We start from the raw sequence: 57,671 nt of genomic DNA, 5'->3' as shown, positions 1-57,671 counted from the left end.
CCACGCAGACCTCGACGGCGTTGAGCGGCGGCGGGTTTATCGACACGTCGGAACAGCGCATCCTGGTCGAACCGAGGGCGCAGGCCGCCGACGCCGCCGATATCGCCGCCACGCCTTTGGCGGCGGCGGCATCGGGTACGCCTGCCGCCGTCGTGCATATCGGTGACGTTGCCGAGGTCGTCGAGGCGCCCGCGCCCGATTTCGGCGATGCCGTCGTCATGGGCCAGCCCGGTGTGCTGATCAGCATGTCGAGCCAGTACGGCGCCAACACCTTGAAGGTCACGCGCGACGTCGAAGCGGCCCTGGCCGAACTGGCCCCGGCCTTGAAATCTCAGGGCGTCACCATGTCGGCCAACCTGCACCGCCCGGCCAATTTTATCGAAACCGCCCTGTCCGGCATCCTCGAAGACCTGGTGATCGGCGCCGTCCTGATCGCCATCATCCTGTTTGCCTTCATGCGTAATCTTAAGACCGTGCTGATCTCCTTCGTCAGCATCCCGCTGTCGCTTCTGGCCACGGTCATGGTCATGGACCGCATGGGCCTGAGCATCAACACCATGACGCTGGGCGGACTGGCGGTCGCCTTGGGCGTGGTCGTCGACGATGCCGTCATCGACGTCGAAAACATCGTCCACCGCCTGCGCGATCGGCCGGAAGGTATCAGCGCCGCCGAGACCATTTTGAGGGCGTCGCTGGAAGTCCGCTCACCGGTTATCTACGCCACGCTGGTCGTCGCCCTGGTTCTGGTGCCCGTGCTGATGATGCACGGCCTGCAGGGCGCCTTTTTCGCGCCCCTGGCCCTGGCCTTTATCCTGTCGACGCTGATTTCACTCGTCGTCGCCATCGTCGTGACGCCGGCGCTCAGCCTGCTGATGCTGCAAAAGACCAGGCTGCCGGATGAGCCGCGCTTATTGGGCCGGCTGAAGGCCTGGCATGTCGGTGTGTTGGAAGGCATCTGCAACCGCCCGAGGCCCCTGTTTGTCCTCTCCGGGGTTGTTAGCATCGCCGCCATCGCGGCCCTGTTTTTCTTTTCCAATGAATTGTTGCCGTCGTTCAAGGAGGGCCATTTCGTCCTCGGCGTCACGGCACAACCCGGTACGTCTTTGTCGGTCATGCGGCGCTACGGCGAGTCAATCTCGGCTGACCTGCTGCACATCGACGGCATCGCCTCGGTCGAACAGCAGATCGGTCGTTCGGAGGGCGGCGAAGACACCTGGGGGCCGGAGAAAAGCGAGTTCCATGTCGAGCTGAAGCCGCACCTGTCCGGCGCGAAGCAAGACGCCATCGAGGCCGAGATTCACAAGGTGCTCGACAGCTATCCCGGCCTGGAAACCGAAGTCCTGACCTTCCTCGGCGACCGCATCGGCGAGTCCCTGACCGGTGAAACCGCTGCGCTTGCCGTCAATATCTACGGCGGTGATGCCGATACCCTGGCGAAAACCGCCGAACAGGTGTCGGGCGAACTGTCGAAGCTGAAGGGCGCCGGCGACGTCAAGATCCAGACTCCGCCCTCGACGCCCAGCGTCCATATCGACATCGACCGCGCCGAGGCGGCCCAGCACGGGCTGACGCCGGTGGATATCCTGGGCGCCGTCCAAAGCGCCTATGAAGGCGTCACTGCCGCGCAGATATTCCGCAGCGACCGGGCGCTCGACGTTGCCGTCACCCTGCCCAACGAACTGCGGCAAAGTCCGGAAGCTGTCGGCGATCTGCTGGTGCGCGGGCCCGACGGATCGGTCGCGCGCCTGGGAGATATCGCCAGGGTGACGCTCGATGAAAGCCGCACGGTCATCTCGCATAATGGCGGACGTCTGGTCGAAACCGTCACCGCCAATCCGGCGCCCGCCGACGCCGTGCGCGTGACCAAAGCGGCCGAAGCCGCACTTACTGCGCAAATCAAACTGCCGGACGGCGTCTATCTCGAATATGTCAGCGTGGCCGACGAGGCCAACAAGGCGCGCAACGAACTGCTGCTCAATACCGGCATGGCGCTGACCGGCATCGTCGCGCTGCTGAGTCTGGCATTCGGCAGCGGGCGCGCCGTCGGCCTGATCGTTGCCTCGGCGCCGTTCGCCCTGGTCGGCGGTGTCGTCGCCGTGGCGCTGACCGGCGCCAGCCTTTCGCTGGGTTCGCTGGTCGGATTTGTCACCCTCATCGGGGTTGCCGCGCGCAACGCCATTCTGCTGCTGGCCCATACCCAGCAACTGGCCGACGAAGGCCATGACTGGTCCCTCGGTACGGTTATCCGCGCCACCCAGGAACGCGTCACGCCGATCCTGATGACGGCGCTGGTTACGGCGCTTGGCCTGTTGCCCCTGGCGTTCGGCACGGGCGAAGCCGGCCGCGAGATCCAGGGGCCGATGGCGACCGTCATCCTGGGCGGGTTGATCACCTCGACCCTGATGAGCCTGTTGGTCCTGCCGGCGATGATCTGGCGTTTTCGCCATCCGCCCGTACGCGCGGCCGAAGGCGACATCACTACCCGAACATAACGGCAGCGATGGCCAGACGGCTTTGCGTGTGCTCCGCTGAGCTTCTGATGCGGAAGCGCACGGGAACGATCCGTTTGCGCCCCGCTGTCAGATATCCAGCACCAGTTCCGAAGACAAGGCGCGTGAGCAGCACGGCGTGAACTGGTCGTTGGCCGCGCGTTCGTCGTCGGTGAGATATTGATCGCGATGGTCCGGCGTCCCCGAAACGACCGGCGTCAGGCAGGTGCCGCAAATACCCTGTTCGCAGGACACAGGTATGAAAACGCCGTGGGCTTCCAACGCCTTGACGACGCTTTGGCCCGGGGCGACCGACACTGTGATGCCGGACCTCGCCAGACGAACCCGAAAAGCCGGATCATCGGAATCCGCTAAGGGCTGAGCCGTAAAGGCTTCCTTGTGGAGCTGGGCTTGCGTCCATCCCTGTTGACGGGCCAGGTCCAGGACGGTCCGGATATAGCCGTCCGGCCCGCAGACATAGAGATGGGCGTCGGACGTGGGCGCCGCCAGCGCGTCGAGATAGTCAAGCCGCGCTGTTTCGCGGCCTTCCGTCAGTCGGACGCGGCCTTGCGAACGCAGGCTTGCCAGATCGTCGGCAAAGGCGGCTTCGGCGCGATTGCGGACGCAATAGTGAACCTCGAAGTCTGCGCCGGAGGCCGACAGATGACGTGCCATCGCCAGGATTGGCGTGATCCCGATGCCGCCGGCAAACAGCCTGTGCTGCTTCGCCGTTCCATGGAGCGGGAAAAGGTTTCGCGGTGCGCTCACCCGCAGTGGGTCACCGGTTTTCAGTCTGTCGTGCAGCCATTGCGATCCACCGCGAGAGTGCGGGTCCTTCAGCACCCCCAGGTGATAGGCCCGGGCCTCCCCCGGCAGGCCCGTCAGGGAATATTGCCGGATCAGGCCATTGGGAAGATGGACATCGATATGCGCGCCGGCGTCGAAAGGGGGCAGGGCGCTGCCATCGGCCGCGGCCAGGGTGATGCGGCGGATATTCGCGGTCGCCTGGAGGATCTGCGTAACGACGACCTCGATCACGGCAAGGTCTCCGCGCCCTGTTCGGTGCGGATCAGCCGTTCGATGATGCGGCGGGCGTGTACGCCGCCGGCATCGATGTTGAGTTTCAGCAGGTTGCGCCCCGGATTGGCGATGAGATTGGCCTGTTGACGCTCCAGCATCTCCATGTCTTCCGAGAAAATCTTGCCCTGGCCTTCGCAGATGCGCGCCGTCAGGCTGGCGTCATCGGGCCGGAAACGGCGCGCCATGCCCCAGAAGTACCAGTGCGAGGTCTCGCTTTCCGGGGTGATGAAATCGACGACGATACTGGCGGCCTTGACGTGATCGGGCGCGTCGTACCCGCCATGGCCGGCATGCGCGACCCCGACCTCGATCATGACATGGCTGGGCGGAGAAAAGCGGCAGACCTGCCAGCGGTCGACCGGCACGTCGTCGGCCAGGCCGTTTTCGCGCAGCGCCATGCGCCAGAAAGGCGGCGCCGGGATGTTGCTCATGTAGCGTTCAGTGATCGATTCGTCGCCGTCCAGGCGTGTCGCCACGGGGGCTTCGTCGATCTCTTTCTGGCCGATGCTGTCGGCATGGATATAGGTCTCGTGCGTCAGGTCCATCAGGTTGTCGATCATCAGCCGGAAGTCGCACTTGATGTGATACAGGCCGCCGCCATAGGCCCAGTCCGGGTTATCGCCCCAGACCAGGTCGGGAAGCTTTGCGACGTCCGCCTGGGCCGGATCACCCGGCCACACCCAGATGAAGCCGTAGCGTTCAACGGCCGGATAGGCCTTGATCGGCGGAAAACCGCGTACGCGCTGGCCCGGCATGCTTGCCGCCCGGCCATCACATCCCATGGCCAGGCCATGATAGCCGCACACCAGATGGCCGTTCGATACCTTGCCCAGCGAAAGGGGCGCGCCGCGGTGCGGGCAGAAATCTTCCAGCGCGACGGGTTGGTTGTCCGGGCCGCGGTAGAAGACCATGCGCTCACCACAGAGGGTGCGGCCCAGCGGTGCCCCTGCGACCTCGTCGCTGCGCGCCGCGACATACCAGGTGTTTTTCAGCCACGGCGTGGCATCCGTATCCGGCATCGTATCCTCCAAACTTATCATTATTGGATCCAATAAATGTCGAATTTGGTGTTTCGTCAACCTGATTCCGCTAAAATGGGTCTATATTGGAGCCAATTGTGGTTTGAGACGAACTCAGGCACGATGGTGCGGCAAGGAGATGCGGATGAGTAAGCCCGGTGCGCAGGTTCTGGTCACATTGAGACAAAAGATTGCCTCCGGCGAATTGCCGGGCGGCACGCGGCTGGCGGAAATCCCGACGGCGGAAGCGCTGGGCGTGTCGCGCATGCCGGTCCGGATGGCGCTGCGCGTCCTGGCGGAGGAAGGCTTGCTGGTGAAGGCCGGGGCCCGTGGCTATACGGTTCGCTCGGTGACGCTGGACGACATTATTGCCGCCGTCGAGGTCCGGGGCGTGCTGGAAGGGTTGGCGGCCTTGCGGGCGGCGGAGCGCGGATTGGATCCAGTGTCCGAGGCCACGTTTCGGGCTTGCCTGGCCGCCGGTGACGCCCTGTTTGCCAAGGGGTACCTGATCGAGACGGATATCGCGGCTTATGAAGACCTGAACATCCGCTTTCACGATACCCTGCTGGCCGTGGGGGGCAGCCAGGCCATCCGCGAGGCCCTGGCGCGTAACGACCATCTTCCGTTTGCCTCGGTAAAGGCCCTGGCGGTGGACAAACAGCAGCTGGCGCGTGAATTCCGCCGCCTGAACTATGCCCATATGCAGCACCACGCCGTCTACGACGCCCTCATGCGAGGGCAGGGGGCGCGGGCGGAAGCGATCATGCGTGAACACGCCAATGCCACCCTGGCCTATACCGACCTTATCGGTTCCGAACTTGCCTCGCGGTGATGCGGTCGGTTGGGGCGCCGCCATAATCTTCGGCTTGCGCAAGAATCCCGTTGCCAACGGCTATGGTTGTTATAAGTTATAACAATTATAATAGCGGGAATGCCGCTTCGGGAGGACGATGATGGAAGCCGTAACGCGTACGGGTACGATGCTTGCGCCAAAAATTTCACCGGTCAGGATGGCGTTCCTAATTCTGACCTGTGGCCTGATCATGGTCCTGGAAGGCTTCGATATCCAGGCCCTGGGCATCGCCGCGCCTATTCTTATGCCGTTGCTGAAACTGGATCCGGTCCAGTCGGGCCAGGTCTTTTCCGCCGCCCAAGCCGGGGTGGTTCTGGGCGCCTTGCTGGGCGGGGTGCTCAGCGATCTGTGGGGCCGGCGCAATGTCCTGCTGATGGCCGTGCTGGTCTTCGGCGCCTTCAACCTGTCTACGGTTTTCGCCCATGATTTCACCACCCTGCTGTGGGCGCGGGCCCTGACCGGCTTCGGCTTGGGCGCGGCCATGCCGAATGTCATCGGCCTGGCCGTGGAATATGCTTCGCCGAAAAACCGGGTCAAGGCGGTGACGGCCATCATGGCCGGTATGCCGGTCGGCGGCGCCTCGGCAGCCCTGTTTGCGCGGTTGTATTTCAAGGATCTGGGGTGGCAGTCGCTGTTCTATATCGGCGGCATTATTCCGATCGTCCTGACCCTGCTGATCCTGTTCCTGCCCAATGCCAAGACCGTCCGTGAAGCGGATAGCGGTCCCAAGACCGGCTTGCTGTCCGCCCTGTTCGGCGGCGGCCGTGCCCCCAGTACGCTATTGCTTTGGGTGGTGTTTTTCCTGACCTCCAGCGTGCTGTACATGATCCTCAACTGGTTGCCGAGCCTGATGACCCAGCGTGGCATGGACGTTCAGGTTGGCCAGATGGCGTCCCTGGTCTTCAACCTGGTCAGTATCGCCGGCACTCTGATCATGGGCGCGATCATCGACCGCTTTGGCTATAAATGGGCCATGCCGGTGGCCTATATGGGCTTCCTGGCCGGCATGTGCGGCATGGCCTTTACGGGCACGGCCGAGCCGCTGATGATCAGCGTCGGTATTACCGGCTTCTTCCTGTTGGGGGCGCAGTATTCCCTCAACGGTGTGTCACCCATGTATTATCCGAAGTCGGCGCGGGGTTTGGGGACGGGCACGGCCATTGCCTTCGGCCGGGTTGGGTCGATCACCGGGCCGCTGATGGCCGGCTATATCCTGAAGACTGGGATCGGACCGCTCCACGGCCCCGGCGGCGTCGCCATGGCCATGATCCCGCTGATCGTGGTCGCCGGACTGGCGGTCACCTTGCTGACGGCGAGCGCCCGGATACTGGAAGATTAGTCGGTATATTCGGACAAATCGAGAATACTGGAAATCTCGTAGTTATGCCACCAGCATCAGTGCGTCGAGGGCGATGGCGCCCTCGACGTAGACCACTACGGGGTTCAGGTCGATCTCGCGGATCGAGGGTTCCGAAAGCAGCAGGCGGCCGAGACGAGCGATGAGCGATGCGACGGCGGCGATGTCCAGCGGCGCCGAACCGCGGAAGCCGGTGAGGAGCGGGGCGCTCTTCAGTTTCAGCAGCTCGGCGGTGATTTCGGCTTCGCTCAGGTCGGGTGGCAGCAGGCGGACGTCGTGGAACAGCTCGGCCGTCACACCGCCGAGGCCGGCCAGGATGACCGGACCCCAGTCGGGATCGGTCTTGGCGCCGATGATCAGCTCCAGGCCACGGTCGCCCATCTTCTCGATCAGCACGCCGTCGAGGGTGAGATCGGGATTGTAGGCGGAGACATTGGCATAGAGCCTGGACCAGGCGTCGGCCAGGTGCGCGGCATCGCGGATGTTCAGCAACACGCCGCCGGCATCGCTCTTGTGGCTCAGTTCAGCCGATTGGGCTTTGAGGACCACAGGGTAGGGGAGGTCCGGGCAGGCATCCAGCGAGGCGACGAAGCGGCCTTCCGGGAAGGGGATGCCCAGGGGCGCCAGTATAGCCTTGGCGCGGTATTCGGGAATGACCCCGTGCAGGCCGTCAAGCCGCGCGGGCAGGGGCGCCGGCGCCGTGGCCGTTGCGGTTTTCAGGCCGGTCAGCCGCTTCAGCGCCCGGAAGGCGCGTTCGGTCGACGGGAAGCACGGCACGCCCTGGGCGCGCAGGTCGGCGATGAAGGCGGCCGGAATGTCGGCGCCTTCGTCGAGGCCGGCATAGATGACCGGCTTGGTCGGCTTCAGTTCGGTGACGGCGCGCAGGATCGGCGGGATCTTGATGCCGGTGGTGACTGGGTCGGTCTGGATCACGCCCATGACGATGGCGCCGAAGCGGTCGTCGTCGAACAGGGCGGCGAGGACGCGGTAATACAGGTCGGGCTCGACCAGGCCCTGGGCCGTCAGGTCCAGCGGGTTGCTGACGCCGACGAAGGGCGGCAGGGCGCCGCGAAGGGCCGGCGAGTCGTCGTCATGGAGGGCGGGCAGGGCGATGTCGAGGTCTTCGCACAGGTCCAGCGTTAGGGCCTTGAAGGCGCCGGACTCGCCGAAGACGGCCGTGCCGCCGGTCGGCAGGGCCGGACAGCGGATGGCGATTTCGGCGATGTCGGCCAGCTCTTCCAGGGTCTCGGCAAAGACCACGCCAGCGCGTTCCACATGGACCCGCATGACGGCGTAGTCGCCGGCCATGGCGCCGGTATGGGTGGCGGCGGAATCGCGGGCGGCGGCGCTTTTGCCAGGGTGGAGCAGGACGATCAGCTTGCCGGCGGCACGAGCTGCCCGGGCCGCAGCCAGGAAGCGTTGCGGCTTGCGGAACTGTTCGACGATCATGGCAATGACGCAGGTCGACGGATCGGCGACCAGGTAGTCGACATAGTCCTCGACGCCCGAGGCGGCTTCGTTGCCGGTCGAGACCGAGAACGAGAGGCCGAGGTCCCGTGCGGCAATCGTGGTGCCCAGCACGCAGGCCATGGCGCCGCTTTGCGAGACGATGCCGATGCCAGGGCGGTTGTTCAGCGGCGTGATATGGGTTTCGACGAAGGTCAGCGGAACGGAGTCGATGAAGTTGACCATGCCCAGGCAGTTGGGGCCTTCGACGATCATGCCTGACGATTTGGCCAGGTCGGCGATTTCCCGTTGTTCCGCCAGGCCCTCGGCGCCACCTTCTGCAAAGCCGGCCGAGAAGATGACGGCGGCGCCGGCTTTGTGGTTGGCGAGGTCGCGGATAGCCGGCAGGACGCCGGCGCGCGGGATCGCCAGGACGGCGGCATCGATGTTTTCCGGCAGGTCCTGGATTGAGGGATAACAGCGACGGCCGTTGATCTCTTCGCGTTTCGGGTTGACCAGGTAGATGTCGCCGTCGAAGCCGTTACGGATCAGGTTGTTGAGCACCGACGCACCGAGGGCTCCTGGCTTATCCGAGGCGCCGATGATGGCGACCGAGCGCGGACGCAGCAGGCGGTTGAGGTTGGAGGTCGTCGTCATGTGGCTGTCGGCGGTCATCGGATTGTCTTTATAGCTGGAAATGGGGGAGGGCGGGGAAGAAAGAGGACCCCTTCCACCTTCGCCAAGGCTTCGGTGGACAAGCCGGCCGCATTCGTAGGAGAAGGAAGGAGAAAGATACCCCTCCACCGCTTCGCGGTCCCCCTCCCCACTTCGTGGAGAGGAGAAGAGGCGCTCGTGCTGCCTTTCTCGTCCTACCCCGCTCCCCCGGCGGCAGCCAAAACAGGGGAGGGAGAAGTCTGACGCGTCAGCGTCAGGCCTTTTTGGATTTGTCGTAGGCACCAAGACCGGGCTTGTAGGTCTTGTCGTCGATGAACTGCTTGATGCCTTCCTTGCGGCCTTCGTTGTCGTAGCTGTTGGCCGCCTCCTGGGCGCGGATCAGGTAATCCTCCGCCTCATCGTAGGCCATGACACCGACACGGCGGACCGCGTCCTTTGTGGCTTTCAGGGCGACCGGATTCTTGCCCAGCAGGACCTTGGCGACTTCGGTGACGCGGGCCTGCAGATCGGCCAGGGGCAGGGCTTCGTTGACCAGGCCCCAGTCGGCGGCCGTCTTGCCGTCGATATTCTCGCCCATCATTGCGTGGTACATGGCCTTGCGGAAGGGCAGGAGTTCGACGGCGACCTTCGTCGCGCCGCCGCCCGGCAGGATGCCCCAGTTGATCTCCGACAGGCCGAATTGCGCTTCTTCGGCGGCAAAGGCCAGGTCGCAGCCGAACAGCGGACCATAGCCGCCGCCGAAGCACCAGCCATTGATCATGGCGATGGTCGGCTTCTGGTACCAGCGCAGGCGCCGCCACCAGCCATAGGCTTCGCGTTGGGCGGCACGGGTCGCGCCCAGGCCCTTGGCTTCGTTCTCGCGGAAATATTCCTTGAGGTCCATGCCGGCGGACCAGGCGGTGCCTTCTCCGGTCAGGACCAGGACGCCGACATCGTCGCGGTATTCCAGTTCGTCCAGCACCCGCAGCATCTGGCGGTTCAGCTTGGGCGACATGCAGTTGCGCTTTTCCGGGCGGTTGAATTTGACCCAGGCGATGCCGTCGATGACGTCATAGGCAACGGTGTCTTCTTCGGCGCGGTCGATCTTGGGGGAGGTTTCGTTCATGCGTGTACCAGGGGAGGAGGAAATTTGCGTAAATTCGGTCGCTGCGATGTTGGGGCTTCGACCTGAGTATCGAAAGGTGGGTTAAGTCAGAAAGATACCCCTCCACCCCTTCGGGGTCCCCCTCCCCACTTCGTAGGGAGGAGGGAGCGCGTTGAGCCGTCTGAGGAGCGCGCCTTCCTTTGGAGATGGATAGGGTTCCTTTAAATCGGGAAGTGGCCCGGCTGGGTTTCGATGGTGATCCAGCGCAGGTCGGTGAATTCGTTGATGCCGGCCTTGCCGCCGAAACGGCCGTAACCGGAGTCCTTGACGCCGCCGAACGGCATCTGGGCTTCGTCGTGCACGGTGGCGCCATTGATGTGGCACATGCCCGACTGGATGCGTGAAGCGACATTGAGCGCCTCGGCGATGTTGGTGGTGAAGACCGCCGCCGTCAGGCCGTATTCCGTGTCATTGGCGATGCGAACCGCGTCGTCGGTGTCCTTCGCCCGGACGATCGACACCACGGGGCCGAAGCTTTCCTCGGCATAGATGCGCATGTCCGGCGTCACACCGTCCAGGACGGACGCCGGGATCAGCACGCCTTCGCCTTCGCCGCCGGCGATCAGCTTCGCGCCCTTGGCAATGGCATCGCGCATCAGGTCGCGAACCTTGTCACCCGACTTGACGTCGACCACGGCGCCGAGCGGCGCCTTGCCTTCCAAAGGATCGCCGGCCGGCATGGTCGCAGCCTTGGCGGCGAATTTGGTGACAAAGGCGTCATAGACGGCGTCGACCACGATGATCCGCTCGGTCGACATGCAGATCTGCCCCTGGTTCATGAAGGCGCCGAACGCTGCCGCCTTGACGGCTTCGTCGAGGTCGGCGTCCTTGAGCACCAGCAGCGGCGCCTTGCCGCCCAGTTCCAGCAGGGCCGGCTTGAGCTGCGCCGCGGCGCGGGCGGCGATGATCTTGCCGACATGGGTCGAGCCGGTGAAGTTGATCCGCTTGACCGCCGGATGGTCGATCAGGGCGCCGACGACATCGGGGGCATCCTCAGGAGCGTTGGTGACCAGGGAGACGATGCCTTCAGGGGCTCCAGCGCGTGAAAAGGCTTCGGCGATCAGCCAGTGGGTGCGCGGGCAGGCCTCGGCGGCCTTCAGCACGACGGTGTTGCCGCAGGCCAGTGGGGTGGCGATGGCGCGCACACCCAGAATGACCGGGGCGTTCCACGGCGCGATCCCCAGCACGACGCCGGCGGCTTGACGGACGGCCAGGGCGACGCAGCCGGGTTTGTCGGAGGGGATAGTCTCGCCGGCGACCAGGGTAGTCAGCGAGGCGGCTTCGCGCATCATATTGGCGGCCAGCATGCAGTTGAAGCCGGCCCAGGCCTGGGTCGATCCGGTTTCGGCCTTCATGGCGGCGATGAAGTCGGGCGCCATGGCCGAAATCTGGTCGGCGACCTTGAGCAGGACGGCGCGACGGGCATTGGGGCCCAGGGCCGACCAGGCCGGGAAGGCGGCGGCGGCGGCATCGGCGGCCTTGACCGCGTCGGCCACGGAAGCGGCGGCCGCCGTGGTGGCCACCTGGCCGGAAATGGGGTTGAGCCGTGTGAAGGTGCGCCCGCCTTCGGCCTTGACCGGTTTGGAGGCGATGATCAGATCCAGTTCGGCGGCGGTTACGGTGTCCAGCATGGTGATGACTCCCTGTCGCGGCGGGTTTTTTGACGCCTCATGTTTTTCCAAAACGTGGCATCCACGTTTGGGCATGAGGCTTGGCGCCGCGTGTTAAATGATTATGTAACATACCTATTATGGGGCGTCATTATTTATTTTGTCGCCTGTCGTAAAAAACGCGGCTAGAAACGGTAGCTTCAAACCCGGAGAACGCGTTGAAAAAGAAGACATCTGCCGCTGTTGACATCGATCCCGCTGAACTGCTGGAGAGTCAGATCGGGTTTCAACTGCGTCTGGCGCAACTGGCGGTGTTCGGTGAGATTATCGACCGGATGCGGGAGATCGGTCTGCGTCCGGTCGATCTGTCGGTGCTGATGCTGATCGAGGCAGAGCCGGGCCTGCGCCAGCACGTCATCGGCGACCGGCTGAAGATTCAGCGGCCGAACGTGGTGGCGTTGATCGATGCGCTGGAAGGACGCGGCCTGGTCGGGCGCGAGGTGGACAAGAAGGACCGCCGCGCCAATCAGCTGGCGCTGACGAAATCGGGCGTGACCTTGCTGGCTCAGGCCAAGGCCATCCAACGCCAGCACCTGGAGCGGATGCACCGGATTCTGCAGGGGGTCGATATCGACAACTTCATGAAGGGCCTGCGGCAACTGGCAGCCATGCCTGCCAGGGAAGCGGAATAGGGCTTGGGGGTAACCCGGCTGCCCAGCCTTGCTTTTCCAGCATGATCAGGACCTTCCCCCGCACAGCGCAGACGGTTCGGCGATGAGGACCATGCGCCATAACATCAGACAAGGCCTTTGCCGGTGATCTTGAGCGCCAAACCGAAGTCGTGGCTGGCGTTGGATGGGACGGTGACGTGCAACCCGGCGGCGTCCTGGCGGAAGGTGAGGGGCGACGCGGCGCCGACCACCTCGACCCGTCGCACCGACCCAGCTTTACGGCCCAACGCAGCGATGCTGAGCGTGTCGCCAGGCCGGCCCAGGACCAGGGCGTAGAGCGCGCCGGCCTTGGTGGTGAAGCGGATATCGGCGGCGGTGAACGGCTTCTGCTTGCCTTCGCTGAACATGCCGGCCTCGACCATGGTCGGACCTTCGCCGTAGACGCGCCAAGGCCGGGTGCCATAGATGGCGTCGCCAAAGCGCTGCATCCAGCCGCCGATTTCGCCGACGATGCGGCGTTCCTCGCTGTCGATCGTGCCGTCGCCGCGCACCGGGATCGACAGCAGCAGGTTGCCGTTCTTTGACACGATGTCGCACAGCCGGTGGATGACCGCATCGGCGCCGAGATAGCCCTTCCGGTCGAAGACGCTGCGGTTGTAGTGCCAGTCGCCGATACAGGTGTCGGTTTGCCACGGATGCGGCTCGATGTCCTGGCGCAGGCCGCGTTCGACGTCCTCGATCACCGCCATGCGGCGCTCGGCCGGCAGGTGCTTGGTGTTGATGACCGCCTGCAGGCTGCCGTGCCAGGCGATCGAGGCATTGTAGATATGGGCGGCGATGTCGAGCCCGGCCTGGCCCAGTGGCAGGTCAAAATTATCGAAATAGATCAGGTCGGGTTTGTAGGTGTCGACCAGGTCCTTGCAGCGGAGGAACCATTGCCGGACAAAGGCCGGGTTTTGCAGCGGCGGCTTTTCGTCCCACACCCGGTCATTGGCCTCGTGCCAGTCCGTCGCCGCCTTGGTCGTGGTCAGGCCGTCGGGCAGGGGCATCACCGCACCGCCGTACAGTGCCTGCGGATCGAGCCCGTCCCACCATTTTCCGGCGCCGTCATACTTGGTCAGTTTAAAGGCGTCGTAGCGTTCGCCGGCGCGCGGACCTTCCGGGTCGTAGCCATAGGCGGTCTGGAACCAGTGCCAGGCGTGGGCGGAGTGGTTGGAGACCCCGAACTTCAGGCCGCGCGCCCGCGCCGCCTTGGCCCACAGGCCGATCAGGTCCTTCTTCGGCCCGACCCGTACCGAGTTCCAGTCGTGGAATTTGGAATTATAGGCGTCGAAATTGTCGTGGTGGTTGGCCATGGCGACGAAATATTTCGCCCCGGCGCCGGCATAGAGGTCGAGCAGTTCGTCCGGGTTCCAATTGGCCGCCGTCCAGCGCGGGTACATCTCCATGAAGCCGTTGTCGGCGGGGTGGCCATAGGTCTTCACGTGGTGATCGTACTGGCGATTTCCCTGGACATACATGTGGCGGGCATACCAGTCGCCGGCCTCGGGCACGCATTGGGCGCCCCAGTGCGCCCACAGGCCGAACTTGGCGTCGCGGAACCAGTCGGGCGGTTTATAACCCTCGATCAGCGACTCCCAGGACGGTTTGAAAGGACCGGCCGCGATTTCGGCCAGGCCGGGCGCGGCCTGCGCCGTGCCCGAGACTTTTACAGCCGCACCGAGGCCGGCGGCCCCTTGCAGAAGGGCGCGTTTGGTAAGTTTCATGAGTGAAAAGCTCCGGTCGTTTCTGCGGCGTTGAGTTCAAGTATGAAATCAACTGCCTTATATGAAAACTGTAACCGGATCAGCGGCGCTTGGCAAGGCCGTGCACATCACCACGAGGCCGCATGCAACGGAAGAATCGGATGCGTGCCATCCCGGTTGAATGTTTTACGTCTCGGTGACAAACACACGACCGGAGTGTCGAAGGTCTTGCCTCATCTTGCCGTGCGTTCCACGCCGCCCAGGCCGACCGAAATCGCCGTCGCGGTTTCCGCCAGGAAGCCCCGTGCCGCTTCGGCGTCCACCGTCTGCGACCCGTCGATCAGCTTCAGGAACGGCACGGTCAGGGCCGCTACCACATGGCCGTCGAAGCCGAATATGGGATAGCTGATATCCGTCACGCCCAGGGTCCGGGCGCTTTTCATCATCTCATAACCGCGGCCGCGCACCTTGCGCAGCTTCGTTCCCAGGTCGTCGTCGCCCAATTCACCCGGCGCGAACGCCAGCAGGACATGGCCGGAACAGCTGGTCTCCAGCGATATCGAGGCGCCAATTCGGACAGCAAACCCCGTAGGGCCGGGATTTTCCTGGCGCAGGACCACCAGACCGCGATCGTCATTGCGTACGACCAGATGACACGCCTGGTCGGTCTGGTTGGCGAGATCACGCATCAAGGGCGCCGCGACAAAGGCCAATTCCTCCGCCGGCGTAGCGCGGAAAGCCAGTTCCAGCACCTTCGGCGTCACGCTGTAACGATCGCCGGGCGCTTTACGCAGCCAGGCACGGCGTTCCATCACCATGATGACTCTGAAAATCTCGCTCATCGACAGGCCCAGCCCGTTGGCGATCTCGCTGACCGTCAGGCCGTGCGGCGACTGCGCCAGCAATTCGATGACGTTGAAGCCTTTTTCAAGAGCGGGAGCGGTATAGGAGGCGAGGCGCGAAGTCTCGGCTTCGGGTGATTTGGGTGGGTTTGCCATGTCCTTTGCCTAAGCGCTTTGCGCCGCTTTGACAAGATGACCGCGGGGGAGCGTTATCAGGGCAAAAGTTGGTGACGAAACACCAGGAAGGCGGCGCCCAGGGCCGAGGCGTCGGGACCGGTCGTCGAGGGCCGGTAGAAGGTGATCGGCGTGTGGGTCTCGCAGGCCTGAAGGACTTCGTTCAACCGGTCGCACAGGCGCTCGACCAGAAACGCCGGCAATTGCCCGCCGATATAGCTGATCTGTGGGCTCAGCACGTAGTTGATGGTCAGGGCCGGGATTTTCATGTGCTGCACCGCCGCGGCCAGCCAGCGTTCCAATGCCGGCGCCTGAATGGCCGATCCGGCGTCCAGTTGATCCGGGCTGTCGACGGTGATGCCGTCGCGCGCCAGTTCGCGGTAAAGGGCGTGCAGCGACACGGCGTCCCACAGGATCTTCTGCTGCGGTGACGGCTGGGCCAGGGGGATGTTGCCGATTTCGCCGGCGTGGTTCAGCCCGCCAGTATAGGGTTCGTCATTGATGATGATGCCGCAGCCAAGGCCGAGGCTGACCAGCATGTAGGTAAAGCTGCGGTGGCGTTCGCCCTGGCCCAGCTGGTGCTCGCCGATGGCGGCGGCGGTGGCGTCGTTCTGGCTGTAGACCGGAAGCTTCAGACTGGTGGAGAGCAGGGTGGTCAGGTCGGCCTTGGTCCAGGCGTCCAGGGCTTCGGGACGGGACTCGGCGACCAGGACGCCCAGGCCGTCGGGAATGGCGATGCCCAGACCGATCAGACGGCTGCGCGGCACGATTTCTTCGGCGAACAGGTGGTTCATCTCGTCCTGCACGAAGGCCAGGATATCGGCCGGCATGGGGAAGCTGATATTGCGGTAGACGCGGTGGGTAATCTGGCCGGCCAGGTTCATGACCAGCAGGGTGACGTGTTCGCGGTCGACGTTCAGCCCCAGGGCGTAGGCCCCGTCGGGATTGAGGGCATAGAGGCTGGCGGGTTGACCGCGCTTGCCGGTGATCTTGCTGTCCTCGATCACCAGCTTGTCGTCGAGCAGCCGTTTGGTGATGTTGATGGCGCCTTGGTGGCTTAAGCCCGTTGCCGTGGCGATATCGCCGGTGGTGATGGTGCCGCGGTCGCGCACGGTCTGCAGGACCACGCGCTGGTTATAGTCGCCGGCGCGGGCGGGGTTGCTGCCGACCAGCTGTTTGATGGGGGAGGAACGCGCGCGGCTGGACATGGGGTGAGGGCAGGGGGGGACGGAATCGTATAATCTGCATGACACGCAAACCGCGCAGAAACAAGCACGTGGGGTGCGGAGGTCACCGTAGAATCCCCTCTCCCCGTTTACGGGGAGAGGTTAGGGTGAGGGGCGGGGCGTCTTCGGAGCGCTCCGTCTTCTGAAAGCCCCTCACCCGATCGCGTTCACTTCGTTCCGCTCTCGTCCTCTCCCCGCAAGCGGGGAGAGGTAATTTTTCACCGAAACACAAATACCAGCGCCAGGGTCAGCCCGATCAGCCCCAGCGAAAGATAGCGATAGTTCAGCCACGGCTTCACGCTCTTCAACCGCTCGGTCTCCGCTTGCCACAGGCCCGGCGCATACATCAGCGGCCGGATGCGCGCTTCATCCTCGGGTGGGAAAAACCGGCTGCCTACGATCGTCCCGACCAGCGCCACCCCAAACACCACCAGCGCCGCCACCTGAAAATGCAGCGGCACCACATCCAGAATCTCGATGCCGACAAAACCGCACACCCCGGCCACCGTCCCGGCGACCAGGCCGATCCGCGCCCCGCCGCCATTGGCCTGGCGCAGGAACAACCCGGCCAGGAACACAGCCGCGACCGGCGGCACGAAATAGCACATCACCGCCTGGAGATATTGCCACAGCGTATCCTTGAACAGCCCGATCTGCGGCGCCCAGGCGACCGTGACGGCCATGACCACCACGATCATCACCCGGCCGATCCGGATCAGGCTGCGGTCATCCAGCCCCGGTCGAAGCCGGCGGATAAAGTCCATGGTCAAAAGCGTCGAGGTCGCATTGTAGACCGAGGCCAGGCTGGACAGGATGGAGATCAGGCACGCCGCCAGGACGATCCCGACCAACCCCTGAGGCAGCAATCCAAACACCATCTTCGGAAAGACCTGATCCGGATTGTCGAGATCGGGGAACAGCAAAACCGCCGCCGCGCCCGGCAGGATGACCAGGAACAGGGTGGTCAGCTTCATCGCCCCGCCCATCAGGCTGCCCCAGCGGCCGTGGTCCAGCGACTTGGCGGCCAGCATGCGTTGGACCATGCTCTGGTTGGCGCACCAGTAATAGAAGCCGATCAGCGGAATGCCGGTCACCAGGCCAATCCACGGCATGGTCGCATCGTCCGGTCCCATGATCAGTTTCAGTCGTTCGGGCTCCAGCCGCGCCAACGCCTCTCCGGGCCCGCCCAGAGCCGCGAAAACGCACCAGGCCAGGGCGGCGCACATGGTCACCACAACCACACCCTGGACCGACTCGACCAGGATCACGCCGCGCAGGCCGCCAAGCAGCAGGAACAACCCCGACAATCCGGCCAGCAAACCGCATACGGCCCATAGCGGCCATCCGGGTACCAGGGACTGGAACAGAATGGCGCCGCCGAACAGCCCGCCGGCGCCTTCGAGGAACAGTTCCAGCACCACGGTCAGGCCCGACACATAGGTCCGCACGAACCGGCCGTAACGCCTTTCCAGGAACTCCGGCACGGTGAAGACGCGCGAACTGAGATAGATGGGCAGGATAAAGACGCAGAACACCGGCAGGACCAGGGCCGCCATCCATTCATAGGCGAAGACCGCGATGCCGTGGGCATAGGCTGTCCCGGTCAACCCGACCAGCGATGTGGCGCCCAGGGTCGAGGCATAGAGCGCGAACCCCATGCGCGGCCACGACGCCGATTCGCGCGCCAGGAAGTGGGCGGACGCGGTTTCGCTGCGCCGCCGGTGCCATAGCCCGACGGCGATGATGGCCGCGACATATCCGGCCAGGATGGCGATATCGATGCCGCTGAGCATATGCCTAAGCGGTTTCCCGACTTTTGCCGGTGAAACCAGGTCTCCTCCCGTGTGGCGGCCATGGTAACAGACATTTCACAGCGCCGAACCGCAAATGTGCGACAATGGCTCTTGCCAAGATATTAAATAAAGTGTCTTTATTTATTTAGCAAAAAATAAGACGGGGAGTTCATGACCAGGCAGTCCTTGACCCGGCGCGCCATTCTGGCGGCCGGCGCCGCCGCAGGTGCGGCCATGCCCGCCGGTGCGGCGACACCTGTCGACTCCGTCAGCGACATTCCGGGCGGTGTGCGGCTGAGCCGCGCCGGCCTGACCACGGATATCCTGTTTATGCCGGGGGGCGCGGTCGGCGTCGTCAAATATCCCGCCGACCCGAAGCTGGACATCCGCGGCTTCTTTCAGGGAAATGGTTTCGCCAACGATATCCGCCGCGACGGTGACCGTCTGAGCAGCGGCGACATCGAGGTCCGTATCGACCGTACCACCGGCGCCCTGGTCTTCAGCCGCGGCGGCCGGCTGATCATCGCCGACGACGCCGCTTCGACCCCGTCCTTGCAACAGTTCAGCCTGGCCAAAACGCATGACCTCTACGGCCTGGGTCAGTTCCGCGATCCGCTGACCAATTACCGCGACAAAAAGCTCTATATCGCTCACGGCAATATGGACGCCGTTAATCCGGTCCTGGTCAGCCCTGACGGCTTCGGTCTGCTGTGGGATACCGGCACGGACTCGCACTTCGAAAGCCGCGGCAAGCACCTGAACTATAGCAATCCGTCGCCGGTGACGCGCTACTACCTGTTCCTGGGCGATAACACCGACGCCGTCATCCGCCAGTACCGCCTACTGACCGGCACCGCGCCGCTGCTGCCGAAATACGCCTACGGCTTCTGGCAGTCGCAGGAGCGCTACAGGACCCAGGCCGAGCTGATCGGCATCCTCGACGGTTACCGCAGCCGCAACCTGCCGGTCGACGTCATGGTCCAGGACTGGCGCTACTGGGGCGAGGACGGCCAGTTCAGCGGCATGGTCTGGGACAAGGTCAACTTCGCCGACCCGAAAGCCATGTGCGCCGAGGTTCACGCCAAAAATGCCCACATCATCGCCTCCGTATGGCCGGCCATGGGGCCCGACAGCGCGGTCCATAAGGCACTGGCGGCGGAAAACCTGCTATTTCAGGGGGCGCACTGGAGCGGCGGCAAGGTGCTGGATATCACCGCACCGAAGGCCCGCGACATTTACTGGAAGCACATCAAATCCGGCCTGATCGATGTCGGGCTGGATGGTCTGTGGACCGACGGCACCGAGCCGGAGTTCATGTCGACCGGCAGCCGCTATGTCACCACCCGGTCCTACATCAGCAATGGCGATAGCTTTGCCGGGCCGTTGAAGGACCGCGCCCTGACCTTCAGCTATCAGCAGGCGCGTCTGCTTTACAGCGGTATGCGCGATGCCCGGCCGGACAAGCGCCCGCTGATCCTGACGCGGTCGGTCTATGCCGGCCAGCAGGCCTTCAACACCGTCACCTGGTCGGGCGACATCTTCGCCGGCTGGGAGACGCTGAACTTCCAGATCACCGCCGCCCAGCAGATCAGCCTGTCGGGCATTCCCTACTGGACCAACGATATCGGCGGCTTCCTGGTCAGCCATCGCTTTCCGGGCGGGCTCGACAATCCGGCCTATCGCGAACTTTACGTCCGCTGGTTCCAGTTCGCCGCCTTCCTGCCGGTCTTCCGCGCCCACGGCACCGAAATCCGCCGCGAACTGTGGGCCATGGGTAATGACGGCGAGCCCCATTACGAAGCGCTCAAAACCGCGCTGAACCTGCGCTACGCCCTGATGCCCTATATCTACAACCAGGCCCATCGCGTGACGCAGCAGCACGAAAGCTTCCTGCGGCCCCTGGTCATGGACTTTCCCGGCGACCCGAAGATCAAGGACTATCCGTCGCAATACATGTTCGGCCACGACATCCTGGTCTGCCCGGTGATGACGCCGCTCGACCACACTCAGGTCGACCCTTACGAATTTCTGCCCAACTACGCCGTCACCGGGCTCGACAGCCCTGCGCCGCGGATCGAATTCTTTGAAGGCGCCAATTTCGAGACCCTGGTCGATATCCGCCACAGCGACGACCTCAAGATGAGCTGGTCCGGCGACATTCCGTTCGCGCTCAAGGGCAAGCCCTACAGCGCCGTCTGGAAGGGCCGGATCATCGCCCAGGAAACCGGCCGGCACAAATTCCAGGTCATGACCCAGGGCCTGATCCGCTTCACCCTGGGTGGTCAAGTTCGCGTCGCCAGCCAGGGCACCGGCGCGGGTGCGACAGCAGGCGCCAATGGGGCAGTGTCTTTCGCTGGCCACAACGGCGACGATGTCTACCGCTTCGAGATGGAGCTGAAGGCCGGCCAGGCCTACGACTTCGAACTGACCCAGAGCCAGCCCAAGCCCGATGTGGTCAGCCTTTGGGTCGAATGGATCACGCCCTCCCACGCCAAGGACATGCAGGCCACGCCGGACAAGACCATCGCGGTCTATCTGCCGGCTGGCCACGACTGGTACCCTCTGCTGGGCGGCCCGTCGCTGAAAGGCGGCCAGGTGCTGAAGCTGCGCCCGAAATTGGACGAGATTCCGGTCTTCGTCCTCGCCGGTGCCATCATCCCCATGTCACGAGGCATCCAGTACGCCACCCAGAAACCCGACACCATCGAGCTGCATGTCTATCGCGGCGCCGATGTCGAACTGATCCTGAGCGACGATTCCGGCGAGGGCAGCGATTATCAGTACCAGCGAACCCTGCGCTGGACCATGTCGTGGGATGACGGCACGCAAACCTTCAGCATCGACGCCGACCATCGCCTCAACCTGCGCCACAGCCAGGCCTTTGAACTGGTCGTGCATGGCAAGGATGGCGGGTTTTCCAGACACGCCTTTACTCTGAACGAACGTACTTCTTTTGTTGTGGAGACGACCCATGCTGCGACGTGAATTCCTGGCCGCAGTGCCGGCCCTTGGCCTGACAGCCTTTGCCGGCCGTCCCCGCCTGAGCGCGCCCACCACCTGGGGCAATGAGGCCGCGCCGAAACTGACCGTGCTCAGCCAGACCGGCGCCAACGGCACGCAGATCTTCAGCCTGAAGACACGCAAAGCCGTGGCCCTGCCATCCATGGCCGCCTTCGGCCTGCGCTTTGCCGCCCTGCCGGGGTTTAAGCACGGCGTTGCTTTCTGGCGCTACGCCCCGTGGAAGTCGTGGACCAAGCCCATGGCCATGACCCACGCCGGCAACCTGGAAAGCGACGACGTCCAGTTCGCCTACTGGCAATATAACGACGGCGTCTATGGCGTCGCCCTGCCGCTCGGCGGTGGCGGCTTCCGCTCGACCCTGGGGGGCAAGGACGGCGCCTTCGCCACGGTCTGCCGTGCCTTGGGGCCCGCCGTCACCGACCGGATCATGCCGCAACTGGCCGTCCATTTCGGCCGGGACCTCTTCGCCACCATCTCGGCCGTGTTCGAAGACGCCATGACGGCGCTGGGCACGCCGGAAAACCTGCGCAAGCACAAGACCCTTCCGGAGTCGCTTACCTGGCTGGGCTGGAACACCTGGAACGCCTCCAACCTTGGCAAGGACCTGTCGGCCGATTGGGTCATCGCACAGGTCGATACCATCCGCGCCGCCGGGGCGCCGATCCGCACCGTGGTGCTGGACGACGGCCATTTCGAAGCCCGCGACAGCGCCCTGCAATCCCAAAGCCCGAACAAGCTCAAGTTCCCCAACGGCTTCAAGCCGGTGGTCGACAGCCTGCTCAAGGGCCACGGCCTGAAACATGTCGGCCTGTGGCATGCCTTCAACGCCTACTGGAACGGCATCGACCCCCAGTCAGAACTGGGCCAGAGCCTGAACGGCAAGCTGTTCACCTGGACGCAGAAGCCGTCGCCCATCGACACCTCGGGCAAGACCGTCACCTACAGCTTCCTCAAGCCCGAACCGGCGCTGCTGGAGGGCTATTTCGACGCCTACCACGCCGGGCTGAAGGCGGCCGGTTTCACCCTGTTGAAGGTCGACAACCAACTGGTCAGCGAACGCATGGCCTCCGGCAACTACCCCATCTGGGACCTGTCGAAAGCCCTGCATACCGCCATCAACAAGGGCGCCGCGAAATATTTCGACAACGCCCTGATCAACTGCATGGACATGACCAACGACGCCTTCCTGAACTTCGGGACGACGGCGGTGGCGCGTTCGGTCGAAGACTATTTCCCGTACAAGCCGGCCGAAACCTATGACCTGCAGGAAGGCAATGCCGCAGCCCACTGCCTCCAGGCCATGTATAACGCCCTCTATTTCGGCGAGATGGTCTTCCCCGATTTCGACATGTTCGAATCGACCAATCCCAATGCGAAGCTGCATGCCGCCGTCCGTGCCGCCAACTGCGCCCCCATCTATGTCACCGACAAGGCCGGTCAGCACGATGTCGCCCTGCTGAACAGCCTGGTCGACCACGAAGGCCGCACCCTACGGTCCGACACGCCGCTACGCCCAGTGGCGGACTGCCTGTTCCAGATCCAGGCCCAACACCTGTTCAAGGCCTCGTCCTTGACCGGCGACGGCGCCCTGTTGCTGCTGGCCAATCTGGCCGATGCCGACACGGTGACCGGCGACTGGCGCCTCAGCGACATCACCGGGCTTAAAGATGGCGACTATGCCGTGTGGTCGCCGCGTGACAGCAAGGTGTCGCGGCCGTCGCGCCAGGCGGCCTATGCTGTCACCCTGCCGCGGTTCGGCCATGACCTGTTGGTGGTGGCGCCGGTCAGGAACGGCCGCGCCGTGCTGGGGCTGGAGAACAAGCTCAACAGCCTGGCCGCCGTCTCAGTCAACCACGGCCCCGAACTACAGGTGACGACGCGTGACACCGGCACCCTTTTGGTCTGGTGCGATCAGGCGCCAACCCGGGTCACGGTCGACGGCGCCGCCACGGCCATCGACTACGACGGCAAGCTGCTGCGCATCGCCTTGGCGGGTGCGCCGCGCGCCTGCCGGGTGACGGTGGCCTGACATGGACATGGCCGTTTCCCATCTGGCGGACGTGAAGGCCATGGCCGAGCGCTACCCGGCACCAGCCCTGGAAAAGGGCTTGGACATCCTGGAGCTGCTGGCCGAAGTCCGCGCCCCCATGACCCTGTCGCGGATGGCGCAGCATTTTGGCCGCTCCCTGACCGAGATCTATCGCATGATCCAGGTTCTGGAGCACCGCGGTTACCTGTTCGAACCCTCGCGCCGCGACGGCTATGCCCTGACCGGCAAACTGTTCTCGCTGGCGCTGAACACGCCCTTAGCCCAGGCCCTGGTGGGCACCGCCTTGCCGGCGATGGAGGCCCTGAGCCTCCGCACCGGTCACGCCTGTTACCTGGCCATCGCCTCAGGCGACCAGTCGGTGGTGGTGGCCCGCGCCGAAGCCCCGGCCTGCGGCTTCAATCTCCAGGTCGGATTTCGCGCCGACTTCACCGAAACTGCCGCCGGTCAGGTGCTGGCCGGCGCGCCGGGCCCCATCCGCCGCGACAGGGCCTGGATAAACGGCCTGACCGAACTGGCCTGCCCCGTTTACGCCGGTGCGCAGGGTGTCGTGGCCCTCAGCCTGGTCCATGCCGCCGGGGCGCAGGCCATGCCTTTGGACGACGTCCTGGCCGCTCTCCGGGTCACAGCGGCTGACCTTTCGGCCGAACTTGCAGCGGAGATGCCGACCCTTCGATCGCGCCCGTCATGAGCATTTGTAAAAATATCTTCCATGTGTAAAAGTTGAGTCAGGGCTCCATCATGCGATCGAGAGCCGGAGGAAACACCGTGTCCGGAACCAGAATTCATCGCCGCGCCATCCTGGTCGGCGGCATCGGCGGCGGTCTGGCCGCGTCCGTGGCGCAGGCCCAGGCCAAGGCTCGTCCATCGGATCTGACCCTGTGGTATGCGCAACCGGCCGGCCCGTGGGTCGAAGCCCTGCCGGTCGGCAATGGCCGCCTGGGCGCCATGGTTTTCGGACGGGTCGCCCAGGAGCGGCTGCAGCTCAACGAAGACACCCTGTGGGGCGGCTCGCCCTATGATCCCAACAATCCCGGCTGCCTGGAAAACCTGGCCAAATGCCGCGCCCTGATCGATGCGGAAAAGTTCAAGGACGCCTCCGACCTCGTCAATGCGTCGATGATGGCGCAACCGAAGACCCAGATGCCCTATGGCGCCGCCGGCGATCTTCTGCTCGATTTCCAGGGTATGGCGCAACCATCCGACTACCGTCGCAGCCTCGACCTCGATACCGCCATTGCCACCACGACGTTCAAGGTCGGCGGCACCACCTATGTCCGCGAAGTCTTTTCAAGCGCGGCCGATCAGGTTGTGGTCGTCCGCCTGACTGCCAAGGGTAAGGGCCGGCTCGATTTCGATATCGGCTACCGCCATCCGGACCAGGTCGACTACGGCGCACCGGTCTATGATGGCAAGGTCACCGAAACCCTCAGCCAGGGGGCGGCCTGGGACAAGCGCGAAGGTTTGAACCGGGAACGCCGGCCGCAAAGCCTGGCCTTCGCCGCCAGCGGCAACGAACTGCTGATCACCGGCGCCAACATCGCTTCGGCCGGAATTCCGGCCGGCCTGACCTATGCCGTGCGCGTTCACGTGTTGGGCGACGGCGACATCGCCGCGACCGCCGAAGGCCTGGCCGTGCGCAAGGCCACGACCGTTACCCTGCTGATCGCCGCGGCGACCAGCTTCGTGCGTTTCGACGATACCAGCGGTGATCCGGTCAAAGCGACTTTGGGCGTGCGCACCGCCGCCGCCAAATCCTATAACACCCTGAAGGCCGACCACGTCGCCGCCCACCGCGCCCTGTTCCGGCGGATGACGATCGACCTGGGCAACACCTCGGCTGCGCGTGCCGCCACCGATGTCCGCATCGGCAAGTCCCTGGCCAGCGACGATCCGCAGTTGGCGGCGCTGTATGTCCAGTTCGCCCGCTACCTGATGATCTGCTCGTCGCGGCCGGGCACCCAGCCCTCCAACCTGCAAGGCATCTGGAACGAAGGCGTCAATCCGCCCTGGGGCAGCAAATACACCATCAATATCAATACCGAGATGAACTACTGGCTGGTCGAACCGGCCAATATCGGCGCCTGCGTTGAGCCCCTGGTCCGGCTGGTCGAGGACCTGTCGGTGACTGGCGCCAAAACCGCCAGGGTGATGTACGGCGCCGGTGGTTGGATGGCGCACCACAATACGGATATCTGGCGCGCTTCGGGTCCGATCGACGGCTCATGGTGGGGCATGTGGCCGACCGGCGGGGCCTGGCTGTGCAAGACCCTGTGGGACCATTACGACTACAACCGCGATCCGGAGTTCCTGAAGCGCATCTATCCGCTGCTCAAGGGCGCGTCGCAGTTCTTCGCCGACACCCTGGTCGAGGATCCGAAGGGCAGGGGGCTGGTGACCTCGCCGTCGATCTCGCCGGAAAACGAGCACATGAAGGGCGTCGCCACCTGCGCCGGTCCGGCCATGGACCGTCAGATTATCCGCGACCTGTTCGCGAGCACGGTCGCCGCCCAGAAACTCTTGGCCAATCGCGACGACGCCTTCACCGCCAAATTGGCCGCTATGCAGGCCCGCCTGCCGGCCGACCGCATCGGCGCCCAGGGTCAGCTTCAGGAATGGCTGGAGGACTGGGACGCCCGCGCCCCGGACCAGCAGCACCGCCACGTCTCGCACCTCTACGGTATTTATCCGTCCGAACAGATCAATGTCCGCGACACGCCGGACCTGGTTGCCGCCGCCAAGGTGACCCTGGGCACGCGCGGCGACCTGGCCACCGGCTGGGGTACGGCCTGGCGCCTGGCCCTGTGGGCGCGGATGGGCGAGGCCGAACACGCCCACGGCATCCTGATGGGGTTGATGGGGCCGCAGCGCACCTATCCCAACCTGTTCGACGCCCACCCGCCGTTCCAGATCGACGGCAATTTCGGCGGAGCGACCGGCATTCTCGAAATGTTGCTGCAATCCTGGGGTGGCGAGATCCTGGTCCTGCCGGCCCTGCCACAGGCCTGGCCGTCGGGCCGGGTGACCGGCCTGAAGGCGCGTGGCGGCATCACAGCCAACCTGGCCTGGGAGGGCGGCCGGCTGACGAAACTGCTCCTGACCGGCCCGGCGGGCACACCCGTCAAGCTGCGCTACCAGGGCCAGCTCCATGACCTGGCGCTGGATGGTGGCGGCCAACTGAAGACGGCGCTTTAAGTGAATCGAGAACGGACATACTTCTCCTCCCTACGAAGTGGGGAGGGGGACCGCGAAGCGGTGGAGGGGTATCTTACTGTTCGTGCGGGAGAAGCTAATGCCTTGAAGAGCGTGAATTTTTGGTTCTCAGGTTCAGCGTATGATCTCGCCGCCCCATACCCCTCCACCGCTTCGCGGTCCCCCTCCCCATTTCATGGAGAGGAGGGTGCTTGCCACTCCGTTTGGAGCCTAATTTGAGACCACAGCAGTCTGGGAGAAAAACATGAACCGGCTTTGGCGCACCATCGTCCTGGGATTCTGGCTGCTGATTTCGGCGGGTGCGGCCACGGCCGGCCCGCGCCAGGTCCAACCGCTCGACGATGGCTGGCGCTTTATCCGCCAGGACGTCGCTGACGCGCAAGCCCCGGCCTTCAACGATCGCGCCTGGCAGGCCCTGACCCTGCCGCATACCTTTAATGCCGAAGGTGAGGGCGCCGATAAGGACCATTATTATCGCGGCCCGGCCTGGTACCGCAAAACCTTCACCCACACCGTCCGTACCGGCACGCGCACCTTTATCGAGTTCGACGGCGCCCACCTGGCGACCGAGCTATGGCTGAACGGTCAAAAGGTCGGCCTGCATGAAGGCGGTTATGCCCGTTTCCGCTTCGACCTGACGCCGTACCTGAAGGCCGGCTGCAATGTCCTGGCCGTGCGTATCGACAACGGCCGCCGTGACCATGTCGCCCCGCTGGCCGGCGACTTCACCCAGTTCGGCGGCATCTACCGCCCGGTCCGCCTGGTGACCACGGACGATGTCCATTTCGACATGCTCGATTTCGGCGGTCCGGGCGTCTACATCACCCCCAGCCAAGTCACCGACAGCCGCGCCGATATCGCCGTCACCGCCCGTGTCAGCAACGCTTCCGCCCGCGAGGTCTCTGCCGAAGTCATGGTCCGCCTGCTCGATGCGACCGGCAAGGAAGTCCTCAACCTGCACCAGCCCGTTACTCTGGCAGCCGCCGCCACCGTCCCCGTGACCCTCTCCGGCGCGGTCGATCACCCCCGCCTATGGCAGGGCATCAACGATCCCTACCTCTACACGGCGCGGATCGAACTGCTCAATCCGGTCGCCAATCCCGGCGTCCACGACCGTCTCGACATTGCGACAGGCCTGCGCGACATCCGTATCGATCCGGACCAGGGCCTGATCCTCAATGGCAAGCCTTACCAGGTCTACGGCCCCAATATCCACCTGACCATGCGTCCGGGCAAGACGGTGGCGGTTTCCGACGCCGATATCGATTCCGACTTTGAGCTCTGGAAGGAGATGGGCGCCACCGGCCTGCGCCTGGCCCACTATCAGCACAGCCAGCGTCCCTATGACATTGCCGACCGCGACGGCTACCTGTTGTGGACCGAGGCCCCGATCGTCTCCGAAGTCAACGGCTCTGACGCCTTTGTCGCCAATGCCTCACAGCAGCTGCGCGAGCTGATCCGCCAGAACTACAACCACCCCTCGGTCTTCATGTGGGGCCTGGGCAACGAGATCTACAAGGTCGACGGCGACAGTGCCCGCGTGCTCGATACGCTTCAGAAGCTGGCCCACGAGGAGGACCCGACCCGCCCGACCGCCTATGCCAATTGCTGCGGCGAGATCGACCACCCCCAGGCCATGCACACCGACCTGATCGCGTCCAACGTCTATTTCGGTTGGTACCGCGGTGAGTTCGACGACCTGGAGCCATGGCTGGACAAAAACCATAAGACCCGCCCCACGACACCCCAGGCGATCAGCGAATACGGCGCCGGCGCCAGCCTGATCCATCAGCAGGACCCGCCGCGCCGGCCGCAAACCACCGACCTTTGGCATCCGGAACAGTACCAGACCCTGTACCACGAAGCCGCCTGGCGCCAGATGCGCGACCGGCCGTGGCTGTGGGCGCGCTTCATCTGGGTCGGTTTCGACTTCCCGTCCAACGGCCGCCACGAAGGCGACCGCAAGGGTTTTAACGATAAGGGCCTGGTCTCGTTTGACCGCACCACCAGGAAGGACGCGTATTTCTGGTATCAGGCCAACTGGACGACCAGGCCGATGGTCCATATTACCTCGCGACGGTACAATGTCCGCACTCAAGCGACGGCCGATATCAAGATCTACACCAACCAGCCGCCGGTGACCTTGAAAATCAACGGAATCGAACAGCCCGCCCCGACGGTCATCGACCACGCCGCCACCTGGACCGTCACATTGGCGCCCGGCCGCAACCGCCTCGAAGCTAGGGCCGGCGGGGTCACGGACACGGTCGAGTGGGTCTATCAGCCACAGTAGGCGTCAAAAAGTCCGACATATGAGATTTTCAGCTTGAAAATCCCATTGATATTATAAATACTAAAGAAAATTGAAAAATTAAATCGGGAGCGCCTATGTCCAAGTTTTCGTCCACGGCCATGAACCGCCGTAAACTGCTTATGGCCGCCGGGGCGGTCGTGATGCCTGCCGTCCTGGCCGCCTGTGGTGGCGGAGGCGGGGGCGGAGGTTCCTCCGGTGGCGGCGGGGGTGGTGGCTCATCATCGACCTCGTCCTCGACATCGTCTTCCTCGTCATCGTCGTCTTCGACAACGGTCAGCGCCTTTATCGTCGTCGACCAGTTCGGTTACCTGCCCACCCGCGCCAAGATCGCCGTCGTCCGCGATCCCCAGACCGGCTTCGATTCGGCCGACAGCTTCAATCCCGGCGCCACCTACGAAGTCGTCAATGCCGCCACCAATGCCGTGGTGCTGACCGGCACCGCCGTGGCCTGGAAGTCCGGCGCCACCGACGCTTCGTCGGGCGACAAGGCGTGGCATTTCGACTTTTCCTCGGTTACCACCGTCGGCGACTACTTCATCCGCGATAACCAGCGCGGCGACCGTTCGGCACAGTTCCGCATCGCCACCGACGTCTATGCGCCGGTCCTGCGCGCCGCCGTCCGCGCCTTCTACTACCAGCGCGCCAGCACCACCAAGCTGGCCGTCCACGCCGGCGCCGGCTGGGCCGATGGCCTCAGCCACAACGGTCCGCTGCAGGACAAGAATGCCCGCCTGTTCAGCGCGCCGGGCGACGTCTCGACCGAACGCGACCTGTCGGGCGGTTGGTACGACGCCGGCGACCTGAACCGCTACACCAGCTGGAACGCCAGCTATGTCATCACCCTGCTGCACACCTATTTCGAGAACCCCGGCATCTGGAACGTCAGCTACAATATTCCCGAATCCGGCAATGGCCTTCCCGACCTCCTGAACGAGATCAAATGGGGGCTCGACTGGATGAAGCGGATGCAGAACAGTGACGGCTCCGTGCTGTCGATCATCGGTGTCGCCCATGCTTCGCCGCCGTCGGCCGCCACCGGCCAGAGCCTCTACGGCCCTGCCAACACCTCGGCAACGCGGATATCGGCGGCCGCCTTCGCCCTGGCCGCAAAGGTGTTCAGCGGCGTATCGGGTCAGAGTGCCTACGCCACCGACCTGCTCGACCGCGCCGAAAAGGCCTGGACCTGGTGCGAAGCCAACCCCAATGTCCAGTTCCGCAACAACGACGCGGGCTATAGCTCCCAAGGTCTGGGCGCCGGCCAGCAGGAGGTCGACGACTATGGCCGCCTGGCCTACGCCCTGTCGGCCGCCGTCTATCTCTATGATGCCACCGGAAAGGCCGCCTACAACACCTGGTTCAACGCCAACTACCAGCAGGCCCACCTGTTCCTGTGGACCTATGCCTCGCCGTACGAGAACCTGGTCCAGGCATCGATGCTCTACTATGCCAATCTGGGCTCGGCGACCTCGACGACGGCCGCCAATATTCGCAGCACCTATGTCACCGCCATGAACGGTTCGGACAACTGGGGCGCGGTCACGGCGGTTACCGACCCGTACCTGGCGCACCTGGGCACCTACACCTGGGGCAGCAACAACACCAAGTCGAACCAGGGTGACATGTTTGCCGCCCTGGCCCAGTTCAGCCTCGGCACCCATACGGCGGCCGAAAACCTGAATGCCGCATCGCACTTCATCCACTACATCCACGGCGTCAATCCGCTGGGCAAGTGTTACCTGTCCAACATGGCGACCCTGGGCGCGGAAAACTCGGTCGACCAGTTTTTCCACACCTGGTTCACCGACAAGTCCGCCCTGTGGGACAGTGTGAAGGATTCGACCTACGGCCCGCCTCCGGGCTTTGTCGTCGGCGGCGCCAATCCGCAATATAACTGGCAGTCGGGCTGCCCGGGTCTGAACCCGGCCTGCGGCACGGCAGCCCCGTCGCCGCCCACCGGTCAGCCGGCCCAGAAGTCGTACAAGGATTTCAACGACACTTGGCCGCTGAATTCGTGGGAAGTGACAGAGAACTCCAACGGGTACCAGTCGGCCTATATCCGCCTGCTGGCCCGCTTTGTGAGTGTGTAGGCGTAACCCGGCCGGAAGCTCGGGTCCGGCCGGGGCTTAGCGTTTGGTACCCTCCTCACTATGTTGCCCACTGCCTGATGGCAGTGGGCTTTTTTAGAACCGGGGCTGGCCGGTAAATTTCGCGAGCACGCCGCTTGAATGCTATGGCGACCTCTGGCATAAGCCGCGCTTCGAAAGTTTCGGCCTGTACCATTTTCGTGGGCGGTCGCGGCTTTGCGAGACGGGTAGGCCGGCTTCACCGGTCGATCCGCTCCACACCTTCATTCGCATCAAGTCATTTCCATATAACTGGAAGTGATGTCACCTTAGCCCGCGTGGGCAAATTGGAGCCTGGACTATGGCCAAGGAAAAATTCAACCGTAATAAGCCGCACTGCAACATCGGCACCATTGGTCACGTCGACCACGGCAAGACGACGCTGACTGCCGCGATCACGATGATCCTGGCAAAGTCGGGCGGCGCGGTCGCCAAGAACTATGCCGACATCGACGCCGCGCCTGAAGAAAAGGCCCGCGGCATCACGATCAACACGGCGCACGTGGAATATGAGACGGCCAACCGTCACTATGCCCACGTCGACTGCCCGGGCCACGCCGACTATGTGAAGAACATGATCACCGGCGCCGCTCAGATGGACGGCGCGATCCTGGTCGTTTCGGCTGCCGACGGCCCGATGCCGCAAACCCGCGAACACATCCTGCTGGCCCGCCAGGTCGGCGTTCCGGCCCTGGTCGTGTTCATGAACAAGGTCGACCTGGTCGACGACGCCGAACTGCTGGAACTGGTCGAAATGGAAGTGCGCGAGCTTCTGTCGTCCTACCAGTTCCCGGGTGACGATATCCCCATCACCATGGGTTCGGCCAAGGCCGCGACCGATGGCGTCAACCCGGACATCGGTGAAAAGCAAATCCTGGCGCTGATGGAAACCGTCGACGCCTACATCCCGCAGCCGGAGCGTCCGATCGACCTGCCGTTCCTGATGCCGGTTGAAGACGTGTTCTCGATCTCGGGCCGCGGCACCGTCGTGACCGGCCGTGTCGAACGCGGCATCGTCAAGGTTGGCGAAGAAGTCGAAATCGTCGGCATCCGTCCGGTTCAAAAGACGATCTGCACCGGCGTCGAAATGTTCCGCAAGCTGCTGGACCAGGGCCAAGCCGGCGACAACGTCGGTCTGCTGCTGCGCGGCACCAAGCGTGAAGACGTTGAACGTGGCCAAGTCCTGTGCAAGCCGGGCTCGATCAAGCCGCACAGCAAGTTTGTGGCTGAAGCCTACATCCTGACCAAGGAAGAAGGCGGCCGTCACACCCCGTTCTTCACCAACTACCGTCCGCAATTCTACTTCCGCACCACGGACGTGACCGGTATCGTCCGTCTGAAGGAAGGCGTGGAAATGATCATGCCGGGCGACAACGCCGAGCTGGACGTCGAACTGATCACCCCGATCGCCATGGAAGAGAAGCTGCGCTTCGCTATCCGTGAAGGCGGCCGCACCGTCGGCGCCGGCGTCGTGTCGAAGATCGTTGAGTAAGGTTTAAGGCGAGGGGGCCTCGGGCCCCCTCGACCCCCGTTACTCGATGGTGCCGGTCAGAGATTGAACGGCAAACAGAGATACAAACTGAAAACCCCTTGGGCTAAAGAAGCCCGAGGGGTTTTCAGTTTGTATTTCTGCTTCTCGTTGAACCCCGATCAACGCTATCGAGTTTCGGGGTCCAGGGGCCTGCGGCCCCTGGCCTTACCCTACTTAACGACCTTTTTTACCGGCCTTTAATTTGCCACGGTTTTGACATGTGCTATGCTGCAGTATGGGCCGTTCACATCACCTGATTTCGAAGCGCATTTTGCTGGTTCTGGCCCTGGGCGGCCTGAGCCTGTCGGGCTGTGAGCATATGTACGGCGGGGTTGACGCCAGCGTCGCCAATGTCGGCGCCGTCAAGCGCGCCGATAACCTGTACGACGTCGTCTACCTCGGTAATGACAAGACCACGCCCGAATATCGCCGCGCCATGGCCATGAAACAGTCGGCCGAACTGTGCAAAGCTCAGGGCTTCCAGTACGTCAAGGCCAGCGACACCCAGGTCTTTTCGACCTTCGAAACCCCGGAAAAGGTCCCCTCGAACGAAGCGCCGCAGGTGACGCTTCAGGTCTCCTGCCACTCGGTCGAGGATGCCGGCACCGCTGTGGCCGTTGATTCGGTGATCGCCGAGATCACCTCGCAATACACGACCAACTAAGACTCATTCGCAACTTTGCACGTGCAGCCGCCAGCGATTACCGCTATGGTCGCCCTATGCGGTTGATCTATCTGGTGGCTGGGCTGTTGTTTGTCGCGCTGGGCATAGCCGGCGTGATTCTGCCCGTCATGCCGGGCGTGGTCTTTTTCATCCTGGCGGCCGTCTGCTTCGCCCGTTCCAATCCGGTCTGGGAAGCCCGCATCATGAATCATCCCAAAATCGGTCCGCCGGTGCGGGCGTTTCGCGAACGCGGCGTCATCGCCCCGGCCGGCAAGATCGCCGCCGTCACCGGCATGGCCATCGGTTCGATCGCCGGCTGGTTCCTGATTCACCACAACATCTGGCGTTATGCCCCTGCGGCGGTCTGCGTCGTCTGCGCCGCCTATGTCCTGACCCGGCCATCGCGGTAAGTTTCGCCTGCAACCGCTTGACGTGGGTGGCAGGCAAGGGATAGCGTCCGCGCAAAGTTTATTTTGGGAGTGCGCCTGTGAAAGCTCATGTGTCCTTGGTCCTGTTAGGGTCGTTTTTGATGTCCACCACCATGATGACCCCGGCGGCCCAGGCGCAGACAGCGCCTGCGGCTCCCGCCCACGCCCAGCCAACGACCCAGGTCCTGACGCCCGAACGCGTTTTCGCCGATCCCGATATCAATGGTGCCCGTGCGGTTGGCGCCAAGCTTTCGCCCGACGGCACGCTTTTGACCTTCCTGAAGCCCAAGGCCAAGGACGCCCGCATCCAGGACCTTTGGGCGGTCGACACCAAGGGGGGTGAGCCTTATCTGCTGATAGACGCCGACAGCCTCTCCTCGGCCGACAAGGAACTGTCCGAAGCCGAAAAGGCCCGCCGCGAACGCATGCGCGTCTCGGCCCGCGGCGTCGTCGACTACAACTGGTCGGGTGACAGCAAGTCGATCCTGGTCCCGCTGGACGGCGACATCTATATGGTTGACCGCGCCACCAAGGCCGTCAAACGCATCACCGAGACCGAAGGCGACGAGGTCGACGCCAAGCTGTCGCCCGCCGGTGACGCCGTCGCCTATGTCCGCGACCAGACCCTGTACCTGCGCGACTTCAAGACCGGCCAGGAAACCGCCGTCTCGCCCCAGGGCGCCGACCTGATCGCCTACGGCACCGCCGAATTCATCGCCCAGGAAGAGCTGGATCGCCATTCCGGCTTCTGGTGGAACCCCAAGGGCGGCCAGATCGCCTATCAGAAGACCGACGAAGCCGGCGTCAAGATCGCCGAGCGTATCGAAATCGGTGGCGAAGAGGTCAAGGTCATCCACCAGCGCTATCCGTTCGCCGGGACGCCAAATGCCGTGGTCGAGCTTTATGTCAAGGCTCTGGCCGCCAAAGAAACTTTAAATGCCGAGCCTGTGAAGCTGGACCTCGGCGGCGGCGACTTCTATGTCGCGCGCGTCAACTGGGCCAGCGACGGCAAGTCGCTCTATGTCCAGAAGCTGAGCCGTGACCAGAAGCGCCTCGACCTTCTGAAGTTCGATCCCGCCACTGGCGCCGCCACGACCGTCCTGACCGATACTTCGGATACCTGGGTCGAACTGCACAACGATTTCAAGCTGCTGTCCGATGGTAGCTTCATCTGGTCGTCTGAACGCGATGGCAATAAACATTTCTATTATTATGGAAGTGACGGCAAGCTGATCCGCCAGGTAACCCACGGCGACTGGGCGGCCGACAAGCTGTCCGACCTGAACGAAAAGACCGGCGAGCTGTTCTTCGAAGCCTCGATCGCCACGCCGATCGAGCACGGCCTGTACAAGGTCAGCTACAAGACGCCGGGCGAACCGGTGGCCTTGACCCCGGCTGGCGGCTGGTGGGCGACCACGGTGTCCGGCGGCGGCAAGGCCTTTATCGGCAACTATTCCGATCCGGCGACCCCGCCCCAGACCGCGCTCTACGACGGGACGGGCAAGCGCCTGCGCTGGATCGAGGAGAACGCCCTCGACGCCAAACACCCGTATTTTGCCTTCAAGGACAGCTATACGGCGCCGGAATTCGGCACGATACCGTCCGTTGACGGCCAGACCCTGCATTGGTCGATGTTGAAGCCGGTCGGTTTCGATCCGGCGAAAAAATACCCCGTTATCGTTTCCATCTATGGTGGCCCGGCCGGTGCCACCGTCAAAAAGACCTGGGTGGCACCGTCGACCCGATTGTTCCAGGAAGCTGGATATATCGTCTTCTCGTTGGACAACCGCGGCACGCCCGGCCGCTCGGTCAAGTTCGGCCGCGCCATCTACAAGCAGTTCGGCGGACCGGACATCGATGACCAGGTCGCCGGCGCCAACTGGCTGAAGACCCTGCCTTACGTCGATGGCGACAAGATCGGCATCATGGGCTGGTCCCAGGGCGGTTTCGTCACCCTGATGGCGCTGACGGTCAAGGACACGCCGTTCGCCGCCGGCGCCGCCGGTGCGCCGCCGACCCAGTGGGCGCTGTACGACACCGCCTATACCGAACGCTACATGTCGACGCCGCAGGACAACAAGGAAGGCTATGCCGCCTCGGATGCGCTGAACCGGCTGGACAATCTCCAGCCCGGCGCGCTGCTGCTGATGCACGGCATGGCCGACGACAATGTCCAGCTGTCGAACACCACCCGCGTCATGCTGGAACTGCAGAAGCGCGGCGTGCCGTTCGAACTGATGCTGTATCCGGGCGAACGCCATGGCGTGCGCGGCAACGAAAAGAACCTTCAGCGCTACCGCCTGTACCTCGATTTCTTCGGCCGCAAACTGAAAGGTGAGGGGTAGGGTTCGGCCTTTGGTCGTTACAAATGAGTCATGACACGGTTTTAAGTTGCCGCAATTCTGCCTTGAAGCGAATATGGCCTCACAAACCAACCGCGATCCCGCCGGGGAGTACCAAGGGAGCGCTAAAAAGGATGATGATCATGAAGACCTTCGCCGTACTTTCCACCGTATCCCTGCTGGCTCTGGCCGGCACCACCCAGGCCGCCACCCAGGTCGAGCTGAAGAACATGGCCGCCAAGGTGGTGGTCCAGCCCGAAAACCGCAGCGACGTCCAGCTCAAGGTCGTCTACGGCAAGGCCAAGGTTCCGACCATCATGGTCCACACCAAGGGCGACACCTTTATCGCCGACGGCAAGCTGAAGCAGCGCGGCGTTGACTGCCGCGACGGCCAGTCCGTCCAGGCCGACGGCATGCAGATCGCCAATGCCGACCTGCCGACCGTCTATATCAAGGTTCCGATGGATGCCAAGGTCTCGGCCGGCGGCGCCACCTACGGCACGATCGGATCGTCGAGCAGCCTGGAATTCAATCACGGCGGCTGTGGCACCTGGACGGTGGGCAATACGGGCCGCGCCGAGGTCAATATCGGCGGCTCGGGTGATGTCACCCTGGGCAGCGCAGGCGATGCCCAGGTCAATATCGGTGGTTCGGGTAATTTCAAGGCGACGACGATCAAGGCGCTGGAGGCCAATATCGGTGGTAACGGCGACATCGTCATCGGCCGGGTCGAGGGCGATACCGATGTCAATATCGGCGGTTCGGGCAATGTCGCGATTGCGGACGGATCGTCGTCGCGGCTCGAGGTCAATATTGCCGGCTCCGGTGATGTCCGCTTTGGCGGCACGGCGGGCGATGTCGACATCAGCATTGTCGGTTCGGGCGATGTCCGCATCAAGAAGGTAACCGGCAAGGTCAGCCGCTCGGTCATGGGCTCGGGCAATATCGAAATCGGCCAATAGCCGGCCAATAACAGGCCATTTCGCTACGAAGCATACGAGGCGCGCCGGTGACTGCCGGCGCGCCTTTTCGTCTTCGCGAGTGGTAAACCTTTAGTGGTGCCACGAAACCCCAATAAACAATCGATTGCAACGTTCACGCCGCATTAACCACCCGCCATCACAGTGTTCTCTCAAATCGCGTATGTGAGAGGCGTAGAGATGTACAGGTGGCGTAGCGTTGGAGGGGCATGTGTCGCGGCGGCGGCCATGCTCGCGGGTTTCAGTCCGGTCCAGGCGGGCGACGGAGCGCGGGAGATCCAGGTGGCGACGCGCACCCTGTCCTTCCTGGACGGTGGCCCGACCGGCAAGGTCGTGTTCGCCATTGTGTTCGATCCGTCAAAACCCGCTTCGGTCGCTGAAAAGGACCAGGTGATGGCGGCCCTGGGTTCCGGCATGGCGGCCAGCGGCGTGACCGTAGTCGGCAAGCCGGTGGACATCTCCGCGCTGAGCAGCGCGGGTGACGCCGGGGCTCTGTACCTGACGCGGGGCGTCAACTACGCCGCGGCCGGTGCCTACGCCAAATCCAAGAAGATGCTGAGCATCAGCTCCGACATGGCCTGCGTCCAGTCGGGCGCCTGCGTCATGTCGGTTGCGGCGACGCCCAAGGTCGAAATCGTCGTCAATTCGGCCACGGCCGCCGCCATCGGCGCCCGGTTCAAGGCCGCCTTCAAGATGATGATCCGCGAAATCTGAGATCCAGGGAAATACGCTCATGAAAGCTCCGAAACTCACCGCGGCGGCCGGCCTGACCCTGCTCGCCACTCTGATCGCGCCCTCCGTGCGTGCGCAATCGATCGACTATGGCTCGCTGGAACAGTTGTTCGGCGAACCGGTCACCACCTCGGCGACGGGATCGCCGCAACGTTCCACCGAGGTGCCGGTCGACATGACCATCATCTCGGCGGAGGAGATCAAGCGCTCGGGCGCGACCGACATTCCGACCATCCTGTCGCGCGTCGCCGGCGTCGACATCCTGCCATTCTCGGCCGGGGCCTCGGAATTGAGCGTCCGCGGCTATAACCAGGCGCGGTCGCCGCGCATGCTGGTGTTGATCAACGGCCGCCAGGTCTATCTCGACCACTTCGGCTATACCGACTGGTACACCCTGCCGGTGGCCCTGGGCGAAATCCGCCAGATCGAACTGGTGCGCGGCCCCAACAGCGCCCTGTTCGGGTTCAACGCCGTATCGGGGGTGATCAACATCATCACCTACAACCCGAAATACGACGACGTCGACAGCGCTTCGGTGGCGACGGGCTCGCTCAACTACGGCTCGGCCACCATCATCAGCACCGCACGTCTGGGCGCCTTGAGTGCCCGCATATCGCTGGCCTCCGAGCAGCAGGACGAGTGGCAGAACACCAACAGCGCCATCACGGCGGCGCAACTGCGCGATCCGCGGTCGGTACGCGCCGGCATCGACGCGGCGATGGACCTGGGCGAACACAGCAACCTGCGGGTAGAGGCGTCCTACACCAACTCGTCCCTCACCGAGATGCTGTCGGGCTATTCCTATGTCGCCAGCCGTGTGAAGAGCAAGTCGGTCAAGGCGACGCTGAATTCGGATACGCGCTTCGGCAATATCCAGGCCCAGGGCTATATCAACAAGCTCGATTCCTCGGCCCTGCCGCTGCACTACTACAACACCATCACGGTCGGCAGCCTCCAGGACCTGTTCAAGGTCGGCGCCGGCCATACCATCCGGCTGGCGCTGGAATACCGCGCCAACAAGGTCAACACGACCTCCACCATGGGCGGCCAGATCAGCTATATGGTCTATGCGCCTTCGGCCATGTGGACCTGGCAGGCGGCGGACAAGCTCAGCCTGACGGCGGCGGTGCGCTACGACAGCCTGCGCCTGCACCGCAGCGGCAGCTTCCCGGCCGGCGTGCCCAATGCCGACAACGCCTTGTGGGACCGCACCATCCAGGAGGCCAGCTACAATTTCGGCGCGGTGTATGCGGCGACCGACAAGGACACGCTGCGGCTGACGGCGGCGCGGGGTCTTCAGGCGCCGACCCTGGTCGAACTGGGCTCGCGTCAGGTCCTGCCGACGACGCCGGCGCCGACAGGCCTGGCCAATCTCGGCAATCCGAACCTCCGGCCGGCCATCGTCACCAATTACGAGGCGACCTACGACCGTGCCTTGCCGCAATGGCGCGCCCGGGCTTCGCTCAAGCTGTTCATGCAGCAGACCGACGACGTCAAGAGCGGCACGTCGCGCAAACAGATCGATATCCCGGCGACGGCCACGACCTGGGGCGTGTTTTCCTACGTCAATATCGGCGAGTCCGAGATGAAGGGCGCCGAGATCGCGGCGCAAGGTAAGTTCGGCGAGGGCTTCCGCTGGAGCGCCGACACCACCTATGTCGAGATCGAGGACAAGCCGCTGGCGGGTTATAACCCGGTCGTTCGCCTGGTGGCCTATGGCATGACGGCGCCGAAATGGCGCAGCAACCTGTCGCTAGGCTGGAGCAACGGCACCTGGTCGGCGGATGGCTATGTGCACGCTGTCAGCCGCTTCAACTCCTATATTTCGACGGGCCTGGAGCCGGTGCCGGGCTATGCCAGCCTGGGCGGCCGGCTGGCCTGGAAGGGCGAGAGCGGGCTGGAAGTGTCGCTGAACGGCCAGAACCTGCTGGAAGAGCGTCAGATGCAGGCCAAGGCGGCCAGCGGACTGATGGTCCAGCGGCGGGTGATCCTTCAGATTGGCAAGGCCTGGTAGATTGTTTTCTCAGGTTGATTTCGGGGCGCGTCGGTGAAAGCCGGCGCGCCTTTTGCGTTTGGAAAGTAAGGAAGGTTCACCACGGACCACGCGGAAACGCCGCCTTTGGCGGTGGACGCGGAAAGACACTGAAATCGGCGCCGATCCGCGCGAAGCGCCTTAAATATGAGTCAATCCTGTTGAGAAGGTCCGCGTTGCCACCGTCCATCTGTGCTTATCTGTCTTATCTGGGGCTACGCCTTGCCGAGGTGCCGCGGCGATGGCTTTCAATGAATTTTCGCCGTCTGTGCGGCCGCTGCCCGGAATAAAGTGTAAGCCCCAGATAAGACAGATAAGCACAGATGGACGGTGTCAACCCGTGTGGCCGGCTCGTTTCATTCGAAGTGTTGAAGGCGCTTCGCGCAGGAGGTTGCGCTACCGGAATTCCGTGTCTTTCCGTGTCCGCCGCCGAAGGCGGCGTTTCAGTGCTTTCCGTGGTGAATCTTTCTTCCTTTCACCTGTGGCGCGTTCACCACTTCCCGGTCCGGAAACCATGTGTTAACGGTTACGCATCGGCGAAGAAACGCAGGGGTGGGCCAGGTGTTCGAAGAAGAAGTCAGACGGCATATCCACTTTGCGCCCGCACCGTCGTGGGTGAAGGAACTGCCGTTCGCGCGTCCGGACCTGCTGGATCAATCCAGGGCGCCCTGGGGCCTTTATACCTGGCTGGTCGACGACCAGGCTAAGCTCGATACCCGTCCGCACCGCTACAACCGCACCATCGAAGAAGTGGTCAACCTGTCGGCGCTGGATTACCTGGCCAATGTCACCCTGCCGTTCAACCCGTATTACGACGACCTGACCATCCACCATATCCGCATTATCCGCGGCAATGAGGTCATCGAGGTCGACGTCGAACGCCGCTACTTCGTCATGCGCCGCGAACGCAGCTTCGAGCGCCTGGTGCTGGACGGCCGCTGGACCTTCGCCATCACCCTGCCGGATGTGCGCGTCGGTGACATCATCGACACCGCCCTGACCCTGACCGGCGACCCGGCTTGCTTCCAGGGCGAAATCACCATGCCGATGCCGCTGCAAAGCGCCATCTACTGGGACCGCCGCCATGTCCGCCTGCTGGTCCCGCCCGAGCGCAAGCTGAACATGAAGCCGTTCCCGCTCGGCTGGATTCCGCCCAAGGTCAACAAGCTCGACGACGGCTACAGCGAGATCACTTTCGAAGACAGCCATGTCTTTGAGTGCGACTATGAATACGATATGCCGGGCTGGGTCATCCCGGCGCGCGGCTTCTATGCCAGCAGCATCGACTCCTGGGAGCGCGTCGGCGACCTGATGCGCGCCGGCTTCGAAGGCGACACCGACTATCCGCAGGGCCTGCTGGATGAGATCGCCAGGATCGAGGCCGAACATGCCGATGTCCGCGACCGCATCGTCGCCGCCGTGCGCTGGGTGCAGGAAAACATCCGCTACTTCGCCTTCTCGTTCGGCGAAGGCGGCTTCGTTCCGCGCAGCCTCAAGGAAATCTACGGCGACCGCATCGGCGACTGCAAAGACGTGTCGAAGATGATCGCCGCCATGCTGACCCGCATGGGCGTGGAATCCTATCCGGCCCTGGTCGATACCCGGCGCGGCCATGACCTGACCAACCAGCCGCCGCGGCTGGGCGCCTTCAACCACTGTATTTCCATGTGCTACCACGACGGCCGCACCTACTGGTTCGAAGGCACATCGTCAGTGGCCCAGGGCGGCGACCTCGACCACCTGGCGCAGTACGACCTGGGCTATGCCCTGATCCTGAAGCCAGGCACCGACCTGATCCGCATGATGGACCGTCCGGCCAAGCTGGAATACGAGGTCCGTGAAGTCATTAACCTGCCGGCCAAGAAGGGCGAGCAGACGGTCATCGAGATCGACTACATCTACCGCGGCGCCCGCGCAGATGCTGTCCGCCGCGATCTGCGTTATCAGAGCCTGAGTTCGTACGTTGAGGACCGCTGCGCCCTGTTCAGCTACATCTACGGCATGAACATGTGCGCCATCCCGCAGATGACCGACGACCGCAGGCTGAACGAGATCACCATCAACACCTTCGTCACGACCGATAATCCGTGGCAGGGCGGCGGTGGCCACCGCATCTTCTTCAGCCCAGAATCGGGTTTCGACTACGTGCTGGAAGATCCGGAAGGCCGTCGCCGCTTCCCGTTCGACCTGGGCGACGTCCGCGAAGGCCGCATTACCACGGTGATCAAGACGGATTATAAGCTGGATTGGCCGTTGAAGTCGAAGACCTGGGATTTCGGCGGATTGGTGCTGGGTTATACCGGTCGCCAGACGCGCGAAGGCTTCGAGGCGGTGCGCGAATACAGCGTCCGCCGCACCTGGCTGTCGCCCGACGAAAAGGCGAAGCTCGACAACGTCTATGCCGAGGTCCAGGACTATGACCGACTGACCGTGGCGGTTTCCGGCCGCAAGCCTTCGACCTGGCTGCCCAGCGCAATCACTCGCGCGGTGGTTTGGGCCGGGGTGCCGATCGTGGCCGTGGGCGTGTGGGCGGTTTTCACGTTCTTGCTCTGACGGCAAAAAGCTGGCCAATCCGCCGGTTTGCGGTATAAGGCGCGCATGCCCTTAAAGATTGCCATTGTCGGCCGGCCCAATGTCGGCAAATCGACCCTGTTCAACCGCCTCGCCGGTAAGAAGCTCGCCATCGTCGACGACCAGCCCGGCGTGACGCGCGACCGCCGCTACGCCACCGGCAGCTTGGGCGATATCCCGCTGCTGCTGATCGACACCGCCGGCTTCGAAGACCTGACCGACGACTCGCTGGAATCGCGCATGCGCGTCCAGACCGAACTGGCGCTGGACGAATGTGACGTCGCCTTCTTCGTCGTCGATGCCCGCGAAGGCGTGACGCCGCTGGACCGCATCTTCGCCGAAACCCTGCGCAAGCGCGACAAGCCGGTGGTCATGATCGCCAACAAGGCCGAGGGCCACCAGGCCGCCGCCACGGCAGAAGAGGCCCGCGTCCTGGGCTTCGGCGAGCCGCTGCACCTGTCGGCCGAACACGGCGAGGGCATTTCGGAGCTGTATGAGGTCACCGAAAAGTACCGCCAGCTCATCGAAGGCGACTTCTCGGAAGAGGAGGAGGGCGACGAGGACGACGACACCAAGCCGATCCGCATCGCCATCATCGGCCGCCCGAATGCCGGCAAGTCGACCCTGATCAATAAGCTGCTGGGCGAGGACCGCCTGCTGACCGGTCCGGAAGCCGGCATTACCCGCGACTCGATCTCGGTCGACTGGCAATACGAAGGCCGCACCATCCGCCTGGTCGACACGGCCGGCCTGCGCCGCAAGGCCCGTGTCCAGGAAAAGCTGGAAAAGCTGTCGACCGCCGACACCATCCGCGCCATCACCTTCGCCGAGATCGTTGTGCTGTGCATGGACGAGGCCAACGCCTTTGAGACCCAGGACCTGCAGATCGCCGACCTGGTCGAGCGCGAGGGCCGGGGCCTGATCTACGCGATCTCAAAATGGGATCTGGTGGCGGAGCCCCAGGCGCGGCTGGCGGAAATCGTCGAAACCGCCGAACGTCAACTGCCGCAATTGCGCGGTACGCCCCTGGTAACCTTGTCGGGTGTGACCGGTCGTGGTGTCGAACGGCTGATGCCGGCGGTGCTGAAATGCTATCGCAACTGGTCGGCCAAGGTGAAGACGCGCGACCTGAACGACTGGCTGGCCCTGGCGGTGCAGAGGCATCCGCCCCCCGCCGTTGACGGCAAGCGTATCAAGCCGAAGTACATGGCCCAGACCAAGGGCCGACCGCCGACGTTTGTGCTGTTCGCGGCGCGGTCGTACGCCATGCCGGACCAGTATCGGCGCTATCTGATCAACTCCTTACGCGAGTCGTTCGACCTGCCGGGCGTGCCGATCCGTCTGACGGTTAAGGCCAATTCGACGGTCAATCCATTCGATGATAGCGGTGGCGCCAGCCAGACGTCGGGTCCGCCGCGTGTCCGCGCCAAGGCCAAGGTGAAACCGGGCGAGAAGCCGGCGCACCCCAATCGCGTACGGCAAAAGCCGAAGGGCACGACCGTCGCGCCCAAGGTGGTCGCCAAGCCGCGCGCCGATGCCGCCAAGGCCAAGGCGTTCAAAGCCAATATCGGCAAACCGGTAGGCGCACGGCCAACCGCGGGCAAGTCCGGCGGGGGGCGCAGAGGCGCTGGGCCATCGACCAAGCCGGGCGCCGCCGGTCCTGGCGGACGTAACAACCCGGGTAAGCGGCGGTAAGTTTTGAACCATGGATGGGCACGGATTTCCGGTCCATCCTGAACCCGCCGCGCGGCGGCAAATTATACAAGGGGATCCGCAGATTACACAGATTTGAGGGATTAAAATCCGAACGTGATCTGCGTAATCTGTGGCCCCACTTTTCAATGGGTGCCGCTGCGCGGCAGGTTCAAATGACCGACCTCCAAGACCTGACGCCGGCCTCCCCGAACGAGGCGCTGCTTGCTCTCAACAACGCCTTCGCCAAGGAAACCTCGTTCCTTACCGAAGCCGACTGGCAGCAAATGATTGCTGAGTCCCTGTTCGCTTTCCATGCCGGCACGGACGGTTTCATCCTGACCTTCGACCAGACCGCTGGCTACGACAGCCCCAATTTTCTGTGGTTCAAGGCGCGCTACGACCGCTTCTGCTACATCGACCGCGTGGTGATCGCCGCTTCGGCACAGGGCAGGGGATTGGGCAAGGCGCTCTACCAGCACCTGTTCGAAGCCGCCAAAACGGCAGGCTTTAACAGCGTCGTCTGCGAGGTCAATCTCGATCCGCCCAATCCGGGCTCGATCGCCTTTCACGAACGCCTGGGCTTCGAAGCCGTCGGCGAGCAGACCCTGCCCAACGGTAAGACCGTACGTTACTTCGCTTGCGCCGTGGCGTAGCGGTCGACCGTCGTCGGCAGCAAGATCTCATACGGCACCCACTCATATTGCTGGGCGTAGCCGCCGGTCGCCATGGTCTTGGCGCTGTTCAAGGCCGCCTTGGCCATCGAACCTGTGTTCTGCAGAAGTGTCACCGACAGGTCACCAGACTTCACGCCATTCAAGCCGTTGGCCGTGCCGTCGGTGCCGCCGACAAACACCTTGCCGGCTGGAATGCCGCGCTTGCGCAAAGCCGTTACAGCACCCAAGGCCATTTCGTCGCTGTTGGCGGCGATGGCATCGATCTGGATGCCCTGATCCAGCCAGCCGAGCACCAGTTGCTCGGCCTCGTCGCGGCTCCAGTGGGCGCTGGCCTCGGCCGCCAGTTTCACATTCGGCCGCGTCGCCAAAATCTCCTTGATGCCGCTGCTGCGGTCATCGCTGGCGGCGTGACCATCGGTTCCGCGGATGACCACGACATTGCCGGCATTGTTCATGGCGCCGGACAACAGCCGCATCTGCAAGCGACCGGCGACGATGTCGTTACAGGCGACGATCGACACCTTGCCGCGGACATCGGCGATCGGCGGCGGCGTGTTGACGAAGACCAGCGGCACGCCGGCCTTCTTGGCGGCGTCGAAGGCGTGCTGGCCGGCCTCATTATCGACCGACAGGATGATGATGGCGTCGTACTTGGCCTTGATGGCCTCGTCGACCTGACGCTGCTGCGTCGCCCGATCATTGTTGGCCAGGTCTATGGTCAGTTCGACGTCACTGTCGCGGGCGTCCTCGGCGGTCAGCGAATTCCGAATGCCGTCGATAAAGGTCTCCGACCGTGACAAGGTCACGTAAACCCGCGTCGCAGCCTCGGCGCCGGTGGCCATCATGCCCAGAAGCAGGACGGCCGACATCACAGCCTTTTTCATCCCTCAACACTCCCTGCATTATTGTTATACCGCCTAGTGTCGTGATTTCGAAGTTCGTGCTATTTTGATATCGCCCGAAAAACGAACTTCGAAATCAAAACGACACTAGATTCAATAAGTTGCTAGTGTCCTTTAGATCCCGAAATTCGCCATAGGCCGATATCAAAGTCTTGCGAATTTCGGGATCAGGACACTAGGTGTGCCTGAAAACGGTTGCTGAAACGTCAATGATTTATATGACGTATTATAGTTTTGCGAGTGCGCGCCCCAGTGTCGCCACCAGGTTGTCGATGTCGTTTTCCGTGACATCGATCGGCGGGCGGAAGCGGATCGAGTCCGTTCCGGCGCCCAGCAGCAGAAGGTTCTCGCTTTCCAGCGCCAGTTCGACCAGCCGGCCCTTGTTGCCGGCGCCCAGGACGGTGAAGCCCTGATACAGGCCCCAGCCGCGGACATTGGCGATCTTGCCGGGATACTGCGCCACCAGGCCCTGCAAGCCGGCAATAAGTCGTTCGGTCTTGGCGGGAACGGCTTCGAGCAATCCTTCGTCCTCGACGATCTTCCATTCCTGGACGAAGCGGACCATGTCGGCCAGCGAGCCGCCCCAGGTCGAGTCGAGCACGCCGATATCGTCCATGGAGTTCAGCATATAGACGGCGCCATTGCCGAACTTCTTGGCCACGGCGATGGATTGCGGCGGATAGGGAACATCGAACAGATCGATGGCAAAGACGGCGCCGCACTGGCCGCCGCTGGTCTGGACCTCGTCCAGCCCCCAGGCGACATCGTAGCGGTGACACAGCTCCGACAGGCCGCGGTAAAACTCCGGCATGGCCATGCGGTGGCCGCCGGCGCCCTGCAACGGTTCCAGGATGACACCGGCGATATCGCCTTCGTGCATCTGCATCAACCGCTCCAGCTCGGCCAGGCAGGCGTCGGCGACGGCGCGGTTGTCGGCGTCGCTCCGGCGCGTGTCGTAATCGGGGAAGGGGACGGTCAGGTTATCCTTGATGATGCCGTGGAAGTCCTTGGTTGCCACCGGATCATTGGTTAGCCGGGTGATGTTCAAGGCGAATACGGTGCGACCGTGGAAGGCCTGGTCGAAGGAGATGAAACGATGCGTGAATTCCGTCCGGCCCTTGGCCTGCTGTTTGCCGTGGTGGAGATTGATGAGGTATTTCATCATGTTCTCGACCGCTTCGGCGCCGGAATTGACGGCATAGACCTCGACCTTGCCGTTCTTCATGCACAGCGGCCGCAAGCGGTGCAGCAGGCGGTAATAGTTCAGGCACTGCGGCGTCAGGAAGTCCGGATTGGCCATCTTGGTGTTGGCGGCCAGGACCAGGTCGCGAACATAATCGGGCTCGTTCATGCGCGGATGATTGTAGCCCAGCAGTTTCGACCCGTAGAGCCCGCACCAGTCGGTGAGGTTATCACCATCGACGGTGGCCAGGGTCATGCCCTGCGACCGGCTCAGGTCAACGGCAAAGGGATAGGGTTCGGCAATGACGTAGCGGCCCAGCTCTTCGAGCATGGCGGCGCTGCGTGCCTTGGGGTAAGACATCGTAATCCTCGCAAAGGGGGCGTTCGGCGCCGTTTTCCGGCGCGCTTGTGATCACACGGTTTGCGCTGTTTCCCGATGAAAAGCAACCGTTTCCGCCGGCGGTTCGCGCGTCGGATCCAGCAATTCCAGCAGCAGCGGCACGATCTCGCTGGGGTGCGGCAGCGACATCGGATCTTCGCCCGGATAGGCCACGGCGCGCATGCGGGTGCGCATGGCGCCGGGCGCCAGCAATGCGGCGCGGATCGGGGTGATGTCCAACTCATCGGCCCAGGCGCGGACCAGGGTTTCCATCGCCGCCTTGGTGGCGCCGTACAGGCCCCAGAAGGCGCGGCCCTTGGTCACCGACCCACCGGTGGTGAAGGCGACCAGCCGTCCGGCTTCGGATTGCCGCATCAGCGGCTCGACAGCGCGCAGCAACCGCCAGGTGGCGGTGATGTTGACGGCGACGACCTTGTCGAAATCTTTGGGCTCATGGTGGCTGACCGGAGTCAGCGTCCCGAGCAGAGCGGCGGCATGGATGACACTGTCCAGGCGGCCGAACCGTTCCAGGATAACCGCGCTGAGGCGGTCGATGGCCTCGCCATCGCTCAGGTCGAACGGCACCAGAGTGGCATGGCGGCCGGTGGCGGCGAAGATCTCGTCGTCCAACTCTTCCAGGCTGGCCTTGGAGCGGGCGCAGGCGACGACCTGGGCGCCGGCCTTGGCCAGGCCCAGCGCGCAGGCGCGGCCGATGCCGCGCGATGCGCCGGTGACGAGGGCGATGCGGCCCTGTTGCGACAGGTCGGTCATCAGTTCGACGAGGCCAGCAGCGACAGGTGACCGGTGCTGGTTGGCTCTTCCAGAGCCTGTTCGCGGTCGGTCAACGGGGTCGGATAATCGCCGGTGAAATAGTGGTCGGTGAACTGCGGCGTTTCGGGGTCGCGGCGGTTATGTCCCATCGCCTTGTACAGGCCGTCGACCGAAAGGAAGCCCAGGGAATCGCATTCCAGGATCTGGCGCATCTCTTCCAGGGTGTGGTTGGCCGCCAGCAGCTTTTCACGGTCCGGCATGTCGATGCCGTAGAAGTCGGGCCACATGATCGGCGGGCTGGCTGAACGCAGGTGGACTTCCTTGGCGCCGGCTTCGCGGACCATGCGCACGATCTTCACCGAGGTGGTACCGCGGACGATCGAGTCGTCGATCAGGATAACGCGCTTGCCTTCCAGCACGACGCGGTTGGGCGAGTGCTTCTTGCGCACGCCCAGGTCACGGATATGCTGGGTCGGCTGGATGAAGGTTCGGCCGACATAGTGGTTGCGGATGATGCCCAGTTCGAACGGCAGGCCCGACTGCTCGGCAAAGCCCAGCGACGCCGGCACGCCGGAATCGGGCACCGGCACCACGACATCGGCGTCGGCGCCGTGTTCGATGGCCAGTTGCCGGCCCATGGCCTTGCGGACCTCATAGATCGACTTGCCGTTCACCACCGAGTCCGGGCGGGCGAAATAGACATATTCGAACAGGCACGGCCGCGCCGCGCGGGTGTCGAACGGCTTGTAGGACTTCAGGCCGTTTTCGTCGATCTGGACGACCTCGCCATGTTCGACGTCGCGCACGAAGGTCGCGCCGATCATGTCCAACGCGCAGGTTTCCGACGCCAGGACATAGGAACTGTTCAGCTTGCCGATGACCAGCGGGCGGATGCCCAGCGGATCGCGCGCGCCGATCAGCATCTTGCGCGTCAGGGCGACCAGGGCGAAACCGCCCTCCAGGTGGCGCAGGGCCTCCATGAAACGGTCGATGATGCGCAGTTCCCGCGACCGGGCGACCAGATGCAAAATGACCTCCGAATCGGAGGTCGACTGGAAGATGGAACCTGCGGCGACCAGTTTGGTCCGCACATTCATGAAATTGGTGAGATTGCCGTTGTGGGCGATGGCGATACCGCCCTGGTCCAGGTCGGCAAACATCGGCTGGACGTTGCGGATGAAGGCCCCGCCGGCGGTCGAATAGCGGGTATGGCCGATGGCCGAATGGCCCTGCAGCTTTTGCGTCAGGTCGGAACCGGTAAAGACATCGCCGACCAGGCCATGCTCGCGTTCGATGTAAAACCGGCGGCCGTCGCAGGAAGCGACCCCGCAGGCTTCCTGGCCGCGGTGCTGCAGAGCGTGCAACCCCAGGACCGTGACCGCGCTGGCGTCATCCATGCCGTAAATGCCGAAAACACCGCATTCCAGACGTGGCCGGTCGTCCTCGATGTCGCGCGCGATGGCGCCTGTATCAACGAGGTCGGACAGGGGAGGCACAGGCAGCATAAGATCTCTTTCGGTTACGCGAGGACCGCTGCTGGGCGCTAGCCGCGGCCGACTACTCCTGGCTGGTCTCCACCACCTTGTCGGTCGCTTGGCTTCCGACCGGGACGAAGGCCTGGATCGCTTCGGCGCAGCGAGCCGTCAGCGGGAAAACCTTTGCGTCGAGGAACCATTCAGGCAAGCGCTCTTTAGGCGTGACGACGACAAAAATCAAATGGATTACGCCCAGAACGACCAGTGTACGGAAGATTCCGATCCCGAGCCCCAGGGCGCGGTCGAAAGCGTTGAGCGCCTTTTGTTTGTGGACCTTTTCGGCCAGGCTGTGGCCGAAGAACCGGATGCCGAAATAGATCAGCAGGAAGACCAGGAAGGCGACGAATACGCCCAGCAACGTATCGAGCGCAAACGTTTTGGTTACGAACGGGTGGCTGACCACGGCGATGAACAGGGCCAGAAAGAACGAGATCAGGTTGACCAGTTCCTTGATACCGCCGCGCATCACGCCCGACAAACACGAGGCGATCAGAACCGCCAGAAAAATGAAATCCCAAGCCTGCACTGCCATCCCCTGCCGATATGGTGTTTTCCCTGTTTACCATTTTGGCAGGAGGTTAACAACCGGACTTACTCTCCGACGGGAAACAGGGCGGCGATCGCGTCCGCCAAACTGGTGAATCCCTTGACCTTGACGGGCGGATTGTCGATGGCCACCGGCGCGGCGATGGCGCTGTTGAAGCCCAGCTTGGCGGCTTCCTTCAACCGGCCCTCACCGCGGCTGACCGTGCGAACATCCCCCGACAGGCTGATTTCGCCGAACACCACGCAGTCGCGCGGCAAAGGCGTATCCGTCAGGGCCGACACCAGGGCCAGGGCCGCGCACAGATCGGCTGCCGGTTCGTTGATCCGCAAGCCACCGGCCACGTTGAGATAGACATCCTTCTGGCCGAAGCCGACACCGCAGCGCGCCTCCAGCACCGCCAGGATCATGGCCAGCCGGCCGGAATCCCAACCGACCACGGCCCGTCGCGGCGTGCCATAGGCTGAGGGCGCCACCAGGGCCTGGACCTCGACCAGCACCGGCCGCGAGCCTTCGATACCGGCGAACACCGCCGAACCCGAAGCGCGCTCATGGCCGTCACCCAAGAAGAGTGCCGACGGATTGGGCACCTCACGCAACCCAGCATCGCCCATCTCGAACACGCCGATCTCGTCGGTGGCGCCAAAACGGTTCTTGGTGCCGCGCAAAATCCGGAACGGATATCCGCGCTCGCCTTCGAACGACAGGACGGCATCGACCATATGCTCGACCACGCGCGGGCCGGCGATCTGGCCTTCCTTGGTGACGTGGCCGACCATGATGACCGAGGTGTTGTGCTTCTTGGCCAGCCGGACCAGTTCGCCGGCGCAGGCGCGCACCTGCGACACTGACCCTTGCGCCGCCTCGATGGCGTCCGACCACAGGGTCTGGATGGAATCAATGATGACCAGATCGAACTTTTCGCGCTTCAACGCATCCATAATGGTCCGCAACGAGGTCTCGGCGGCCAGGTCGACCGGCGCCTTGGACAGGCCCATGCGGTTAGCGCGACCACGAATCTGCTCCACTGCTTCTTCGCCGGAAATATAGCCGACCCGGAGGTTACGCGACGCCGCATTGGCCGCAACCTGCAACAGCAGGGTCGATTTACCAACGCCGGGATCGCCGGCGATCAGGATGGCCGAACCCGGCACAACGCCACCGCCGCAGACGCGGTCGAACTCATCGATGCCGGTGACCATGCGGGCGGGGATTTCATCCGTGCTGTCCAGGGTTTCGAACTGCAGCTTGTTCATCCGCGACAGTTTGGCCGGTTCGGCCTTCAATCCGCCCGGCGGTGCCGAAAAACTCTCCTGAACTAATGTGTTCCACTGGCCGCAGGCGGGGCATTGGCCTGCCCATTTGCTGTGAACGCCGCCGCAAGACTGGCAGGTATAGAGAGTCTGGTGTTTGGTCATGTCGGCTCGCGGAACAAGAGTGTTCTTCTTATGTTCCATCGACGTGAGTCTGTCAACCGTAATGTCGCGGGACCCGTGCGCCCAGCCGCGTCAGCACTTCATAACCGATCGTGCCCGCGGCCGCGGCGACCTCATCCAGGTTTTGCGAACTGCCCAGAACCTCGACCCACGTACGGTCGCCGACATGCATCCCCGTCACATCCACGGTAAACACATCCATCGACACCCGGCCGGTGAGGGGGCGGCGCTCACCCTGCACGGTGACGAAACCCGACGGCGCGAAACTGCGCAACAGCCCGTCGGCGTAACCCAGCCCGATCGTCGCCAGGGTCATGTCGCGCTCGGCCACAAACGTCGCGCCATAGCCGACGCTTTCGCCGGCCTTGAGGTCGCGGATCTGCAGAACGCGGGCGCTGAGGTGCGCCACCGGCTGGATATCCGGGTGCGCCAGGCCGAACGGGCCGCCGCCGTAAAGACAGATGCCCGGCCGGACCAGGTCGAAACCGTAGTCGGGCCCGAGATAAATCCCCGGGCTGTTAGCCAGCGACCGGGCGACGCCGGGGAAGCGATCGGCCGCCGCGCGGAACGCCGTCAACTGTTGCGCATTCAAAGGATGGTTTGGTTCGTCACCGCAGGCCAGGTGGCTCATCACCAGGGCCAACCGATGTTGACCCGGATCGGGGAGGGCGGCGACCTCATCCGGCCGGACACCCAGCCGGTTCATGCCGGTGTCGATATGCACCGCGGCCTCTACGTTCGACGGCCCCTGCAACCACAGTTGAAATTGCTCAGCCGTGTTCAGAACCGGACGCAAACGCTGGGCGGCGAAGGCGGACGGATCGGTCAGCCCGTCGAGAACGTAGATAACCGGATCGACCCCGACCAGGGTCCGCAGGGCCAAGCCTTCGGCCAGACGCGCGACAAAAAAAGTCCTGGCGCCCTGGCGCGCCAGATACGGCGCAACCGCTGCCATGCCCAAGCCGTAGGCGTCGGCCTTGACCACGGGCGCGACTTCGGCGCTGCCGGCGGCGCGCTTTAACGCGGCATAGTTATGGCTCAGCGCGGCAAGATCAATATTGAGGCGGGCGGTCGGCGAAGCGGACATCATGCTTCGTGGCTAGCACGCACCGGCAAAGGAAATCTACGCCTTTGTGACGGGTTTCATCACGACGTGATCGACCGGATTGCCGGCGAAGAAGTTCATCACGGCGCTGCGATGGTCGGGCCCGGTGATGACGGCGATGCGCTCGCCGGAATGGGCCTTGGCGAACTGGGCGATATTGGCGGCGATGCGCGCCTTGCGGCCGGTATTGAAAGCGGTGATCCCGGCGAAACGCGTGCCGTCATAATAGGCTTTCAAGGTGTTGTCATAGGCGACGCAAAGGGCGTCATAGCGTCCATCATTGACCTGACGCGCCGAAGCGGTCTCCAACACCGCGCGTTTTTGCGTGGCGATGTCGCTTAGCCGTACGGCCAGGGCCTGTTTCTCTGGTGTATGCAGTTCCGGCGCATCGCCCGTCTGGGCCTGAAGCTCGCCGATCGGCGTGCTCTCGAACCATCCGACTGGCAGAGGCTTGCCGTTCAACTCATCGCCCAGCCAGTCGAAACCGAAGACCTTGTCGCCATAGGCGGCGCGCAGGTCGACCACCTCTTTCGGATAGACCGACGCCAGCCAGACCGGATCGCCGGTAACATCCTCCGGCCGCATCTCCAGCCCAACCCAGTCGGGCTTGAACCCGGCGATCAGGCGGTAGAGGTCGTCATAGCCATAGCGCGGATTGACCTCATGCAGGTCATGCAGGGTGGCGACCACCATAAGCGTCGCCGGGGCGATCCGCGGCTGGGCTTTACGTTTCCTGGCAAAAGCAGGCGCCGCCAGCGGCATCAAGGTGGCGGAGAGCATAAAGGCCAAAGCGGCGCGGCGTGACGAAACCTGTGACATCCTACCCTCCCAGACAAAGCGTTAATACGTCATGTCTGCGCCTTAAGGGCATCAGGATTCGATAAGACTGATCGCCGCCGAACCTAAAGAACGAATCTATTCGTTGCTGTAGCTGGCGTAACGGTCGGAATTCGCCAGGTTGCCGAACTTGACCGTGCTTTCGCTGAACGACAGCCGGACCGTGCCGATGGGGCCGTGACGCTGCTTGCCGATAATGACTTCGGCAGTGCCTTTACAGCGGTCCATTTCTTCCTGCCATTTCAGGTGATCTTCCGTGCCTTCCTTGGGCTCGGCACGACCCAGGTAGTAGCTTTCGCGGAAGACGAACATCACGATATCGGCGTCCTGCTCGATCGAGCCGGATTCACGCAGGTCGGACAGCTGCGGCCGCTTGTCGTCGCGGCTTTCGACGGTCCGCGACAGCTGCGACAGGGCGATGACCGGGATAGCCAGTTCCTTGGCCAGCGATTTCAGGCCCATGGTGATGGTCGAAACTTCCTGCACCCGGTTCATCTGGCCGCCGGTGTCACCCAGGGTTACCAGCTGAAGATAGTCGACCATCAGGCAATCGAGGCCGACAGTCCGCTTCAAACGCCGCGCCCGGGCGGTCAGCTTAGCCAGGGTAATGCCGCCGGTGTCGTCGATGTACAAAGGCGAGGCGCTGATATCCATGGCGCCTTCCTTGAGCTTCATGAACTCGGTGGCGTCGATTTCACCCTTACGGATTTTGTCGGACGGCACGCCGGAGGCGTCGGCCAGAAGACGGGCGGCCAATTGGTCGGCCGACATTTCCAGCGAATAGAAGGCGACGATGCCGCCGCGCACGGTCTTGCGCGTACCGTCGGGCTGGGGTTCGTAGGCATAGTTGCCGGCGATGCTCATGGCGATATTGGTGGCCAGGGCGGTCTTGCCCATGGAAGGACGGCCGGCCAGGATGATCAGGTCGGACTTGTGCAGGCCGCCGATCTGGCGATCCAGGTCGGTCAGGCAGGTAGAAATCCCGGCCAAACCGCCATCGCGGTGGAAGGCTTCTTCGGCGTGGGCGAGGGCGCCGGCCACGGCGTCGGAGAATGGCACGAACCCGGTGGAAGACGTGCCCTTTTCGGCCATGTCGAACAGCTTGGCTTCGGCGGCTTCGATCTGATCACGGGCGGGCTTTGCGCCGTTGGCGTCCTTGGCGATCTCGCCGCCCAGCCGGATCAGGTCGCGGCGCAGCGCCAGGTCGTAGATGACGCGGGCATAGTCCGACGCATTGGCGGCCGGCGGGGCACGATCGACCAGGTCGGCGAAATAGCGGATGCCGCCCAGGTCGTTGAAGGCCGGGTCGTTCTTGAACTTGTCCATGAGCACGATCGGCTCGGCCAGGTGGCCGATACGGATCTGTTCTTCGATGGTCGCGAACAGGCGCTGGTGGAAGGGTTCGTAGAAATGTGACGACTGTAAGCCGTCATACAAACGTTCGTACGCACCGTTGTCAAACAGCAGACAGCCCAGCAAAGCCTGTTCAGCTTCGAGGTTGTGCGGGAGGGAAGCGGGCGCTTCTGCGGTGGGGGGCGTCAGGGTATCGGGCATGATAGGCGTCATACAAAGGTTAACGCGGCCAGCGCAAGGCCGCGAGGGGTTCCTTTCACGGTTCCGTCAATCGGTCCACTTTGGGCCGATCCACAGGCTGTGAAGATTGGGGATAACCCTAACATGTTCCCGAATTGTTCTCAATCCATAGGGTTTGCCCGCGCCAAAGAAAACTCCCCATCGTTGCCGACGGGGAGCTGAAAACGCTGTCGCGAGTCCGGGTGCAGGGCCCGCGGCCCTGCTACCAGGATTGGCTGACGCGCGCATACACGAAGCGACCGTTGAAGCCGAACGGTGAAAACCGCGTAAAGGCCAGGGCCCCGGCGCCGTTGCCGCTGGTGACATTCAGGTTGGCCGGCGTAGCGTCCGGATAGACGTCGAAGACGTTGTCCGCGCCGACGGTGATCGCCGTGCCGGTGCCGAAACGATAGCTGACCGACAGGTCGGTGATCGTCTTTTCACCGGTGTGGATGTCGTTGGCTTCGAGCGCGGCCGGATCGACCACGTCACCGTAATAGGTGGCGCGGGCATTGACCGACCAGTTGGCCTTCTGCCAATCAACCGCCAGGCTACCCTTGGTCTCGGGCGCCGAATTGGTCAGGATCAGCTGACGCTGACGGGCGAACAAGGTCGGCTGGGGATTGAGCGGCGAGTTGGTCAGGGTCGGCAGACGATCGATCTCGGTCTCGTTGTGGTTGTAGGCGCCGGTGAAGGTGAAGTTGCCCACGCTCTGCGTCCGCAAACGATAGGCCGCCACGACATCGACGCCGGTCGTGGTGGCGTCGACGCCATTGATGAAGAAGCGCGCCGCGCTAACGCCATAGGGGGCCAGCAGGCCGGCGACCTGGGGTGAGAAGCCCGCCGAGATGTTTTCCGACAGCACGATGCGGTCGTCGATATCGATCTGATAGGCGTCAACTGTCAGCTCGAACGGACCAGACTTCCACACGGCGCCCAGGGTGCCGCTGGTCGAGGTTTCGGCCTCAAGAGGCTCGGCACCGAGCGTTGCGGAAACCGGGGCCGTGGCCGGGAAGGTGCCGGTTTCGACCACCACGCCGCCCGTCACGACGGACGCGGTCGAGGTGAAGTACTGCTGGGCCAGGGACGGGGCGCGGAATCCGGTCGACAGCGAGCCGCGCAGGGCGAAGTTATCGGTGAATTCGTAACGTCCGGCGACCTTGCCCGACAGGTTGCCGCCGAAGTCGGAATAGTTCTCGTAACGCAGGGCGGTGTCGAAGCTGAAGCGATCAGTGACTTCGCCGGCGACATCGACATAGATGCCGGCGCTGGTGCGGTCCTCGTCGACTTCGTTATTGGGACGCAGGCCGATGAAGCCCTGGGCGCCGGCCGACTTGGTGGTGTCAGGCCCCAGGGCGTAGGATTGCAGTTCGCCTGCGCCGATTTCGTAGGTTTCCCGACGGGCTTCCAGGCCGGCGGCGACGCTCAGCGGTCCTGCCCAGCCGGCGACGTCGAAGTCGCGGCTGAAGTCGGCGTTGAACACGGTCTGGCCGTATTTGAGCTGGCCGGAATAGAAGTCGTGCTGCGACGCCGTGCCGTAGGACGGATTGATGCTGTTGAGCGTGTAGTAATCCAGCTCATTGCCGCCGCCGGTCAGGCTGACATCGCTGGTCCACTCGCCGATCGTGCCGCGCAGGCCGGCCGTGGCCGAAACGTCCTTCGACTTGGCATTGATGATCGGCAGGAAGCCGTTGGGATAAACGGCCAGGACGTTACCGGCGCTGGTGCTGTGGCGATAGAAGGCGGCGCTTTCGGAGTCGAGGTCGCGATAGCCCAGATTGCCATAGGCGGTCCACGTGTCGTTGATCGGCTTGCCGGCATTGAAGAACAGGCTGAGGTCCTTCTGCTCCGGATCACCATAACGGCTGGTGACGCGGGCGGGGCTGACGACGGGGCTGACGTCGGCGCGGTTGGTCGGGTTGCGGCGGCGCAATTCGCCGGAGACGGTGAGGAAACCATCGGAACCCAGGGGCAGGCCGACCCAGCCGTTCAGGCTGGTGGTGCCGCCGTCCTTGATATGGCGGTCGGAGCTGGCGGCGTCGAAATCGGTATCGTATTCGCCGTAGGAGAAGGTGACATTGCCGCCTTCGCTGGCTTCGCGCAGGCCCAGATTGACAACCCCGGCGATGGCGTCGGAGCCGTATTGCGCCGAGGCTCCGTCCCGAAGGATTTCGACCTTGTCGAGTGCGGCGGCGGGGATGGCGTTGAGGTCGACGGCGGACGATCCGCGGCCGGCCGAGCCGTTGATGTTGACGAGGGCGGAGGCGTGGCGGCGCTTGCCATCGACCAGGACCAGGGTCTGGTCGGGCGCCAGACCGCGCAGCGAGGCCGGGCGGACGTTATCGGTGCCGTCGACGGCCGACGGGCGCGGGAAGTTCAGCGATGGCGCGACGCGCGACAGGCCTTGGGCCAGTTCGGTCGAGCCCTGGGACTTCAGGGTGTCGGCGCGGACGACGTCGACGGGGACCAGGGTGTCGAGGCGCGAACGACGGACGGCGCGCTGGCCGGTAACGACGATTTCTGACGGCTCGTCGGCTGTCGTCGGGGCGGTATCCTGGGCGAAAACGGCGGGAGCAAAGCTGAGGCTGGCAGCCAGAGCGATGGCGCTGGCGGTGTAGAGGCGAGATTTCGACATAATGTCTTTCCTTGAGATGTGCATTTTATGGCTCCGGTGCGTCCGGTTCTCGCCTTAATTGGTTGCCAGACCGTTTGAGTTTAAGGGGTGTGCGCCGCAACATTTTCTACCCGCTGGCGTTAGAAAAACTATTTTTGTGATCACGTCCGCTGCGAGAAGGAATAAGGTTTTGAACACGAAAAGCTCGAAAAACTCAAAAAGCACAAAAATTCAGACTTTACCGACGGTGCGGCGGTTCCTGGATTGAGGGCCGCTGCGCGGCGGGTTCAGACTGCCAAGACA

General features: G+C 63.5%; 39 protein-coding genes (1 of these 39 running past the window's edge). 20 read left to right on the top strand and 19 right to left on the bottom strand.

Annotated features, from left to right (window positions below; translation table 11 throughout):
* Positions 1 to 2,492, top strand: the 3' portion of a protein-coding gene (locus ABAC460_RS37635; protein ID WP_023453886.1) for an efflux RND transporter permease subunit. 622 nt of this gene lie to the left of the window's left edge; the window shows 2,492 of its 3,114 coding nt (coding positions 623-3,114); its start codon lies off the left edge, out of view; its stop codon occupies positions 2,490 to 2,492.
* A gap of 87 nt (positions 2,493 to 2,579) precedes the next feature.
* On the opposite strand, the gene ABAC460_RS37630 is transcribed toward ABAC460_RS37635, so the two are convergent.
* Both ABAC460_RS37630 and ABAC460_RS37625 read right to left on the bottom strand, forming a co-directional pair.
* Positions 2,580 to 3,527 (bottom strand): PDR/VanB family oxidoreductase, encoded by a 948-nt coding sequence (locus ABAC460_RS37630; protein WP_023453885.1) that lies wholly within the window; start codon positions 3,525 to 3,527, stop codon positions 2,580 to 2,582.
* A complete protein-coding gene (locus tag ABAC460_RS37625) occupies positions 3,524 to 4,588 on the bottom strand; it encodes an aromatic ring-hydroxylating oxygenase subunit alpha (protein ID WP_023453884.1) in 1,065 nt (354 codons plus the stop codon). Before ABAC460_RS37625 ends, ABAC460_RS37630 begins: the two co-directional genes overlap by 4 nt.
* Positions 4,589 to 4,733: 145 nt before the next feature.
* On the opposite strand from ABAC460_RS37625, the gene ABAC460_RS37620 reads away from it, so the two are divergent.
* Both ABAC460_RS37620 and ABAC460_RS37615 read left to right on the top strand, forming a co-directional pair.
* A complete protein-coding gene (locus ABAC460_RS37620) occupies positions 4,734 to 5,420 on the top strand; it encodes a GntR family transcriptional regulator (protein ID WP_023453883.1) in 687 nt (228 codons plus the stop codon).
* A gap of 178 nt (positions 5,421 to 5,598) precedes the next feature.
* Positions 5,599 to 6,780: an MFS transporter gene (locus ABAC460_RS37615; RefSeq protein ID WP_023453882.1), complete on the top strand. Its 1,182-nt coding sequence runs from the start codon at positions 5,599 to 5,601 to the stop codon at positions 6,778 to 6,780.
* Positions 6,781 to 6,822: 42 nt separating this feature from the next.
* On the opposite strand, the gene ABAC460_RS37610 is transcribed toward ABAC460_RS37615, so the two are convergent.
* From ABAC460_RS37610 to ABAC460_RS37600, 3 genes are all read right to left on the bottom strand, one after another.
* Positions 6,823 to 8,919 (bottom strand): acetate--CoA ligase family protein, encoded by a 2,097-nt coding sequence (locus ABAC460_RS37610; protein ID WP_023453881.1) that lies wholly within the window; start codon positions 8,917 to 8,919, stop codon positions 6,823 to 6,825.
* Positions 8,920 to 9,172: 253 nt separating this feature from the next.
* Positions 9,173 to 10,024 carry a p-hydroxycinnamoyl CoA hydratase/lyase gene (locus ABAC460_RS37605; protein WP_023453880.1) on the bottom strand — a complete coding sequence of 284 codons (852 nt, stop codon included), beginning with the start codon at positions 10,022 to 10,024 and terminating at the stop codon, positions 9,173 to 9,175.
* Between the two features lie 200 nt (positions 10,025 to 10,224).
* Positions 10,225 to 11,694 carry an aldehyde dehydrogenase gene (locus ABAC460_RS37600; protein WP_023453879.1) on the bottom strand — a complete coding sequence of 490 codons (1,470 nt, stop codon included), beginning with the start codon at positions 11,692 to 11,694 and terminating at the stop codon, positions 10,225 to 10,227.
* Between the two features lie 197 nt (positions 11,695 to 11,891).
* On the opposite strand from ABAC460_RS37600, the gene ABAC460_RS37595 reads away from it, so the two are divergent.
* On the top strand, positions 11,892 to 12,365 hold the full coding sequence (locus tag ABAC460_RS37595; protein ID WP_023453878.1) for a MarR family winged helix-turn-helix transcriptional regulator: 474 nt from the start codon (positions 11,892 to 11,894) through the stop codon (positions 12,363 to 12,365).
* Between the two features lie 104 nt (positions 12,366 to 12,469).
* On the opposite strand, the gene ABAC460_RS37590 is transcribed toward ABAC460_RS37595, so the two are convergent.
* The 4 genes from ABAC460_RS37590 to ABAC460_RS37575 form a co-directional block, all read right to left on the bottom strand.
* Entirely contained in the window at positions 12,470 to 14,110 is a 1,641-nt protein-coding gene (locus ABAC460_RS37590; RefSeq protein WP_023453877.1) for an alpha-L-fucosidase, read from the bottom strand.
* 212 nt (positions 14,111 to 14,322) lie between these two features.
* Positions 14,323 to 15,087 carry an IclR family transcriptional regulator gene (locus ABAC460_RS37585; protein WP_023453876.1) on the bottom strand — a complete coding sequence of 255 codons (765 nt, stop codon included), beginning with the start codon at positions 15,085 to 15,087 and terminating at the stop codon, positions 14,323 to 14,325.
* Between the two features lie 56 nt (positions 15,088 to 15,143).
* Positions 15,144 to 16,313, bottom strand: coding sequence for an ROK family protein (locus tag ABAC460_RS37580; protein ID WP_023453875.1), 1,170 nt, complete (start codon positions 16,311 to 16,313; stop codon positions 15,144 to 15,146).
* Positions 16,314 to 16,549: 236 nt separating this feature from the next.
* Complete coding sequence (locus tag ABAC460_RS37575) at positions 16,550 to 18,124, bottom strand: sodium:solute symporter family transporter (protein WP_023453874.1); 1,575 nt, start codon at positions 18,122 to 18,124, stop codon at positions 16,550 to 16,552.
* Between the two features lie 171 nt (positions 18,125 to 18,295).
* Between ABAC460_RS37575 and ABAC460_RS37570 the strand changes: the two genes are divergently transcribed.
* The 16 genes from ABAC460_RS37570 to ABAC460_RS37500 all read left to right on the top strand — a co-directional run bounded on the left by ABAC460_RS37570 (position 18,296) and on the right by ABAC460_RS37500 (position 44,470).
* Positions 18,296 to 21,109, top strand: a complete 2,814-nt coding sequence (locus ABAC460_RS37570) for a TIM-barrel domain-containing protein (RefSeq protein WP_023453873.1) — start codon at positions 18,296 to 18,298, stop codon at positions 21,107 to 21,109.
* Positions 21,096 to 23,174, top strand: coding sequence for a Sip1-related alpha-galactosidase (locus ABAC460_RS37565; RefSeq protein WP_023453872.1), 2,079 nt, complete (start codon positions 21,096 to 21,098; stop codon positions 23,172 to 23,174). The genes ABAC460_RS37570 and ABAC460_RS37565 overlap by 14 nt, the downstream gene beginning before the upstream one ends.
* Positions 23,175 to 23,181: 7 nt before the next feature.
* Positions 23,182 to 23,883: an IclR family transcriptional regulator gene (locus tag ABAC460_RS48345; protein ID WP_162150327.1), complete on the top strand. Its 702-nt coding sequence runs from the start codon at positions 23,182 to 23,184 to the stop codon at positions 23,881 to 23,883.
* A gap of 77 nt (positions 23,884 to 23,960) precedes the next feature.
* On the top strand, positions 23,961 to 26,387 hold the full coding sequence (locus tag ABAC460_RS37560) for a glycoside hydrolase family 95 protein (protein WP_023453870.1): 2,427 nt from the start codon (positions 23,961 to 23,963) through the stop codon (positions 26,385 to 26,387).
* 262 nt (positions 26,388 to 26,649) lie between these two features.
* On the top strand, positions 26,650 to 28,698 hold the full coding sequence (locus ABAC460_RS37555) for a glycoside hydrolase family 2 protein (RefSeq protein WP_023453869.1): 2,049 nt from the start codon (positions 26,650 to 26,652) through the stop codon (positions 28,696 to 28,698).
* A gap of 95 nt (positions 28,699 to 28,793) precedes the next feature.
* Positions 28,794 to 30,806, top strand: coding sequence for a glycoside hydrolase family 9 protein (locus ABAC460_RS37550; protein ID WP_023453868.1), 2,013 nt, complete (start codon positions 28,794 to 28,796; stop codon positions 30,804 to 30,806).
* A 337-nt stretch (positions 30,807 to 31,143) separates the two neighbouring features.
* The gene (gene tuf, locus ABAC460_RS37545; RefSeq protein ID WP_023453867.1) at positions 31,144 to 32,334 is read left to right on the top strand and encodes an elongation factor Tu; all 1,191 of its coding nucleotides are present in this window, start codon (positions 31,144 to 31,146) and stop codon (positions 32,332 to 32,334) included.
* A gap of 274 nt (positions 32,335 to 32,608) precedes the next feature.
* A complete protein-coding gene (locus tag ABAC460_RS37540; protein WP_023453866.1) occupies positions 32,609 to 33,037 on the top strand; it encodes a hypothetical protein in 429 nt (142 codons plus the stop codon).
* A gap of 56 nt (positions 33,038 to 33,093) precedes the next feature.
* Complete coding sequence (locus tag ABAC460_RS37535; protein ID WP_023453865.1) at positions 33,094 to 33,447, top strand: YbaN family protein; 354 nt, start codon at positions 33,094 to 33,096, stop codon at positions 33,445 to 33,447.
* Positions 33,448 to 33,566: 119 nt separating this feature from the next.
* The gene (locus ABAC460_RS37530; RefSeq protein ID WP_023453864.1) at positions 33,567 to 35,810 is read left to right on the top strand and encodes a S9 family peptidase; all 2,244 of its coding nucleotides are present in this window, start codon (positions 33,567 to 33,569) and stop codon (positions 35,808 to 35,810) included.
* Positions 35,811 to 35,950: 140 nt separating this feature from the next.
* Positions 35,951 to 36,769, top strand: coding sequence for a GIN domain-containing protein (locus ABAC460_RS37525; RefSeq protein ID WP_031236895.1), 819 nt, complete (start codon positions 35,951 to 35,953; stop codon positions 36,767 to 36,769).
* Positions 36,770 to 37,015: 246 nt separating this feature from the next.
* Positions 37,016 to 37,501: a hypothetical protein gene (locus tag ABAC460_RS37520; protein WP_023453862.1), complete on the top strand. Its 486-nt coding sequence runs from the start codon at positions 37,016 to 37,018 to the stop codon at positions 37,499 to 37,501.
* Between the two features lie 19 nt (positions 37,502 to 37,520).
* Complete coding sequence (locus ABAC460_RS37515) at positions 37,521 to 39,533, top strand: TonB-dependent receptor plug domain-containing protein (protein ID WP_023453861.1); 2,013 nt, start codon at positions 37,521 to 37,523, stop codon at positions 39,531 to 39,533.
* 579 nt (positions 39,534 to 40,112) lie between these two features.
* On the top strand, positions 40,113 to 42,104 hold the full coding sequence (locus tag ABAC460_RS37510) for a DUF3857 domain-containing protein (protein WP_031236890.1): 1,992 nt from the start codon (positions 40,113 to 40,115) through the stop codon (positions 42,102 to 42,104).
* A gap of 45 nt (positions 42,105 to 42,149) precedes the next feature.
* On the top strand, positions 42,150 to 43,817 hold the full coding sequence (der, locus tag ABAC460_RS37505; RefSeq protein ID WP_023453859.1) for a ribosome biogenesis GTPase Der: 1,668 nt from the start codon (positions 42,150 to 42,152) through the stop codon (positions 43,815 to 43,817).
* Between the two features lie 173 nt (positions 43,818 to 43,990).
* The gene (locus ABAC460_RS37500) at positions 43,991 to 44,470 is read left to right on the top strand and encodes a GNAT family N-acetyltransferase (protein WP_023453858.1); all 480 of its coding nucleotides are present in this window, start codon (positions 43,991 to 43,993) and stop codon (positions 44,468 to 44,470) included.
* On the opposite strand, the gene ABAC460_RS37495 is transcribed toward ABAC460_RS37500, so the two are convergent.
* The 10 genes from ABAC460_RS37495 to ABAC460_RS37450 all read right to left on the bottom strand — a co-directional run bounded on the left by ABAC460_RS37495 (position 44,446) and on the right by ABAC460_RS37450 (position 57,389).
* Positions 44,446 to 45,375 carry a substrate-binding domain-containing protein gene (locus ABAC460_RS37495; RefSeq protein WP_023453857.1) on the bottom strand — a complete coding sequence of 310 codons (930 nt, stop codon included), beginning with the start codon at positions 45,373 to 45,375 and terminating at the stop codon, positions 44,446 to 44,448. The two genes, ABAC460_RS37500 and ABAC460_RS37495, sit on opposite strands and share 25 nt — an antisense overlap.
* A 244-nt stretch (positions 45,376 to 45,619) precedes the next feature.
* A complete protein-coding gene (locus tag ABAC460_RS37490) occupies positions 45,620 to 46,936 on the bottom strand; it encodes an aminotransferase class III-fold pyridoxal phosphate-dependent enzyme (RefSeq protein ID WP_031236888.1) in 1,317 nt (438 codons plus the stop codon).
* A 51-nt stretch (positions 46,937 to 46,987) separates the two neighbouring features.
* A complete protein-coding gene (locus ABAC460_RS37485; protein WP_023453855.1) occupies positions 46,988 to 47,725 on the bottom strand; it encodes an SDR family NAD(P)-dependent oxidoreductase in 738 nt (245 codons plus the stop codon).
* A complete protein-coding gene (gene purF, locus ABAC460_RS37480) occupies positions 47,725 to 49,230 on the bottom strand; it encodes an amidophosphoribosyltransferase (RefSeq protein WP_023453854.1) in 1,506 nt (501 codons plus the stop codon). Before purF ends, ABAC460_RS37485 begins: the two co-directional genes overlap by 1 nt.
* Positions 49,231 to 49,282: 52 nt before the next feature.
* Positions 49,283 to 49,792: a CvpA family protein gene (locus ABAC460_RS37475; RefSeq protein WP_031236886.1), complete on the bottom strand. Its 510-nt coding sequence runs from the start codon at positions 49,790 to 49,792 to the stop codon at positions 49,283 to 49,285.
* A 59-nt stretch (positions 49,793 to 49,851) separates the two neighbouring features.
* The gene (gene radA / locus ABAC460_RS37470) at positions 49,852 to 51,222 is read right to left on the bottom strand and encodes a DNA repair protein RadA (protein ID WP_031236884.1); all 1,371 of its coding nucleotides are present in this window, start codon (positions 51,220 to 51,222) and stop codon (positions 49,852 to 49,854) included.
* Between the two features lie 52 nt (positions 51,223 to 51,274).
* Positions 51,275 to 52,327 (bottom strand): alanine racemase, encoded by a 1,053-nt coding sequence (alr, locus tag ABAC460_RS37465; protein WP_031236883.1) that lies wholly within the window; start codon positions 52,325 to 52,327, stop codon positions 51,275 to 51,277.
* A 36-nt stretch (positions 52,328 to 52,363) separates the two neighbouring features.
* Positions 52,364 to 53,164, bottom strand: a complete 801-nt coding sequence (locus tag ABAC460_RS37460) for a hypothetical protein (RefSeq protein ID WP_023453850.1) — start codon at positions 53,162 to 53,164, stop codon at positions 52,364 to 52,366.
* 96 nt (positions 53,165 to 53,260) lie between these two features.
* Complete coding sequence (locus ABAC460_RS37455) at positions 53,261 to 54,736, bottom strand: replicative DNA helicase (RefSeq protein WP_023453849.1); 1,476 nt, start codon at positions 54,734 to 54,736, stop codon at positions 53,261 to 53,263.
* Positions 54,737 to 54,977: 241 nt separating this feature from the next.
* Positions 54,978 to 57,389 carry a TonB-dependent receptor plug domain-containing protein gene (locus ABAC460_RS37450; protein ID WP_023453848.1) on the bottom strand — a complete coding sequence of 804 codons (2,412 nt, stop codon included), beginning with the start codon at positions 57,387 to 57,389 and terminating at the stop codon, positions 54,978 to 54,980.
* Positions 57,390 to 57,671: the final 282 nt, after the last annotated feature.

The sequence above is a fragment of the Asticcacaulis sp. AC460 genome, assembly GCF_000495795.1.
Taxonomy (GTDB): Bacteria; Pseudomonadota; Alphaproteobacteria; order Caulobacterales; family Caulobacteraceae; genus Asticcacaulis.
The sequence above is the reverse complement of the archived record's forward strand: the minus strand, read 5'-3'. Positions and strand labels throughout refer to the sequence as shown.

Bases quoted from the DNA above. Each gene is read 5' to 3' on its own strand.
- ABAC460_RS37625 (WP_023453884.1), bottom strand. From the start codon at position 4,588: ATGCCGGATACGGATGCCACGCCGTGGCTGAAAAACACCTGGTATGTC.
- ABAC460_RS37620 (WP_023453883.1), top strand. From the start codon at position 4,734: ATGAGTAAGCCCGGTGCGCAGGTTCTGGTCACATTGAGACAAAAGATT.
- ABAC460_RS37615 (WP_023453882.1), top strand. From the start codon at position 5,599: ATGGCGTTCCTAATTCTGACCTGTGGCCTGATCATGGTCCTGGAAGGC.
- ABAC460_RS37610 (WP_023453881.1), bottom strand. From the start codon at position 8,919: ATGACCGCCGACAGCCACATGACGACGACCTCCAACCTCAACCGCCTG.
- ABAC460_RS37605 (WP_023453880.1), bottom strand. From the start codon at position 10,024: ATGAACGAAACCTCCCCCAAGATCGACCGCGCCGAAGAAGACACCGTT.
- ABAC460_RS37600 (WP_023453879.1), bottom strand. From the start codon at position 11,694: ATGCTGGACACCGTAACCGCCGCCGAACTGGATCTGATCATCGCCTCC.
- ABAC460_RS37590 (WP_023453877.1), bottom strand. From the start codon at position 14,110: ATGAAACTTACCAAACGCGCCCTTCTGCAAGGGGCCGCCGGCCTCGGT.
- ABAC460_RS37585 (WP_023453876.1), bottom strand. From the start codon at position 15,087: ATGGCAAACCCACCCAAATCACCCGAAGCCGAGACTTCGCGCCTCGCC.
- ABAC460_RS37580 (WP_023453875.1), bottom strand. From the start codon at position 16,313: ATGTCCAGCCGCGCGCGTTCCTCCCCCATCAAACAGCTGGTCGGCAGC.
- ABAC460_RS37575 (WP_023453874.1), bottom strand. From the start codon at position 18,124: ATGCTCAGCGGCATCGATATCGCCATCCTGGCCGGATATGTCGCGGCC.
- ABAC460_RS37570 (WP_023453873.1), top strand. From the start codon at position 18,296: ATGACCAGGCAGTCCTTGACCCGGCGCGCCATTCTGGCGGCCGGCGCC.
- ABAC460_RS37565 (WP_023453872.1), top strand. From the start codon at position 21,096: ATGCTGCGACGTGAATTCCTGGCCGCAGTGCCGGCCCTTGGCCTGACA.
- ABAC460_RS48345 (WP_162150327.1), top strand. From the start codon at position 23,182: ATGGCCGTTTCCCATCTGGCGGACGTGAAGGCCATGGCCGAGCGCTAC.
- ABAC460_RS37555 (WP_023453869.1), top strand. From the start codon at position 26,650: ATGAACCGGCTTTGGCGCACCATCGTCCTGGGATTCTGGCTGCTGATT.
- ABAC460_RS37550 (WP_023453868.1), top strand. From the start codon at position 28,794: ATGTCCAAGTTTTCGTCCACGGCCATGAACCGCCGTAAACTGCTTATG.
- tuf (WP_023453867.1), top strand. From the start codon at position 31,144: ATGGCCAAGGAAAAATTCAACCGTAATAAGCCGCACTGCAACATCGGC.
- ABAC460_RS37540 (WP_023453866.1), top strand. From the start codon at position 32,609: ATGGGCCGTTCACATCACCTGATTTCGAAGCGCATTTTGCTGGTTCTG.
- ABAC460_RS37535 (WP_023453865.1), top strand. From the start codon at position 33,094: ATGCGGTTGATCTATCTGGTGGCTGGGCTGTTGTTTGTCGCGCTGGGC.
- ABAC460_RS37530 (WP_023453864.1), top strand. From the start codon at position 33,567: ATGTCCACCACCATGATGACCCCGGCGGCCCAGGCGCAGACAGCGCCT.
- ABAC460_RS37525 (WP_031236895.1), top strand. From the start codon at position 35,951: ATGAAGACCTTCGCCGTACTTTCCACCGTATCCCTGCTGGCTCTGGCC.
- ABAC460_RS37520 (WP_023453862.1), top strand. From the start codon at position 37,016: ATGCTCGCGGGTTTCAGTCCGGTCCAGGCGGGCGACGGAGCGCGGGAG.
- ABAC460_RS37515 (WP_023453861.1), top strand. From the start codon at position 37,521: ATGAAAGCTCCGAAACTCACCGCGGCGGCCGGCCTGACCCTGCTCGCC.
- der (WP_023453859.1), top strand. From the start codon at position 42,150: ATGCCCTTAAAGATTGCCATTGTCGGCCGGCCCAATGTCGGCAAATCG.
- ABAC460_RS37500 (WP_023453858.1), top strand. From the start codon at position 43,991: ATGACCGACCTCCAAGACCTGACGCCGGCCTCCCCGAACGAGGCGCTG.
- ABAC460_RS37495 (WP_023453857.1), bottom strand. From the start codon at position 45,375: ATGAAAAAGGCTGTGATGTCGGCCGTCCTGCTTCTGGGCATGATGGCC.
- ABAC460_RS37490 (WP_031236888.1), bottom strand. From the start codon at position 46,936: ATGTCTTACCCCAAGGCACGCAGCGCCGCCATGCTCGAAGAGCTGGGC.
- ABAC460_RS37485 (WP_023453855.1), bottom strand. From the start codon at position 47,725: ATGACCGACCTGTCGCAACAGGGCCGCATCGCCCTCGTCACCGGCGCA.
- purF (WP_023453854.1), bottom strand. From the start codon at position 49,230: ATGCTGCCTGTGCCTCCCCTGTCCGACCTCGTTGATACAGGCGCCATC.
- ABAC460_RS37475 (WP_031236886.1), bottom strand. From the start codon at position 49,792: ATGGCAGTGCAGGCTTGGGATTTCATTTTTCTGGCGGTTCTGATCGCC.
- radA (WP_031236884.1), bottom strand. From the start codon at position 51,222: ATGACCAAACACCAGACTCTCTATACCTGCCAGTCTTGCGGCGGCGTT.
- alr (WP_031236883.1), bottom strand. From the start codon at position 52,327: ATGTCCGCTTCGCCGACCGCCCGCCTCAATATTGATCTTGCCGCGCTG.
- ABAC460_RS37460 (WP_023453850.1), bottom strand. From the start codon at position 53,164: ATGTCACAGGTTTCGTCACGCCGCGCCGCTTTGGCCTTTATGCTCTCC.
- ABAC460_RS37455 (WP_023453849.1), bottom strand. From the start codon at position 54,736: ATGCCCGATACCCTGACGCCCCCCACCGCAGAAGCGCCCGCTTCCCTC.
- ABAC460_RS37450 (WP_023453848.1), bottom strand. From the start codon at position 57,389: ATGTCGAAATCTCGCCTCTACACCGCCAGCGCCATCGCTCTGGCTGCC.